Annotated in this window: 47 protein-coding genes; 44 read left to right on the forward strand and 3 right to left on the reverse strand. The window is 40.2% G+C overall.

Features of this window, described 5'->3' with window-relative positions:
• Window positions 1-217: 217 nt before the first annotated feature.
• The 19 genes from EAF07_RS01060 to EAF07_RS01150 all read left to right on the forward strand — a co-directional run bounded on the left by EAF07_RS01060 (window position 218) and on the right by EAF07_RS01150 (window position 18,892).
• Complete coding sequence (locus EAF07_RS01060) at window positions 218-661, forward strand: ASCH domain-containing protein (RefSeq protein ID WP_121834443.1); 444 nt, start codon at window positions 218-220, stop codon at window positions 659-661.
• Window positions 662-673: 12 nt separating this feature from the next.
• The gene (locus EAF07_RS01065) at window positions 674-1,549 is read left to right on the forward strand and encodes a DUF4300 family protein (protein ID WP_121834444.1); all 876 of its coding nucleotides are present in this window, start codon (window positions 674-676) and stop codon (window positions 1,547-1,549) included.
• Window positions 1,550-1,561: 12 nt separating this feature from the next.
• The gene (locus tag EAF07_RS01070; RefSeq protein WP_121834445.1) at window positions 1,562-2,824 is read left to right on the forward strand and encodes a hypothetical protein; all 1,263 of its coding nucleotides are present in this window, start codon (window positions 1,562-1,564) and stop codon (window positions 2,822-2,824) included.
• A 3-nt stretch (window positions 2,825-2,827) separates the two neighbouring features.
• On the forward strand, window positions 2,828-3,808 hold the full coding sequence (locus tag EAF07_RS01075; RefSeq protein WP_121834446.1) for a Gfo/Idh/MocA family protein: 981 nt from the start codon (window positions 2,828-2,830) through the stop codon (window positions 3,806-3,808).
• A 50-nt stretch (window positions 3,809-3,858) separates the two neighbouring features.
• The gene (gene glmU, locus EAF07_RS01080; RefSeq protein ID WP_121834447.1) at window positions 3,859-5,238 is read left to right on the forward strand and encodes a bifunctional UDP-N-acetylglucosamine diphosphorylase/glucosamine-1-phosphate N-acetyltransferase GlmU; all 1,380 of its coding nucleotides are present in this window, start codon (window positions 3,859-3,861) and stop codon (window positions 5,236-5,238) included.
• 103 nt (window positions 5,239-5,341) lie between these two features.
• Entirely contained in the window at window positions 5,342-5,893 is a 552-nt protein-coding gene (locus EAF07_RS01085) for an NUDIX hydrolase (RefSeq protein ID WP_121834448.1), read from the forward strand.
• A gap of 2 nt (window positions 5,894-5,895) precedes the next feature.
• Complete coding sequence (macP, locus tag EAF07_RS01090) at window positions 5,896-6,150, forward strand: cell wall synthase accessory phosphoprotein MacP (protein WP_121834449.1); 255 nt, start codon at window positions 5,896-5,898, stop codon at window positions 6,148-6,150.
• Window positions 6,151-6,287: 137 nt separating this feature from the next.
• The gene (locus tag EAF07_RS01095; RefSeq protein WP_121834450.1) at window positions 6,288-6,977 is read left to right on the forward strand and encodes a 5'-methylthioadenosine/adenosylhomocysteine nucleosidase; all 690 of its coding nucleotides are present in this window, start codon (window positions 6,288-6,290) and stop codon (window positions 6,975-6,977) included.
• A 157-nt stretch (window positions 6,978-7,134) separates the two neighbouring features.
• Window positions 7,135-8,496, forward strand: a complete 1,362-nt coding sequence (ftsA, locus tag EAF07_RS01100; RefSeq protein ID WP_121834451.1) for a cell division protein FtsA — start codon at window positions 7,135-7,137, stop codon at window positions 8,494-8,496.
• A gap of 21 nt (window positions 8,497-8,517) precedes the next feature.
• Window positions 8,518-9,798 (forward strand): cell division protein FtsZ, encoded by a 1,281-nt coding sequence (gene ftsZ, locus EAF07_RS01105; RefSeq protein WP_121834452.1) that lies wholly within the window; start codon window positions 8,518-8,520, stop codon window positions 9,796-9,798.
• 2 nt (window positions 9,799-9,800) lie between these two features.
• Window positions 9,801-10,472, forward strand: a complete 672-nt coding sequence (locus EAF07_RS01110) for a YggS family pyridoxal phosphate-dependent enzyme (RefSeq protein ID WP_121834453.1) — start codon at window positions 9,801-9,803, stop codon at window positions 10,470-10,472.
• Between the two features lie 12 nt (window positions 10,473-10,484).
• Entirely contained in the window at window positions 10,485-11,045 is a 561-nt protein-coding gene (locus EAF07_RS01115; RefSeq protein ID WP_121834454.1) for a cell division protein SepF, read from the forward strand.
• 2 nt (window positions 11,046-11,047) lie between these two features.
• Window positions 11,048-11,329 carry a YggT family protein gene (locus tag EAF07_RS01120; RefSeq protein WP_121834455.1) on the forward strand — a complete coding sequence of 94 codons (282 nt, stop codon included), beginning with the start codon at window positions 11,048-11,050 and terminating at the stop codon, window positions 11,327-11,329.
• A complete protein-coding gene (locus EAF07_RS01125; RefSeq protein ID WP_121834456.1) occupies window positions 11,323-12,117 on the forward strand; it encodes a YlmH family RNA-binding protein in 795 nt (264 codons plus the stop codon). The genes EAF07_RS01120 and EAF07_RS01125 overlap by 7 nt, the downstream gene beginning before the upstream one ends.
• Window positions 12,118-12,127: 10 nt before the next feature.
• Window positions 12,128-12,919, forward strand: coding sequence for a DivIVA domain-containing protein (locus EAF07_RS01130; protein WP_121834457.1), 792 nt, complete (start codon window positions 12,128-12,130; stop codon window positions 12,917-12,919).
• 320 nt (window positions 12,920-13,239) lie between these two features.
• A complete protein-coding gene (gene ileS, locus EAF07_RS01135; RefSeq protein ID WP_121834458.1) occupies window positions 13,240-16,038 on the forward strand; it encodes an isoleucine--tRNA ligase in 2,799 nt (932 codons plus the stop codon).
• Between the two features lie 252 nt (window positions 16,039-16,290).
• The gene (locus tag EAF07_RS01140) at window positions 16,291-16,809 is read left to right on the forward strand and encodes an adenine phosphoribosyltransferase (protein ID WP_121834544.1); all 519 of its coding nucleotides are present in this window, start codon (window positions 16,291-16,293) and stop codon (window positions 16,807-16,809) included.
• A 285-nt stretch (window positions 16,810-17,094) separates the two neighbouring features.
• Window positions 17,095-18,030 (forward strand): homoserine O-acetyltransferase MetA, encoded by a 936-nt coding sequence (metA, locus tag EAF07_RS01145; protein WP_121834459.1) that lies wholly within the window; start codon window positions 17,095-17,097, stop codon window positions 18,028-18,030.
• 178 nt (window positions 18,031-18,208) lie between these two features.
• Complete coding sequence (locus tag EAF07_RS01150) at window positions 18,209-18,892, forward strand: DnaD domain-containing protein (RefSeq protein ID WP_121834460.1); 684 nt, start codon at window positions 18,209-18,211, stop codon at window positions 18,890-18,892.
• Window positions 18,893-19,078: 186 nt separating this feature from the next.
• Here EAF07_RS01150 and EAF07_RS01155 read toward each other — a convergent pair whose 3' ends face one another.
• Together EAF07_RS01155 and EAF07_RS01160 are read right to left on the reverse strand one after the other, a co-directional pair.
• Window positions 19,079-20,479, reverse strand: coding sequence for a glycoside hydrolase family 1 protein (locus EAF07_RS01155; RefSeq protein ID WP_121834461.1), 1,401 nt, complete (start codon window positions 20,477-20,479; stop codon window positions 19,079-19,081).
• Entirely contained in the window at window positions 20,476-22,599 is a 2,124-nt protein-coding gene (locus tag EAF07_RS01160) for a GH92 family glycosyl hydrolase (RefSeq protein ID WP_121834462.1), read from the reverse strand. The genes EAF07_RS01155 and EAF07_RS01160 overlap by 4 nt, the downstream gene beginning before the upstream one ends.
• Window positions 22,600-22,967: 368 nt before the next feature.
• On the opposite strand from EAF07_RS01160, the gene EAF07_RS01165 reads away from it, so the two are divergent.
• The 21 genes from EAF07_RS01165 (at window position 22,968) to EAF07_RS01265 (ending at window position 51,659) form a co-directional block, all read left to right on the forward strand.
• A complete protein-coding gene (locus EAF07_RS01165) occupies window positions 22,968-24,251 on the forward strand; it encodes a glycoside hydrolase family 125 protein (protein WP_121834463.1) in 1,284 nt (427 codons plus the stop codon).
• A 3-nt stretch (window positions 24,252-24,254) separates the two neighbouring features.
• A complete protein-coding gene (locus EAF07_RS01170; protein WP_121834464.1) occupies window positions 24,255-26,894 on the forward strand; it encodes an alpha-mannosidase in 2,640 nt (879 codons plus the stop codon).
• A gap of 143 nt (window positions 26,895-27,037) precedes the next feature.
• Window positions 27,038-27,913, forward strand: a complete 876-nt coding sequence (locus tag EAF07_RS01175) for an ROK family protein (protein ID WP_121834465.1) — start codon at window positions 27,038-27,040, stop codon at window positions 27,911-27,913.
• Window positions 27,913-29,757 carry a beta-N-acetylhexosaminidase gene (locus EAF07_RS01180; protein ID WP_121834466.1) on the forward strand — a complete coding sequence of 615 codons (1,845 nt, stop codon included), beginning with the start codon at window positions 27,913-27,915 and terminating at the stop codon, window positions 29,755-29,757. Before EAF07_RS01175 ends, EAF07_RS01180 begins: the two co-directional genes overlap by 1 nt.
• 327 nt (window positions 29,758-30,084) lie before the next feature.
• The gene (locus tag EAF07_RS01185) at window positions 30,085-31,020 is read left to right on the forward strand and encodes an ABC transporter permease (protein WP_121834467.1); all 936 of its coding nucleotides are present in this window, start codon (window positions 30,085-30,087) and stop codon (window positions 31,018-31,020) included.
• Between the two features lie 12 nt (window positions 31,021-31,032).
• A complete protein-coding gene (locus EAF07_RS01190) occupies window positions 31,033-31,953 on the forward strand; it encodes a carbohydrate ABC transporter permease (protein WP_121834468.1) in 921 nt (306 codons plus the stop codon).
• Between the two features lie 121 nt (window positions 31,954-32,074).
• Window positions 32,075-33,553, forward strand: coding sequence for an ABC transporter substrate-binding protein (locus EAF07_RS01195; RefSeq protein WP_121834469.1), 1,479 nt, complete (start codon window positions 32,075-32,077; stop codon window positions 33,551-33,553).
• Between the two features lie 256 nt (window positions 33,554-33,809).
• Complete coding sequence (locus tag EAF07_RS01200; RefSeq protein ID WP_121834470.1) at window positions 33,810-34,415, forward strand: DUF624 domain-containing protein; 606 nt, start codon at window positions 33,810-33,812, stop codon at window positions 34,413-34,415.
• A gap of 8 nt (window positions 34,416-34,423) precedes the next feature.
• Complete coding sequence (locus EAF07_RS01205) at window positions 34,424-36,067, forward strand: sensor histidine kinase (protein ID WP_121834471.1); 1,644 nt, start codon at window positions 34,424-34,426, stop codon at window positions 36,065-36,067.
• Window positions 36,067-37,359 (forward strand): response regulator transcription factor, encoded by a 1,293-nt coding sequence (locus EAF07_RS01210; protein ID WP_121834472.1) that lies wholly within the window; start codon window positions 36,067-36,069, stop codon window positions 37,357-37,359. The genes EAF07_RS01205 and EAF07_RS01210 overlap by 1 nt, the downstream gene beginning before the upstream one ends.
• Window positions 37,360-37,507: 148 nt before the next feature.
• Complete coding sequence (locus EAF07_RS01215) at window positions 37,508-41,455, forward strand: glycoside hydrolase family 2 TIM barrel-domain containing protein (protein ID WP_121834473.1); 3,948 nt, start codon at window positions 37,508-37,510, stop codon at window positions 41,453-41,455.
• Window positions 41,456-41,959: 504 nt separating this feature from the next.
• Entirely contained in the window at window positions 41,960-42,715 is a 756-nt protein-coding gene (locus EAF07_RS01220) for an HAD hydrolase family protein (RefSeq protein WP_121834474.1), read from the forward strand.
• Between the two features lie 17 nt (window positions 42,716-42,732).
• Window positions 42,733-43,605, forward strand: coding sequence for a hypothetical protein (locus EAF07_RS10575; protein WP_183121633.1), 873 nt, complete (start codon window positions 42,733-42,735; stop codon window positions 43,603-43,605).
• Between the two features lie 63 nt (window positions 43,606-43,668).
• Window positions 43,669-44,631 (forward strand): aromatic acid exporter family protein, encoded by a 963-nt coding sequence (locus EAF07_RS01230; protein ID WP_121834475.1) that lies wholly within the window; start codon window positions 43,669-43,671, stop codon window positions 44,629-44,631.
• A 164-nt stretch (window positions 44,632-44,795) separates the two neighbouring features.
• Window positions 44,796-46,217, forward strand: coding sequence for a DUF2130 domain-containing protein (locus EAF07_RS01235; protein ID WP_121834476.1), 1,422 nt, complete (start codon window positions 44,796-44,798; stop codon window positions 46,215-46,217).
• A gap of 6 nt (window positions 46,218-46,223) precedes the next feature.
• Window positions 46,224-46,664: a GNAT family N-acetyltransferase gene (locus tag EAF07_RS01240; RefSeq protein WP_121834477.1), complete on the forward strand. Its 441-nt coding sequence runs from the start codon at window positions 46,224-46,226 to the stop codon at window positions 46,662-46,664.
• An 85-nt stretch (window positions 46,665-46,749) separates the two neighbouring features.
• Window positions 46,750-48,288, forward strand: coding sequence for an ABC-F family ATP-binding cassette domain-containing protein (locus tag EAF07_RS01245; protein WP_121834478.1), 1,539 nt, complete (start codon window positions 46,750-46,752; stop codon window positions 48,286-48,288).
• 42 nt (window positions 48,289-48,330) lie between these two features.
• Window positions 48,331-48,726, forward strand: coding sequence for an SMI1/KNR4 family protein (locus EAF07_RS01250; RefSeq protein ID WP_121834479.1), 396 nt, complete (start codon window positions 48,331-48,333; stop codon window positions 48,724-48,726).
• A 333-nt stretch (window positions 48,727-49,059) separates the two neighbouring features.
• Window positions 49,060-50,328 (forward strand): UDP-N-acetylglucosamine 1-carboxyvinyltransferase, encoded by a 1,269-nt coding sequence (gene murA / locus EAF07_RS01255; protein WP_121834546.1) that lies wholly within the window; start codon window positions 49,060-49,062, stop codon window positions 50,326-50,328.
• Window positions 50,329-50,423: 95 nt separating this feature from the next.
• On the forward strand, window positions 50,424-50,612 hold the full coding sequence (locus EAF07_RS01260; RefSeq protein WP_121834480.1) for a DNA-directed RNA polymerase subunit beta: 189 nt from the start codon (window positions 50,424-50,426) through the stop codon (window positions 50,610-50,612).
• Between the two features lie 201 nt (window positions 50,613-50,813).
• A complete protein-coding gene (locus tag EAF07_RS01265; RefSeq protein ID WP_121834481.1) occupies window positions 50,814-51,659 on the forward strand; it encodes a DNA/RNA non-specific endonuclease in 846 nt (281 codons plus the stop codon).
• Between the two features lie 63 nt (window positions 51,660-51,722).
• Here EAF07_RS01265 and EAF07_RS01270 read toward each other — a convergent pair whose 3' ends face one another.
• On the reverse strand, window positions 51,723-52,658 hold the full coding sequence (locus tag EAF07_RS01270; RefSeq protein ID WP_121834482.1) for a dihydroorotate oxidase: 936 nt from the start codon (window positions 52,656-52,658) through the stop codon (window positions 51,723-51,725).
• 325 nt (window positions 52,659-52,983) lie between these two features.
• On the opposite strand from EAF07_RS01270, the gene EAF07_RS01275 reads away from it, so the two are divergent.
• From EAF07_RS01275 to recR, 4 genes are all read left to right on the forward strand, one after another.
• Complete coding sequence (locus tag EAF07_RS01275) at window positions 52,984-53,679, forward strand: phosphoglycerate mutase (RefSeq protein WP_121834483.1); 696 nt, start codon at window positions 52,984-52,986, stop codon at window positions 53,677-53,679.
• A 194-nt stretch (window positions 53,680-53,873) separates the two neighbouring features.
• A complete protein-coding gene (locus EAF07_RS01280) occupies window positions 53,874-54,638 on the forward strand; it encodes a formate/nitrite transporter family protein (RefSeq protein WP_121834484.1) in 765 nt (254 codons plus the stop codon).
• Between the two features lie 91 nt (window positions 54,639-54,729).
• The gene (gene pbp2b / locus EAF07_RS01285; RefSeq protein ID WP_121834485.1) at window positions 54,730-56,805 is read left to right on the forward strand and encodes a penicillin-binding protein PBP2B; all 2,076 of its coding nucleotides are present in this window, start codon (window positions 54,730-54,732) and stop codon (window positions 56,803-56,805) included.
• 12 nt (window positions 56,806-56,817) lie between these two features.
• A complete protein-coding gene (gene recR / locus EAF07_RS01290) occupies window positions 56,818-57,414 on the forward strand; it encodes a recombination mediator RecR (protein WP_121834486.1) in 597 nt (198 codons plus the stop codon).
• Window positions 57,415-57,671: the final 257 nt, after the last annotated feature.

Raw genomic sequence — 57,671 nt, forward strand, 5'->3', positions numbered from 1 at the left:
TGTCAGAAATGGCTAAAATTCAATATTTCTGACACTTGGAATATTTGAGACCTCGGGCTCAAATATTAGTCATGGAATTCTGCAGGAAGTCGCTGACGTCCGACATCACTTAAGGAAAGTATTAAAAAGACTTTTTATTCAAACTGAAGCTCCGCAATAGTGGGGCTTTTTATGCTATAATAAGTAATAGACTATTAGGACGAAAGAGGATTAGGTCATGAACGCAGCTGAATTATGGAATAACTATAAGAAAATTAACCCTGCAATTGGAGATGAGATAGATGCTTGGGCCTTTGGTGTTGCCCCAGACGAACTTGCCCAATTAGTGGTTGATGGTATTAAAACAGCGACTGCCTCTGCCTATGACCTCTATCAGATAGACGATGAGCCGATACCTGAGGTTGGCACTTATGATGTGATTTTAGATGGCAATGGCAGAGCGGTTTGTATTATTAAGATTACTAAGGTCAGTATCGTCCCATTTCATCAGGTGTCAGTAGAGCATGCCTTCAAAGAAGGTGAGGGAGATAGAAGTTTATCCTACTGGCGCCAAGCTCATCGTGACTTTTTTGAACCTTATTTTGAAGAATGTGGACTAGCCTTTAACGAGGATAGTCAGATTGTTTTAGAAGAGTTTGAGGTTGTTTATCCCTTAGATTAAGGAGAAGATGGCATGAAGAAATTTCTAACGATAGGAATATGTGCTTTGACAACAGTGTTTTTGGCGGCTTGCCAAGGACAGAACGATCAGTTTTCAGAACTGTCGGAGACTAAAACTGAGATTGTCTATTCCAATTTATTGGATACCAAGACACAAGAATCCGTTGAAAAGGTACTGGCTGAGACATTGCCACAGAATAATATAACGCAGTTTATCAAACAAGTAACCTTTTATAACCAGCAAATTCCAACAGAAAGTTTGGTTCAGTCTGGTTATGGCATTTCGAAAAAGCTAATTCCGACCTATGATATTGGTGCGATTAGTGATCAATGGGTGGAACAATTCCCCTTATTTCCAGGTTACAATTGCCGCTTGACCACTTTTCAATTGTTAAAATCAGATATTGAACTGACACCAATGGTTAAAGCTGATGACAGTCTCTTGTTCATTGAACAGGAAGCCATGGTAGATGCGCCAGCTATTTACCAATTAAGCCCAGAAGAACAGGGACGCTTTAAAATTATTTTTGGGGCGGTCGCTACTGAAAATACAACAGATACAACGGTGCATATAGCAAAGGTACAGGATTATTGGAGACAACAGGGTGTTGTGTTTTCCAATCCAAAAGTCAAAATGATTTCGGTCTGGTTTCATGATCAGCTAGACCAAGCTGCGACCAAACTTTTTATTGGGCATGTGGGCGTGCTTGTGCCGGAGCAACAAGACTATCTTTTTGTCGAAAAGATATCGTTTGAAGAACCTTATCAAGTCTTGAAATTTGCTGATAAAAAGGCCGTTTATAACTATCTTATGATGAAATATGATACAGATACCTCGGGGAGTACACAGCCATTTATAATGGAAAATGATCAGCCTTTCGAGGCATAAAGGAGAGAAATGATGGTAGAAACATTTGCTGAAGCTTTAGGAAAGAGAAAAGGTGTGTTGTATAGCTTCGGCATCGCTTTGCTTGCAACAGGATTTTTCTTGCTGCAATATCAGTCACGCTTCCCAGCGGTGCTGTTTTGGTTGTTTGGCTTGATTTTTTTAGGGAAGACCATTCAATCAGTACGGAACAAATTAAAAGGCGCTAGTCAATTGACGTGGAAGAACATTTTATTAGATGCCTTGCTGAGCCTATTATTGCTTAATCGTGTGATTATCCCTGTTCGATTAGTCGCATTAATTGTGGCTTTAGATCTATTTGCAATTGGTGTTATCGTTCTTATTGATTGTTTCTTGGTCTATCGTACGGAAAATAAATTATTCTTTCGTCCATTGACGGAAGGGCTGTTACATTTTTTGTTAGGTAGTTTTGCCTTATTTGATTTAAAACAGGTGACGGATCTCATTTATTGGGTTTTAGGCATTTATTTTATGTTTTTGGGACTATCACGGATATTAGACGCTTATTTTTTGCCTCAATCTGAGTATTCTCGTCGTTTTCGAATGGGCTTACCTGTCATATTATCAGCCTTTATTCCAGTTTCAGCTTTAAAACAAGTTAATAAATGGTTATCGCTCAAAAAAAGTGATCAATTGGTCTTCACACCAGCTGAAAAGAGTGAAAAACCTGTTGATCTAGAAATTTGGGTTCACACAGCTCGTAAAGGCTTTGAGGCAATGGGGCATGTTGACATTTCTTATAAAGGCAAGACCTATGCCTATGGTCAGTATGATCCAGAACGCTCTTTTTTAGGTGGTATGATTGGTGACGGTGTTCTCTTTAGCTTATCAAGTGATGATTATCTAGAGAGTTTGGCAAATGACGATTGGCGAGCGGTATTTGGCTACGGCATCTCATTGACTGAAGAGCAGAAAGCGAGTATTGACCACAATCTCTCAACACTATTTGAGAATACTAGACCCTTTCATCTGGCAACTGATAAACAAAAGGCTAGTTACTTGGGGCAAATAAGTCAGCGCTATGCCGTTGATTTGTTCAAATTTAGACGTTCTAAATTTAAGACTTATTTTGTGATGACAACAAATTGTGTCTTACTGGCTGATACTATTATGGGAGATGTGGCATCAGACATTATGGCTAGCCATGGGATGTTGACACCAGGAGTTTTTCAAGATTATCTAGAAACTGCCTACCTAAATCCGAAATCAAATGTTGTCAAAAAGTTTATTTTAGGAAAACAAGAAAAAGAGGAATAAGCGATGAAATTAGCCTTATTAGGCACGGGTATGATTGTTAAGGAAGTGCTACCCATTTTAACTGAGATTGATGGGATTACGTTGTCAGGTATTCTCTCAACCCCTCGCAGTATTGAGACGGCGAAGGAATTAGCTGCTCAATACCATTTAGCGCTTGCCACGAGCGATTATGCTGATATTTTAAATAGCCCAGACGTTGACACGATTTATATTGGGACACCAAACCATACCCACTATGCTTACGCCAAGGAAGCACTTTTAGCAGGTAAGCATGTCATTTGTGAGAAACCATTTACGCTCACTCTTGCTGAGTTTGAGGATTTGGTGACAATAGCAGAGCAACGTCAGCTAATGCTCCTAGAGGCTATTACGAACCAATATTTAGGGAATTTTCATTACATCAGAGAAAATCTCAAACAGTTAGGCAATCTCAAAATTGTGGAATGCAACTATTCTCAATACAGTTCACGCTATGATGCCTTTAAACGTGGTGAAATCGCGCCAGCTTTTAACCCAGAGATGGGAGGGGGAGCTCTTCGTGACCTCAACATCTATAACATTCACTTGGTTGTTGGCTTATTTGGAGAGCCTAAAACCGTTACTTACTTGCCGAATATGGAACGTGGAGTGGATACTTCAGGAATACTGATTATGGATTATGGGACCTTCAAGGCAGTTGCTATCGGGGCAAAAGATTGCTCGGCTGAGATAAAATCTACCTTGCAAGGTGATAAAGGATCAATTGCTATTTTAGGGCCAACAAACACCATGCCTGAAATTAGCCTGACACTCAATGGTGAAATAGCAAAACGCCAAAATACCAACACCCCACATCACCGTATGCACGCAGAGTTTGTCGTCTTTGAACGTATTATTAGAGAAAACGACCTTGCGGCGCGTGATAAGGCTTTGGAGCACAGTCGTCTTGTGATGACAGTCCTAGAAAAAGCAGTTGACAGCATGACAAAGAATGAAATAGTTTGACGTGTTATGCTATAATAAAACAGTAAATGATAAGAAAAGAAGGAAATAGAATGTCAAATTATGCTATTATTTTAGCGGCAGGTAAAGGGACACGTATGAAATCTGACCTGCCAAAAGTCTTACACAAGGTGTCTGGTATCACCATGCTTGAACATGTTTTTCGTGCGGTGTCAGCTCTTAATCCAGAGAAAACGGTAACAGTTATTGGTCACAAAGCAGAGCTAGTGAGAGAAGTTCTTGCTGAGAAATCATCTTTTGCGCTTCAAACAGAACAACTAGGCACAGGTCATGCTGTTATGATGGCTGAAGAAGAATTGGCAAATCTAGAAGGTCAAACCTTGGTCATTGCAGGTGATACGCCTCTTATAACAGGTGAAAGCTTGAAAAATCTGATTGATTTCCATGTCAATCATAAAAATGTTGCGACAATTTTAACCGCTACAGCAGATGACCCGTTTGGCTATGGTCGTATTATCCGTAACCAACATGGCGAAGTGACTAAGATTGTTGAACAAAAAGATGCGACTGAGTTTGAGCAACAAGTCAAAGAAATCAATACTGGAACCTACGTCTTTGATAATAAACGCCTTTTTGAAGCGCTAAAAAATATCAATACCAACAATGCTCAAGGGGAATATTACCTAACTGATGTGATTTCTATTTTCCGTGAAAACGGTGAAAAAGTAGGAGCGTATGTCCTTCACGATTTCAATGAAAGTCTTGGTGTTAATGACCGCGTAGCCCTTGCGACAGCAGAAAATGTCATGCGTCGCCGTATTAACAAAGCCCATATGGTGAATGGCGTTTCTTTCCAAAACCCTGAAGCTACTTACATCGAAGTTGATGTTGACATTGCACCGGACGTACAAATTGAGGCTAATGTCACTCTAAAAGGTCAAACGAGGATTGGTGCTGAAAGTGTTTTGACTAATGGGACCTACATTGTAGATTCAATCATTGGTCAAGGGACTGTTATTACGAACTCGATGATTGAAAACTCAACAGTTGCAGATGGCGTAACCGTTGGACCTTACGCCCATATTCGTCCAGGTTCGTCCTTAGCCAAAGATGTTCACATTGGTAATTTCGTTGAAGTCAAAGGTTCATCTATTGGGGAAAATAGCAAAGCGGGACACTTGACTTACATCGGCAATGCGGAAGTCGGTAAAGACGTTAATTTTGGAGCTGGAACCATTACGGTGAATTATGATGGCAAAGGGAAATACAAGACAGTCATCGGAGACAATGTCTTTATAGGTTCAAATTCGACCCTCATCGCACCGCTTGAAGTTGGTGATAGAGCACTGACAGCAGCTGGTTCAACCATCACTAAAAAAGTCCCAGCAGATAGCGTGGCTATTGGTCGTGCACGTCAAGAAAATAAAGACGGTTACGCCAAACGTTTACCGCATCACCCTAACAATAAATAACACACTAAACCAAGTCTAACCAACTTGGTTTTTAGTTAACAATAGCAATCCAAACTAAAATATAGTAAAATTGGAACGTAGAATGTCATTAAGGGGTATTTTTATGGATTTTGAAGAAAAAACACTGAAACGCGATATCGTATTTGAAGGTCACATTTTTACAGTGGCAGTAGATGATGTCGAATTACCAAATAATCTCGGACAAGCCAAACGTGAATTAATTTTTCACAAGGGAGCGGTTGCTGTTCTAGCTGTCACACCAGAGAATAAGATTATCATTGTGAAACAATACCGCAAAGCAATCGAAAAAATTTCGTATGAAATTCCTGCTGGCAAACTTGAAATTGGAGAAAATGGTTCTGAACAAGAAGCAGCCTCTCGTGAATTAGAAGAAGAGACAGGCTACAGTGGCAAGCTTGAGCAAATCTACGAATTCTATACAGCTATTGGTTTCTGCAATGAAAAGATTAAGCTCTACTTGGCAACTGATTTAGTAAAAGTGCCAAATCCTAGACCACAAGATGACGATGAAGTTCTTGAAATCTTTGAATTAACCTTAGATGACTGCCTAAAATTAATAGAAACAGGTGATATTTGTGATGCCAAGACCATCATGGCATTACAATACTATGCCTTAACATTTGGAGGAAAATAGTCATGAGCAAACCGCTTTTGACAGACGATATGATTGACCGCTACAATCGTGGAGAAAGTCTAGAGGACATCCTTTACGAACATGAGCTGAGAACGGGTCAAACGATACAAATGGATGAGATTGAAATTGACCGCATCATCAAAAGCAGACGAATTGAAAATGCCAAAAAAAATCAATTTCGTCGAAAACTCAATTTCATTTTAACCATCATTTTATTATTACTATCATTACTAATTTATGCAGTATTTAACTGGTAACTTATAAAGAAAGGAGTGTTTGATTGGGTGTCAATTCTAATCAAACCTGAGCTAACTCTGAAGAAAATGTCACAACACGGCTACCCAAGGCTGGTCATTTTCTTCTCATTTTTTATGCTCAAAGACGTTTAAATATTATGAAAATTGGAATTATTGCTGCTATGGAGGAGGAGCTACGTACGCTCATTCCCCAACTTCAAGAGGTCAAAGAAACCGAAGTTCTCGGAAATGTTTATTATGCTGGTAAAATTGCCAAACATGAAGTCGTGCTAGTGCAGTCAGGTATTGGCAAAGTCATGTCAGCCATGAGCGTTGCAATTTTGGTAGATCATTTTGACGTGAATGCTATTATTAATACAGGCTCAGCAGGTGCTATAGCCGAAGGTTTAGCCGTTGGAGATGTCGTTGTAGCTAATAAACTGGCTTATCACGATGTCGATGTGACAGCCTTTGGCTATGCTTTGGGGCAAATGGCAGGGCAACCCTTGTATTTTGACAGTGATCAGCACCTAGTCTCTGTTTTTGAGCAAGCTCTGAAAAAGCAGAGCTTATCCAATAAAATTGGACTGATTGCCACAGGGGACAGCTTTATTGCCAGTCAAGAAAAAATTGATACGATTAAAGCCCAATTTCCAGAAGTTCTGGCAGTGGAAATGGAGGGAGCTGCCATTGCTCAAGCTGCTCATAATATCGGAAAACCATTTGTTGTGGTTAGAGCCATGAGTGACACTGCAAACCATGATGCCAATATTAGTTTTGATGAATTTATCATCGAAGCTGGTGCTAAATCAGCTCAAACCCTTCTAACTTTTTTACAATTATTGTAAATTTGTAACCGATATGTAACAGAAGCAAAAAACTTAGGATAATCTCCCGAAAAAAAAGGAAATTACAGACAATTTAGGTTTTTTTATGTTATAATAGCGTAAGGTGGTAAAATAGCAAATATTACCTACAAGAACAGTAAGAATGGGAGTCAAGTGAATGGCTAGAAGTGGCTTTTTTACAGGTCTAGATATTGGAACAAGTACGATTAAGGTACTAGTCGCTGAATTTATCGGTGGCGAAATGAATGTTATCGGCGTTAGCAAGGTCAAAAGTGCAGGGGTAAAAGACGGCATTATTGTTGATATTGACGTTGCAGCTGGTGCCATTAAATCAGCAATTGAGCAAGCGGAAGAAAAAGCAGGGGTAAGTATTGAGAGAGTTAATGTTGCCTTGCCTGCTAATCACTTGCAAATTGAAACAACTCAAGGAATGATTCCTGTTCCAAGTGAGACAAAAGAAATCCGAGATGAAGATGTTGATAGCGTTGTAAAATCAGCATTGACTAAGAGTGTGACACCTGAACGTGAAGTGATTACTCTTATTCCTGAGGAATTTATCATTGATGGATTCCAAGGGATTAAAGATCCTCGTGGCATGATGGGAATCCGCTTAGAAATGCGCGGTATTCTCTATACAGGACCAAGCACGATTCTTCATAACTTACGTAAAGCAGTAGAAAAAGCAGGAATTGCTCTTGAAAATATTGTGATTTCACCGCTTGCGATGGCTCAAACAGTATTAAATGAAGGTGAGCGCGAATTTGGTGCTACAATCATTGATATGGGGGGCGGTCAAACAACTGTGGCTTCTATGCGTAACCAAGAATTGCAGTATACCAACATCTATGCTGAAGGTGGAGACTACGTTACTAAGGATATTTCAAAAGTTTTGAAAACTTCTCGCGACATTGCAGAGGCATTGAAATTTAACTTTGGTAATGCAGACGTCAACGCAGCAAGTGCGACAGAAACGGTGCAAGTTGATGTGGTTGGTGAAAATAGCCCAATTGATGTTAGTGAGCGTTACCTATCTGAGATTATTTCTGCGCGTGTTCGCCACATCTTGGAGCGTGTGAAACAAGACTTAGATCGTGGACGAGTGCTCGATATGCCAGGTGGTGTGGTACTTTCTGGTGGTGGAGCTATTTTGCCAGGTGTTGTTGAATTAGCTGAGAAAGTTTTTGGAACAAATGTTAAACTTTACATTCCAAATCAAGTCGGCATTCGCAACCCAATGTTTGCTAATGTCATCAGTTTAGTAGAATACGTTGGTAATATGACAGATGTTGAATCAATTGCGCAAAATGCAGTGCATAATGAAGAACTTCTTCGCCGTAAGCCAATTGATATTTCACCAACTTATTCACAAGCACCTGTTCGTCCTGTGACACCACCAACTTATCCTACTCCTGAGGCAACACCAGAAGTAGCGGAAGTTGCTCAGACTGAAGAAAAAGTGAGCGATAAGCCTAAACTAGGTGATCGTGTACGCAACATCTTTAGCTCTATGTTTGACTAATTATTTAAAGTGAGGAATAAAATGGTATTTTCATTTGATGCAGCGTCTGTAACAGGCGCAATCATTAAAGTAATCGGTGTTGGTGGTGGTGGCGGTAATGCCATCAACCGTATGATTGATGAAGGCGTAGCAGGAGTTGAATTTATCGCTGCTAATACAGATATTCAAGCTCTAAGTTCTTCTAAGGCTGAAACAGTTATTCAGTTAGGTCCTAAATTAACACGCGGACTAGGTGCAGGAGGTCAACCTGAAGTTGGTCGTAAAGCTGCTGAAGAAAGTGAAGAAGTGTTGACAGAAGCACTTTCAGGTGCTGACATGGTCTTCATTACCGCTGGTATGGGAGGCGGATCTGGTACTGGTGCAGCACCAGTCATTGCACGTATTGCAAAAGGTCTAGGTGCTTTGACAGTTGCCGTTGTTACTCGTCCATTTGGATTTGAAGGAAATAAACGTGGTAACTTTGCGATTGAAGGTATCCAAGAGCTACGCGAACACGTTGACACGCTTTTGATTATCTCTAACAATAATCTTCTTGAAATTGTAGATAAGAAGACACCTCTCATGGAAGCTCTTAGCGAAGCGGATAATGTGCTTCGTCAGGGTGTTCAAGGAATTACAGACTTGATCACAAGTCCAGGTCTTATCAACCTTGACTTTGCCGATGTGAAAACAGTTATGGCAAACAAAGGCAATGCCCTTATGGGTATTGGTATTGGTACTGGAGAAGAGCGTATTGTTGAAGCTGCACGTAAAGCAATCTACTCTCCTCTTCTTGAAACAACAATTGATGGTGCTCAAGATGTTATCGTTAACGTTACAGGTGGTCTTGACATGACCCTAACTGAAGCAGAAGAAGCTTCAGAAATCGTAAGTCAAGCGGCTGGAAGTAATGTGAACATTTGGTTGGGAACTTCAATTGACCCGGATATGCGTGATGAAATTCGTGTAACAGTGGTTGCTACAGGTGTTGGACAAGAAAAAACGCAACGTGTGATTGGTGGCTTTACACAAACTCAAACACAGCAACGTAGCTCTACTCAACCAGTAGCTACACCAACCTATCGCCAAGCCTCTGCACCATTTGACATGTCTGAAACGTCAGAAATTCCGACAATGGATCAGAGAAGTGCGCAAGGTCAACCTGCGACACAAAGTCCATTTGGTGATTGGAACCTTCGTCGTGATCCAATTGCTCGCCCAACAGAAGGTGAGTTAGACAACCAACTATCTGTGACAAGTTTCAAAGATAGCTTTGAGGGTGACGATGAATTGGAGACACCACCATTCTTCAAAAATCGCTAAATATGGAAATGAAAAGTCAAGCAGATAAGGTTTTTGAATCTGTTGCCAATGCTTGCCAAAAGGCGGGACGTTCAGCAGATTCCTTGTCCGTTATTGCAGTAACAAAATATGTTGATCATAATATAGCGAGCCAGCTTGTAGAAGCTGGCGTTCGCCATATTGGTGAAAACCGCGTTGATAAATTTCTTGATAAGTATGAGGCATTGAAGGATAAAAACGTCACATGGCACCTCATTGGAAGTTTACAAAGAAGAAAAGTCAAGGATGTCATCAATTACGTTGATTATTTCCATGCACTTGATTCAGTAAAACTCGCTCAAGAAATTCAAAAGCGGGCTCAGCATAAGATAAAATGTTTCCTACAAGTTAACATCTCTGGCGAAGAGACCAAGCATGGTTTTTCAATAGAAGAATTAGAAAAAGTATTGCCTGAGCTAGAAAAATGTGACCAGATTGAAATTGTCGGATTGATGACGATGGCTCCTATTGAAGCCGATGAGGCTACTCTAGTCGCTATCTTTAAACAGGCAAAACAGTTACAGGAAACAGTAAAAGCTAAAAAGATAAAGAATATGCCAATGACTGAACTTAGTATGGGGATGTCAGGTGATTTTCCACTTGCTATCCAAGAGGGTGCGACATTCATACGCATCGGAACGGCATTCTTTAATTAAAATGGAGGATATATGGGACTTAAAGATAAATTGAACAGTTTCATTTCTTATTTTGATACTGATGAAGTTTCCGATGTGGAAGAAGTCGAGACTCCTGAATATCGTGAAGCAGTCAAACCATCAGCACCTGTTCAACCGGCTCCGAGGCGCCAAGAAGTGCCACGCTCGTCAGTTAAAGAGCAGGTACATTTGAGACCTATTACTGAGACTGAACCAAGTTTGGCTCAGCAGCGTGAACAAATGGCTCAAAATGTTCCAGTTTCAGAAAAATCAAAAATTGCAATTAAATACCCACGTCAGTACGAGGATGCTCCTGAGATTGTTAATCTCTTGATTGAAAACGAGAGTGTTTTAATTGATTTTCAATACATGTTGGATGCTCCTGCAAGACGTTGTTTGGACTTTCTTAGCGGAGCGAGTTCAGTTCTTTTCGGGAATTTGCAAAAAGTCAGCTCGTCAATGTATCTTTTGACACCAGCCAATGTTGTAGTCGATATTGAAGATTTAGGCTTAGCAGATGTCGGTCAACGCGGTGAGAGCACGAGCTTTGATTACGATATGAAGAGACGGTAAAAATGTTAATAATTTATTATATTTTTAGCATCCTGTTTAAAGTAATTGAAGTTTATATGCTCTTATTGGGCGTCTATGCCTTACTATCATGGTTTCCTGGAGCTTATCGAACAGCCCTAGGTTATTGGGTATCTTATTTTGTTGAACCGCTATTAAAACCATTTCGACAACTGAATTTACGTTTTGGAGTATTTGATCTCACTGTTTTAGTAGCATTTGCTGCATTACAGTTTGTTCGCTTTTTGTTGTCGCAACTATATTTGATGATATTTACACTATGGTAAAAAATAGCAGAGCTGTTTATCAGCATTTTCGCCCAGATGAGCAATTGTTTATTGAGAAATGCCTTGACTTGATTCAGCAGGTAGAAGCAACCTACACTTTTCAAGTCACAGAATTTCTTAATCCCAGGCAGGTTACTATTTTAATCACTTTAGTTAATCAAGCTGGGCTTCATTACTATAGTTCTTCTGACCATTATGATACAGAGTATGCTAAAATCATCATTGCTCCAGAATACTATGTCTTAGACGTAGATGATTTTGAGATTAGCCTGTTAGAATTAACGTATAATTCTAAATTCAACCATTTGACTCATCGTCAAATAATGGGGACGATTATCAATCAGCTTGGAATTAAGCGAAGTGTTTTTGGTGATATTTTAGTATCAGATGGCAAAGTTCAACTTTTAGTAGAACAGGCTATGGCATCATACTTTATCCAAACGATTAAAAAAATCGGTAAAGTTTCCGTTGGCTTGAAAGAAGTCTCTCTTGAGTTCTTACTTCCTAGAATTGTTAATAGGCAATCACAGGATGTTTTAGTAGCGAGTTGGCGAGCGGATGCGATTATTTCAGAAATTTTAAGATTGTCTCGAAGCAACGCAGCAAAGCTTTTGGAAAAAGATAAGGTAAAGCTCAATTATACAAGTCTTAACAAGGCTTCGCAGGAACTTGAAACAGGGGATTTGCTCAGTATTAGAGGCTATGGACGATATCAAATTGCTCGCAATAATGGACTTAGCAAATCAGGGAAAATAAAACTTACAATTGAAAAAATAACAGAAATATGAGGAGAAACTAATGGCTTTAACGACACTTGATATTAAAGACAAAACGTTTAAAGTAAAATTTCGCGGTTATAGCGAAGATGAAGTTAATGACTTTTTAGATATTGTCACAGATGATTATGAAGCTTTGACACGTACTAATCGTGAACAGGAATTGCGAATTCGTGACTTGGAAGAAAAATTGGCTTACTTTAATGATATGAAAGAATCATTGATGCAGTCGGTTTTATTGGCTCAAGAAACAGCTGATAAAGTCAAAGCTTCTGCTCAGGCTGAAGCAACTAACCTTATCAATAAAGCAACGTATGATTCTCAGCATTTAATTGAAGAGGCTAAAGTCAAGGCCAATGAAATCTTACGTGATGCGACAGATAACGCTAAGCGTGTTGCGGTTGAAACTGAAGAGTTGAAACGTCAAAGTCGTCACTTCCACCAACGTCTTTTGTCAGCGATGGAAAGTCAAGTGAGTGTTGTCAATTCACCAGAATGGCAAGAGCTATTGCAACCGACAGCAGTATATCTCCAAAATTCTGATGCTGCCTTCAAAGAAGTTGTTGAAAAAGTCCTACAAGAAAACTTCTCAGATAGTGACGAACCAGTGACATTTGATGCGACACGCCAATTCACTCCTGAAGAAATGGAAGAAATCTATCGTCGTGTAGCAGAAGCTAATAAAGAATTAGAAAAAGCTCAGTCTGAGCAAGACTATCTTTTTGAAGAAGAATCATCAGAAACTGTGTCATCAGAAACTGTTGATTTTTCTCAAACAGATACTCAAACCTTTACTGTAAATATTGAAGATTAAGAAGAACACAGGGTTATCATGACACTTTAAGCGAGCAAGAGTTGGTGTGAGTCTTGCAGTCCCTCAGATGATCCTATCCTCTTCATTAATTCTAGTTGAAAGTCCTAGTGCCATTAGACTAGAAGGGGTGGTTTCCTTATCAACCAAAGAGGGAAAAGCAGTGTATCATAGGCTATATGAAATACTCGGGATACATTACTTTTCTAAATGAAGGTGGTACCACGATTAGTCGTCCTTTGCACGACTTTTTGTGGTATTTTTTTAGTCATTATTTTTGAAAAGTTAGTTCGCTTTAGATTATTTATAAGAATGGAGTTATCATGAAATTAAAAGAAACCTTGAACTTGGGAAAAACAGCCTTTCCAATGCGTGCTGGTTTACCAAATAAAGAACCAGAATGGCAAAAAGCTTGGGATGAAGCAGATATTTACAACAAGCGTCAGCAATTAAATGAAGGTAAACCATCCTTCCATTTGCATGATGGACCACCGTATGCTAACGGAAATATTCACGTTGGTCACGCGCTTAACAAGATTTCTAAAGACATCATTGTCCGTTCAAAATCAATGTCTGGTTTCCGTGCGCCTTATGTGCCAGGTTGGGATACACACGGTCTTCCAATTGAGCAAGTGTTAGCTAAACAAGGTGTGAAACGCAAGGAAATGGATCTAGCTGAATACCTTGAAATGTGTCGTGATTATGCTCTTTCTCAAGTGGATAAACAGCGCGATGACTTCAAACGTTTAGGAGTCTCAGCAGACTGGGAAAATCCATACATCACTCTAAAACCAGAATACGAAGCAGATCAAATTCGTGTCTTTGGTGCCATGGCTGATAAAGGTTATATCTACCGTGGAGCTAAGCCAGTTTACTGGTCATGGTCATCAGAGTCAGCACTTGCTGAAGCTGAGATTGAGTACCATGATATTGATTCTACATCGCTTTACTATGCCAATAAAGTTAAAGATGGTAAAGGTGTCCTTGATACAGATACTTACATTGTGGTTTGGACAACGACACCATTTACGGTAACGGCTTCACGTGGTTTGACCATGGGGGCAGATATTAACTATGTGGTTGTGAAACCAGCTGGTAGCGACCGCAAATATGTGGTAGCAGAGGCGCTTGTTGATAGCCTTGCTGCTAAATTTGGCTGGGAAAGCTTTGACATCCTTGAAGTTCGTAAAGGTGCTGAGTTTGAGTACATCGTGACAGAACACCCTTGGGATACAGCAGTTGATGAGTTGGTTATCCTTGGTGACCACGTGACAACGGATTCTGGTACAGGTATTGTCCATACAGCGCCTGGATTTGGTGAGGATGACTACAATGTCGGTGTGAAATACAATCTTGAAGTAGCTGTGACTGTTGATAGCCGTGGCTTGATGATGGAAAATGCTGGTCCTGACTTTGAAGGACAATTCTATGATAAGGTTGTCCCAACAGTAAAAGAAAAATTGGGCGACTTGCTCCTTGCTTCAGAAGTCATCAACCACTCATACCCATTTGACTGGCGTACGAAAAAACCAATCATTTGGCGTGCTGTGCCACAATGGTTTGCCTCAGTGTCTAAATTCCGCCAAGAAATCTTGGATGAAATTGAAAAAACAACCTTCCACCCATCATGGGGTAAAACACGTCTTTACAACATGATTCGTGACCGTGGCGACTGGGTTATCTCTCGTCAACGTGCTTGGGGTGTGCCATTGCCAATTTTCTATGCGGAAGATGGGACACCAATCTTGTCTAAAGAAGTGACAGACCATGTGGCAAATCTCTTTGAAGAGCATGGGTCAATTATCTGGTGGAAATCAGAAGCAAAAGATTTGCTTCCAGAAGGATTTACTCACCCTGGTTCACCAAATGGTCTCTTTGAAAAAGAAACGGACATCATGGACGTGTGGTTCGATTCAGGATCATCTTGGAACGGTGTCATGAACGCTCGTGAGAACCTCTCTTACCCGGCAGACCTATACCTTGAAGGTTCTGACCAATACCGTGGTTGGTTCAACTCATCATTGATTACCTCTGTTGCGGTCAATGGGCATGCGCCATACAAGTCAGTCTTGTCACAAGGCTTCGTTCTTGATGGTAAAGGTGAGAAAATGTCTAAATCAAAAGGCAATATCATCTCACCTAACGACGTTGCTAAGCAATATGGTGCTGAGATTCTTCGCCTTTGGGTAACATCAGTAGATACGGATAACGATGTGCGTGTGTCTATGGATATCCTTGGCCAAGTGTCAGAAACTTACCGTAAAATCCGTAACACTCTTCGTTTCTTGATTGCTAATACATCTGACTTTAACCCGGCAACTGATGCTGTTGCCTATGATGAGCTTCGTGCGGTTGATCAATACATGACTGTGAAATTCAACCAATTGGTGGCTACAATCAAATCAGCTTATGAGTCTTATGATTTTATGGCCATCTACAAAGCCGTTGTCAACTTTATTACCATTGATTTGTCTGCCTTCTATCTTGATTTTGCTAAAGATGTCGTGTATATCGAAGCAACAGACAGCTTGGTTCGCCGTCAAATGCAAACCGTCTTCTATGACATTTTGGTGAAAATCACCAAATTATTGACACCAATCTTGCCTCACACTGCTGAGGAAATTTGGTCATACCTTGAACATGAAGCAGAAGAGTTCGTTCAATTAGCTGAAATGCCAGAGGTTGAAACCTTTGCAAATCAAGAAGCCTTGCTTGAAAACTGGGAAGCCTTTATGACGCTTCGTACCCAAGCTCAAAAAGCACTTGAAGAAGCTCGTAATGAAAAAGTGATTGGTAAATCATTGGAAGCTCACTTGACAATCTATGCATCAGCTGAAGTGAAAGCCCTTCTTGAAAACTTGTCTAGTGATGTTGCGCAGCTATTGATTGTATCGCAATTGACAGTAACAGAAGAAGAAGCTCCAGCAGAAGCGATTTGCTTTGAAGGTGTTGCCTTCACCGTTGCTCATGCAGAAGGTGCAGTATGTGACCGTTGCCGTCGTGTCGATACGACAACCGCAGAACGTTCATACCAAGCAACTATCTGTGACCACTGTGCGGAAATCGTTGAAGCAAACTTTGCAGAAGCAGTAGCAGAAGGATTTGAAGTAGTAGCTAAATAAAGCTAGGATGTTCTAGTAGAACAGAAATGACTGTACGTATTTATCAAATATTGTAGATAATAGGTATAGAGCTTTTAGATTTTATTGGTATGCCAATGTGAAGTACTAGAAATCATTTTTGTTGATGATATTATTTGAAGGGAGTGACTGAGATTAGACCAGTCACTCTTTTTCTGATATAATAGAGTGTAAAACATTTTTGGGAATTATCCCTTTCAGAAAGGATAGCGGTTTTTGACTGCTAAAGAAATTATGGATTTAACACAATACATTGCATCAATTAAAGATTATCCTAAAGAAGGTATCACTTTCCGTGATATTTCACCTCTTATGGCCGATGGAAAGGCTTATAGCTATGCTGTTCGTGAAATTGCACAATATGCTTGTGATCACGATATTGATATGATTGTTGGCCCAGAGGCTCGTGGTTTTATCATTGGATGTCCTGTTGCGGTAGAGCTTGGAATTGGCTTTGCCCCTGTTCGTAAACCAGGTAAATTACCACGTGAAGTTGTATCTGCTGATTATGAAAAAGAATATGGTGTGGATACTTTGACAATGCATTCAGATGCGATTAAGCCAGGACAACGTGTTCTTATCGTTGATGACCTTTTGGCTACAGGTGGAACGGTCAAAGCGACTATCGAATTGATTGAACAACTTGGTGGTGTAGTGGCTGGTTGTGCTTTTATCATTGAACTTGATGGCTTAAATGGTCGTGAAGCGATTGGTGATTATGATGTCAAAGTTTTGATGAACTTCCCAGGATAAGCTAGTATTTAAACAATTTATTTATCTCAAAAACTTCATCATCTTTTGTAGTATAGATGGTGAAGTTATTTCTTAAAATGGCAGTCTAGGTTATTGACTATTTCTATCATTGTTATAGTTTTAAACTATGGAGTTGTCAAATAAATTCATATTTGAAACCTATAGCACCTTTTTTTATAATGATAGTATGAATGATTTAGAAAGGGAGAGCTTTATTATTTTGTAAGATATTGTCTATCGAATTAATGATTTGATAGGTGAATACATGCTCTCGGTGTCTTTACTATGCCAATCACGTTAGATAAGAAATTACCTGCGGTAGATATTTTACGTTCTGAAAATATTTTTATCATGGATGACAAACGTGCCAGTCATCAAGATATCCGTCCAATGGAAGTCTTGATTTTAAATCTGATGCCTACTAAGGAGGCGACAGAAACTCAGCTGCTCCGCCATTTGTCAAATACGCCTTTACAGTTGAATGTTGATTTTATTCATATGAAAAGCCATGAGTCTAAAAATACTCAGGCTGAACATTTAGAAACCTTTTATAAGACTTTTGATGATATCAAGGAACGCTATTATGATGGTATGATTATAACAGGAGCTCCTGTAGAGACTCTTCCTTTTGAAGAAGTGGATTATTGGGATGAGTTGAGCCAAATCTTCGTTTGGAAGGAGACTCATGTTTATTCAACGTTACATCTTTGTTGGGGAGCGCAAGCGGGGCTTTATTTTCAATATGGCATTGAAAAATGGTTACGTAAGGCTGGAAAATTATCTGGTATTTTTAACCAAAACGTTATTGCCAAAACGAATCCATTAATGAGAGGTTTTGATGAGGCTTTTGTAGCACCCCATTCTCGCTATACAGAAGTTTTGGAAGAAGATATCAATAATATTCAAGAGTTGGATATTTTATCAAAAAGTGATAGTGTCGGTCTCTCTCTTCTTGCGAGTAAAGATTTGCGTAATGTTTATAGTTTTGGTCATTTGGAATACGATCGCGATACCCTTGCTAAAGAATATAGCCGTGATTTGCTATCAGGAAAAGAGATTAGCATTCCTGAGAATTATTTTCCAGATAATGATCCTAACCAAACCCCAACTATGCGTTGGAATTTAGCAGCTTCTACCTTCTTTAGTAATTGGCTTAATTATGCTGTCTATCAGGAAACCCCTTACCGTTTGGAGGATCTGTCTAAGGTAGTTAAAGAATAGTACGTGTAGTTGCTCTTTTGTGAACTTATGTGGCGAGCATGACGAAAATGATGGCATGATGTGATGGGGTTTTAAACTAAAAATAGAAAGGATTGTTCAATTTTTACGTAATTGAACATGGGATACGATTATTCTAGTGACAGTAATCATTGGTTAATCTTCCTTAGATTTCTTGAACATGAGTTATTTAGAGAATTTTCATTTGGGCAATCTTGTCCTTCCCTCAGCTCTGCTTTTTCATTTTAAAGAATTATTTTCAAGTGCGGATGCATTTTTGGTTTGGCAATTTTTTTACTTGCAAAATACGACTAAATTAGAAGAAGTCGCTCCAAGTCAAATTGCGCAAGCTTTGGGGAAAACAGTGACTGAGGTCAATCGCCTGATTTCTAATTTGGAAAAAGAGGGTGTTTTGGATGTTAAAACGATTGAGTTGGCAGGTGAAATAGAGGTCATTTTTGACGCAACTCCTGCGCTTTCAAAACTTGATCAGTTGCTTGGAAAAAATCAGTCAAGTCAGCCAAATGTGCAATATGTGGCGCAGGGTGAAGCGATTAAACAATTGACGGATGATTTGGAGCAGGCTATGGGCATGCTTAATCCGATGATTTTGGAAGATGTCCAGAAATTAGTTTATGAAGATCAGACTGACCCAGAGCTTATCCGTGAGGCGTTACGAGAAGCAGTCTTTAACAATAAGGTCAATTGGAAATACATTCAGGCGATTTTGCGCAACTGGCGTAAAGAAGGTATTAAGACCTTACGTCAAGTTGAAGAGCGCCGCTTGGAACGTGAACGGATTAATCCTGATAATATCTCCGTTTCCGATGATTTTCTCTCTGCGATGAGCATATGGAGTGATTAGACAATATAAAAGGCAAGTGAAGCTGGACAAAAACTCAAATTCCCGCCTTGTTGTTGAAAATTAAACAAAATAAAATGGCTTAGAATCAACGTTTTTGACGACGTTACTCTAAGCCATTTGCTATTTTTTAGACTTTTTGCCTAGCCTAACTTGTTCATTTTTAGTTTGCGAGATGATTTTGGAGAATTAATCTTCAAAACCATTTTGATCTGAGAGATTTTTGAAAAAGTAACCGGATTGTTTGATAAGGCGCTGGGCATTTTGACTTAGGTCGACTTCGATGAGACCGTAGCGATTTTTGTAGCTATTAAGCCAGGACCAGCAATCAAGCCCTGCCCAGACATGGTAGCCGAGGCAGTTTGCTCCTTCTGTGATGGCCTGATGGACGTAGCGCAGGTGGTCTTTGTAAAAATCAATGCGATATTGGTCATTGATATAGCCCGATTCGTTACGGTAACGGTCTTCATTTTCAACTCCCATACCGTTTTCGGCAATAAAACAAGGGATATTGTCATAGTGGTCACGGAGATTGATGAGAATATCATAAATGCCCTTTTCATAGATTTCCCAACCCCGATAGGGGTTTATTTTTTTGTTTGGCATATCATAATAGTCAAAATAGTCCTCTGGCATTGGAGTATTTGGATGAGTTGGCACTGGAGATTCCTTAGCTTTGATGCGTCGTGGCTGGTAGTAATTGACACCTAAGAGATCGACGGTATGCTGCTGGAGAATCGCTAAATCTTCTGGCTGGTGATCAGGAATCATGTCCAAGTCTCTGATAATCTCAACAAGGTCTTCTGGAAAGTGTCCTTTTACAGAAACATCAAGGAAGGAGCGATTGAAAAAGGCATCCGCTATTTGAGCGGCTTTGACATCCCCAGCATTATTTTGATCCCTAGGGTAGCTCGGTGTGAGATTGAGAATGATGCCAATTTGCCCATTATGATGTCCCTCGTGGTAGGCCTTTATGGCTAAACTGCTAGCAAGGGCAGAGTGAAATCCGACTTGAATGGCGTGTTTCAAATTAACTTCGCAAGGGTAATGCCCTTGGTAAAGATAGCCGTATTCGACAGGAACAATAGGTTCATTTTGAGTGAACCAGTAGCGCACGCGGTCACCGAACAGCTCAAAACAGGTTTTGGCATAGTATTCATAGGCCAAGACGGTATCGCGATTTAACCAGCCTCCTTTTTCTTGCAGTGCCATGGGTAAATCAAAGTGGTAAAGGTTGATGAAAGGCTCGATACCATTGGTAAGGAGTTCATCAATGTAGCTATTGTAAAAGGCAACGGCCTCAGGATTGACCTCACCAGTACCTTTTGGGAACAGTCTGCTCCATTGGATTGATGTTCTAAAGGAGTTATGCCCAGTGGCTTTCAAAAGTTGGATGTCTTCTCGGAAGTGCTTGTACAGTTGAGAGGATTTGTCTGGTCCAATCCCATTATGGAAACGATGGGGTTCTTGTTGGAACCAGTAGTCCCATGTGTTATCGCCTTTTCCGTCGTTTGGGAAACGGCCTTCGCTCTGAGGACCGCTAGTTGCGCTTCCCCAGAAAAATGATGGTGGAAAATGATAGCTTGTCATTGTGTCTCCTTTGAATGGTTTATGTGAAAATGAAGTCTTGTAGCTGTTATCAAGTCATGGTGATTGAGTGTTGAGACTGATTGGTCATCTAGATGCACATGGAGGTTTGTGGCTTCTGTGTCACCAGTTTTAGAGGTAATCTGTAAGTTATGAGTAGGTAAATGAAGTTGGATAGTATCAAATGCTGGAATGCCAAGATGATACACAGGATTTCCAGGACAAATAGGGTAAAAACCCAGACAAGAAAAAATGTACCAAGCAGATAGACTACCGTTATCTTCATCGCCAGGATAGGCTTGATAAGTTGGTGAAAAATAATGTTCTCGTATGTCGTGAATGAGTGAGGCTGTTTGTTCGGGACGAAGGCTCAGCTGAAAGAGATAAGGGATGTGAAAACTTGGTTGATTTGAAATAGCCAGTTGTCCAATGTTTGCCTGAGCCATTTCACTCATTTCGTGGATTTCGTAGCCATAATTCTGGCACTCAAAAAGAGGTTCGGTGGTCAATAGTTTGTCTAGGTATTCTGTGAACGCTTTTTTGCCACCCATCAGTTCAATGAGACCATCAAAGTCATGGAGTGCCCCTAAAGTAGCTTGAATAGCGGAGCATTCAGCATAGTCCAGTCCCCAAGCATAAGGAGAAAATGTTGCCTTGAAATGCCCTTCTTTGTCCTTAGAACGCATATAACCAGTGTCTGGATCAAAGAGTTGACGATAAGATTTACTAGATTGAATGAGTGAGCTAGCTAATTTTTCGTTACCTAGTATCTTGGCAACTTGCCCAATGCACCAATCACTATAGGCATAATCTAGGCTATGGCTAACACTTTCATGATAGCAATTGGGGAGATACCCCAATTGTTGGTAATCTTTGGCACCGTGTCTGCCGTAGCGCTGACTTGGATCTTCGGTGTTACGGGTGTCTAACATGGCTTGTAGCAGTTGAGGAAGAAGTGTTTTTCCTAGTCCTTTACTAGCAGCGTCAGCGATGACGCCATCTACCAAAGTACCAGGCATAATTCCTCTTTCATCTGGAGACAACCATTTTGGGAGAAAACCAGTATCTTGATAATGGCTCAAAATACCTTCTAAAAAATGTTGGTATTGGTCTGGATAAAGGAGACTGTAAAGAGGATAGGTCGTGCGGAAGGTATCCCAGTAGCCGTTATTTGTGTAATACCTACCAGGTTTTGGAGCACCAGAATGAGTATCAAAGTGTACAATATCTCCAGTTTTTGTCACTTCATGAAAGGTTTGTGGAAATAACAGAGTACGATAGAGGCAATGGTAAAAAAAGTTTTTCTGGTCTGAATGCTCATTATCTTCAATGGTAATACGGTTTAATTTGTCTTCCCAAAACTGACTGGCTTGAGAGAGGGTGGTTTGAAAATCCCCTATCTGACTGAGGTGGTATTGGGCTTGTTCTTGACTAATATAAGATGTTCCCAACTTAATCTCAACCTCTGTCTCGGCAAAATCAAGACGAATATGCCCATTTAAGCAGTCAAATGTTTTACCAGCAATAAATTGGTCCCCATTCAGCTGACCTGCTTGTGTTAGAGGAGCTGAGAAAGCTAAATTCATGTAAAAGGTGAAATGGTCAGCCTGTGTTTCACTAGCGTTATGTAGACATATCGTAAGATGGTAATCGTCTGTGATAGTATAGCAAGCGTGGTCTGGTGCGAATAAAACAAGGCTTATCGGATTTTTTGTCTCAGAAGAGAAATGATAGTTGGCACCATAGAGTGAAGGTGTTACCTGACTAGTTATTTGAAAGCGATTCGATTTCACCGACAAAAGGTCAGGACGGAAAATCGCAGAGCTTGTTTTGTAGCTTGATTGCCTATGAAAGAGAGTCTCTTGACTTAGTGAACCTGTCACAGGAGTCATAAGAAAAGTTGCAAAGTCTCCCAACCAAGGGCTGGGCTGGTGTGTCAGTCGAATGCCTTGATAAATAGGCTCATAGGGGTTGAAAAAACAGTTGCCCTGCTGATCAGTTGTTTGAAGGCAAAAGGCATTCATTCCCCAAGGTAGAGCAGTTAGGGGAAGGCAGTTGCCGTTAGAATAGGCGTGTGAATTATAAGTCCCCCAGCGGGTATCAATGTGAGAGGTAATGGTCATAAAATCTCCTTGTGTGATGATGGGAATGGGAGTAGATAGGTGGCAAATTGTCCTACTCATGTATTCTAATCGTGAAGATTAAGTTTTAGTCGTCAGATTTTACATCAAACTGTTAGAACTACAAAATAGTAAGTTAGAATACATTTCCCACCTCAATAATGCTTACTGCCATTATAGTAGAAGAAACAAGGGAAAAAAATAGCAAGTTGGGAAGACCATATATTTGTGTAGAAAAGGGTTTAATTTGTGTATGGGAATTACTGGTTATCTCTTCTAAACTAAAGAGTGAAGGATTAGCATTAATCGCTTAGTGAAGATATTGTCGCGGTTAATAGCTTTTACAACAAATGATGAATGAAGGAGAGAACATGATTTACACTAAACCAACGATGCGTGCTTGGCTTGATACAATTGCTGAAAAAACGGCTGATCATCCTAGCTGGGGAAAGGTATTTGAAACCTGTTTTACCGATACCTTAGATAAAACCATTGCGATTTTAGAAGATGGAACGAGTTTTGTCTTAACAGGGGATATTCCTGCGATGTGGCTCAGAGATTCTACGGCGCAGATAAAACCGTACCTATTTTTAGCAAAAGAAGATTTGGCACTGCGACAAACCATTTTAGGATTGATTGAGCGGCAATGCGAATTTATCCGCCACGATCCCTATGCTAATGCCTTTAACCAAGAAGATAATGGACGTGGGCACCAATCGGATCATACGACCATGACAGGTCGTATTTGGGAGAGAAAATACGAGGTTGATTCGCTCTGCTATCCCTTGCAACTGGCGTATTTGCTATGGAAAGTCACTGGGGAAACCGCTCATTTTAAGCCATCTTTTTATCAGACTGTTGAACTGATTGTTGATACATGGAAGGTTGAGCAGAACCATGCGGAATCTCCCTACCGTTTTGAGCGTGATACCGACCGATTGGAAGATACCTTGTCCAATAATGGTAAAGGTAATCCCTGTGCCTATACTGGCATGACCTGGTCTGGTTTTAGACCGAGTGATGATGCTTGTGTTTATCCTTACCTCATTCCATCAAATATGTTTGCAGTTGTTGTGCTGGGCTATGTGATAACCATTTTAGAAACGCAAAAACCAGAAGGCTATGAGGCTCTGCTGAACAAGACAAGGGACTTACGTGACGCTATTGACCAAGGTATCAAAACTTATGGTTTGACGAAGAATGCTAACGGAGAAACTATCTTTGCTTATGAAGTTGATGGCTTAGGCAATCAGTCTATCATGGATGATCCTAATGTGCCAAGTTTGTTAGCAGCACCTTACTTAGGCTATTGTGATAAGCAAGACCCTATTTATCAGGCGACGAGACGAACCATTTTGAGCAAGGAAAATCCTTATTATTACGAAGGTACTTATGCTTCTGGTTGCGGAAGTACCCACACTTTTTATCGCTATATCTGGCCAATTGCTCTAGCTATTGAAGGATTGACGACAGATGATAAGGACGAAAAAGCTCGCTTACTGGATCTAATGGTGACTTGTGATGGCGGTACAGGTGTCATGCACGAAAGTTTCCATGTGGATGATCCAAGCCTGTATTCGAGAGAATGGTTCTCCTGGGCTAATATGATGTTTTGTGAATTAGTGCTGGATTATTACGGCTTAGGAATGGAGTGAGACATGACACGAGAAACGGTACATATTATTTCCCATAGTCACTGGGATAGGGAGTGGTATCTTCCTTTTGAAGAACATCGCATGCGCTTAGTGACCTTGATTGATGATTTGTGTGAGCTTTTTGAAACAGATGAGGCATTCAAAAGTTTTCACCTTGATGGACAGCTGATTGCATTGGATGATTATTTGGCGATTAGACCACATAAGCGTGAGCAATTAGCACGATATATCCGTGAGGGAAAATTAATTGTCGGTCCTTTCTATATTTTGCAAGATGACTACCTCATCAGTAGCGAAGCTAATGTGCGTAATACGTTAATTGGGCATCTTGAGTGTCTTCAATGGGGAAGACCTCCTAAAATCGGCTATTTTCCTGATACCTTTGGCAATATGGGGCAAACGCCTCAGTTGTTGAAACAAGCTGGTATTGAGGTTGCTTTTTTTGGACGTGGTGTAAAGCCAATTGGTTTTGATAATCAAGTCTTGTCAGATGAGCAGTTTCAGTCTCAATTTTCAGAGATGATTTGGACTGGGGCAGATGGCAGTCAGATTTTAGGTATTCTTTTTGCTAATTGGTACAGTAATGGTAATGAAATTCCAGCGGATCGAGAAGAAGCTAAGCGATTTTGGGATAAAAAGTTAGAGGATGCTAGAAAGTATGCAGCAACCCCTCATCTTCTGATGATGAATGGGTGTGACCATCAACCGGTACAAAAAAATCTCTCAGAAGCCATTCGAGTGGCAAGGGAATTATATCCTGACATTGACTTTGTTCATAGTAATTTTGAGGATTATATAGCTGCTGTGAGAAATTCCTTGCCAGAGCAATTAAGTCAGGTTAGAGGTGAATTAACCAGTCAGGAAACCGATGGATGGTACACCTTGGCAAATACGGCTTCATCACGTATTTATCTGAAGCAGGCCAATGATAAAGCTAGCCAGTTACTAGAACAAGTGGTGGAACCACTCGTGGTTCTCACAGGAGAACCTTATCCGAAAGATGAGATGCGCTATGCTTGGAAACTACTTTTGGAGAATGCACCGCATGACAGTATTTGTGGCTGTAGCGTCGATGCTGTTCACCGTGAGATGATGACACGGTTTGAAAAGGTGGAGCAAGTTGGCAATTACTTAGCAGAGAAAACGTTTACCAATTGGTCTAGGACCCTTGATACCAAAGATTTAGATGGTTATCTTTTTACAGTGGTGAATACCAGTGCTTCTCCTCAAACGAAGTTAGTGACGGTAGAAGTGATTGTTGATGAGACGGATTTTAGAGATGGACGGCTTGCTGAGCACCACCAAAAGATGGCAGATATTACCTTACCACCTCTTGGTCTTTTTACAGTAGATGGTGAGCGTATTTGGGCAGAAATTGAGGATTTGGGTGTGCAATTTGATTACCATTTGCCAACAGATGCCTTCCGCTCTGCCGTTTTTGCCAGAAAATTACGGGTAAGCTTTGTGGCTGAAGACATGCCAGCCTTTTCATGGCAGACGTATCAGATTAAGCCAGCGTCAGCTTTACCAAAAGTTGAAGGTTCTGACCATTTGGAAAATGATTTTGTAAGGCTTGAGCGTGATGGCGATCATCTTGTTTTAACTCATAAAGAACTTGGCCATCGCATCACTAATCTCATCACCTTTGAAGATGTGGGTGATATTGGTAATGAATATGCCCATTTTGCTCCTAAATCAAGTCAACCGATTTACAGTCGATTGATTGATTTTACAATAAGTGAGGAAACACCAACTTATCAAAGGGCAATGGCTAAGCATCAGATAATCATTCCAATTGGTGCGGACGAAACCTTATATCAAGAACAAAAACAATTAATTGAATACTACAAGCGCCAAGCTGGACGAAGTCAGCAAATGGCGTCTCTGGAAGTGACAACAGAAATTACTCTATACCGTAAGAGCCCTCAACTTAGTTTCACAACGCGGTTTGATAATCACATGCTCGATCATCGTTTGCGGGTGATTATTGAGACAGGTTTACAGGCTGAGACTCATTTGGCGGATAGTATTTTTGAAGTGGTAGAACGTCCAAATACGCCATCGGTAAACTGGGAAAATCCTCATCATCCACAACGTCACCGCACATTTATTTCGTTGGATAATAACACTATCGGTATGACGGTATCAAGTATTGGTCTTCACGAATATGAGATTCTGGATAAGAGTAAGATTGCTTTGACGCTCTTGCGAAGTGTTGGAGAACTCGGAGATTGGGGAGACTTTCCAACACCAGAGGCTCAATGCCTAGGGGTCTCAGAAGTTCATTATGGGATTGAAGTGCATTCTAAGACTATGCACTACGAAGCGATTCATAGGGCTCAAACCTTACAGCTTCCTCTATATGTTGGACAAGTAACACGCCAAGAAGGTGGGTGCCCTTCAACTGGACAATTCAAGCATCCTGTTCTTGAAAAGCCTGAATTATATGTGACGGCTTTAAAACCATCCGAAGAGACGGGACTTCCTTTGTTACGCTATTATAATCTCTCTGATGAAGCCTTAGAAATCACCCATCAAGCAAAAGGTGTGGACTTATTGGAACAACCTGTAGGAGAATTACCACAAAAGATTGGTCCACAAGAAATTAGAACAGAAATCCTTAGCCAGGTATTCCCTCGCTAGAGTAAGTAAAAAGAGGATGGCTTGGAACGTCAAAAAACTTTATAAAGCAATGATTCGCCCAAGTGGTTAAAGGTCGTTAACAATAGCAATATGGGATGTATTTCCCAAAATGCACTTCATGTAATAAAGATAAGGAGACCGTTATGGTAGTAGCATGTTTTGATATTGGAGGTACAGGACTTAAGTCAGCTCTGATTGCTAGTGATTTACAGCTCATCAATTATCAGCAAATTGATACGCCTCAAACTTTAGAAGGTTTACTCTCCTATATGGATACCATTATTCGTCAAAAAGGTGTGACTGCTATTTCTCTAAGTGTTCCAGGTGCGATTAATTACAGCGATGGAACCATTGGAGGCCTGTCGGCAATCCCTTACATTCACGGCGTGTCTTGGTATGAGTTATTGGCGGAGTATCAGCTATCGATTTATTTGGAAAACGATGCTAACTGCGTAGGTCTTAGTGAATTGGCCAGTGATACGACGGTTAAAAGCTGCGCCTGCATCGTTGTAGGGACTGGGATAGGAGGAGCTCTGATTGTCAATAGACAGTTGCTCCGAGGAGCTCGGTCTTACGGAGGAGAATTTGGCTACATGATGCTTAAAGGTATGGATTTTCCGTTGAAAAATTGGTCTCAACTAGCTTCAACAGGGAGTCTCGTTCGCCGTGTTCGTGCTCATCCTCTCGAAAAATACCATCAGCTAAATGGCAAAGCTATTGTGGATATGGCAGAAAAAGGAGACTTGGTATGCCAAGAAGCATTAACATCTATGATTGATGTCCTGTGTCAAGGGCTATTGAATCTCCATTACATTTTGGACCCAGAACTTCTTTGCATCGGCGGCAGCATTAGTCAGAATGAGTATTTTATTCAGAAGGTTAATGACCGTTTGCAGCAATTACAGCAATTATTTCCAGAAGATTTGCCGCAAATTCCTACCATTAAAGCATGTACTTATACGAATACAGCCAATTTGATTGGCGCTTATATGAACACACTTCAAGAAAGGGAACACTAATGAAACAACTACAAGATGATTTTCCAAATCATTTACTCGAACGTTTAGGATTGGGAGATGTCACTCTCAATTGCCAACTAAGTGGCCAAGGGCTAACGGTATCAGGTGAAGCAGGTGTCTACACCATCTGTGCTGAAGAAAAACATCAGCTTTATCGAGGTTTGACGCTTTTAGCCACTGCATTGCGCCAAGGAGAAACAGTCGTTGCGATCCAAGAAAAGTCAGCTTATCCTGATTTTGGCTATATGGTTGATTGCGGACGTAATTGTGTGATTTCAGTTGAGGCTTCCAAACAGTTAATAGAAGATTTAGCGCTTATGGGATATTCTAATTATCAATTATACTTAGAGGATACCTATGAATTAGAAAATCAGCCTTATTTTGGCTATTTCCGTGGAAAATATACGGTTGAGGAACTCCAAGAGATTGAAGCGACTGCTAATCGTTACGGCATGGACTTTATTCCATGTATCCAAACCTTGGCACATTTGAGCGCCTTTGTCAGATGGCAGGTCAAGGAAGTTCAAGACCTGCGTGATGTCGATGATATTTTACTTGTGGGTAGTGAGGCTGTCTATGACCTGATTGACCAAATGTTCAAAACCTTGTCGTACCTCAAAACACGTCGTATCAATATCGGTATGGATGAAGCCTTTATGTTAGGGCTTGGGCGCTATTTAACAGAACATGGTTACCAAAAACGCAGCCTTATCATGTGTCAGCATTTAGAGCGCGTGTTGGATATTGCAGAAAGTTACGGCTTTTCGTGCTCGATGTGGAGCGATATGTTCTTCCATTTACTGGATGCGAAAGACGATACTTTGCAAATTGATCAAGAAGTCCATAGTTACTTAACACGCTTGAAAGAGCGCGTGCAGTTAATCTATTGGGATTATTACCAGTTGACTGAGGAACGTTATACAAAAAGTTTTGAGCGCCATAAGCAATTAACTGATAATATTGCTTTTGCAGGTGGTGCGTGGAAATGGATTGGCTACGCTCCTGATAATCGTTTTAGTCTTCAAATTGCCCCAGAAGCCCATCATGCCGCTAAGAAAGCAGGTGTACAGCAAGTAACGATTACTGGTTGGGGAGACAATGGCGGTGAATGTTCGCAATTCTCTGTCTTAGCTACCCTACAAGCATGGGCGCAGCTTGTTTACCAAGATAGTGTCAGTGGTTGGGAAAAGCATTTTGAAACCTTGTTTGGTCTACCAGCTACAGATTTCCTTGCAATTGACAGCGCCAATCACCCACCAAGCAACCCAGGTCAATTGAATGGCATGAATCCTGGACGGTATATTTTGTATCAGGATATCCTTTGCCCCTTGCTGGATTTGCATATTGCCCATGAAGAGGACAGTCAGTATTATGCACAGGTAGCAGAAGAGCTGGCGGAGATTGCCAGAGGTAATCACCGTCTAGCTTATCTCTTTGAAACTCAAGAAAAACTTTGTCGCATTTTAGCGATCAAAGCAAGGTTATCTCATGATATTCGTGTCGCCTATCAGACTAAGGATATTAAAGCGCTACAAGCCAGTTTGGATACCTTAGATACGCTAGCAGGACTTGTCAAAGAGTTTCATCGTACCTATAGCCGTCAATGGTTGACCGAGAATAAAGTCTTTGGCTTAGATACGATTGATATCCGTCTTGGAGGACTCTTGGCTCGTATTGAGCGAGCTAGTGATCGCCTTACAGCTTATGTTTTAGGACACCTTGAGCGTCTTGATGAATTAGAAGTTGAATTATTGCCACACAATGATTTTTACCGTGATAGCAAGGCAACAACAGCTAATCAGTGGCATCTCATGGCGACAGCCTCAACCATTTACACGACTTAATTAGCAAATTGAGACTGATTAATACCATTTATAAGAGGAATGATTTATCCTCATCTTTGAAGGCTGGGCAAAAACATGTCCAGCCTTCCTATTTTGTAATAATTTTGCGCAGTTATTGACTAGCTTTCCTTTTACTATAAGAAGCGTTATTTGGAAAGATAGCAGATAAAGTAAGTTTTGATAGGTATAATACACTTTTTTAGTATATTCTCTCCTGTCTATAATTTGTATAGGTTTAGCTTTAATCAGAACATGTTATTTTGTGAAAAAGTAAGTTATACTAATATCACAAAATGAAAGCGATTAAAAATAAGGAAAGGAGACCTTATGAAAAGAAAAAAAAGGTGGCAGGACTTAAAAAACAATCTTATCTTCCTGCTGATGGTATTACCCGGTGTGATATGGTTGATTCTCTTCTTCTATATTCCGGTTTTAGGAAATGTGGTGGCTTTTAAGGACTACAGGCATACGGGTAATGGCTTTGTGGATAGTCTGATGAAGAGCAAGTGGATAGGCTTTGACAATTTTAAATTCCTCTTCAATTCATCGGATGCTTACATCATCACCCGAAATACCTTACTTTACAACTTAGGATTTATTATTTTGGGACTAATTTTAGCAGTCGGTATTGCTATTGTCTTTAGTGAGTTACGCTCTCGACAATTGGTAAAAGTGTACCAGACGACAATGCTCTTCCCATACTTCTTATCATGGGTTATCATTTCATTTTTCGTCTATGCATTCTTGAGCCCAGATAAAGGTTTGGTCAACCAATTACTGCAATCCATTGGCTTAAATCCGATTAACTGGTATAGCGACAAGACGTACTGGCCATTTATCTTGATTTTCTTAGGTATTTGGAAAGGGCTTGGTTATAACAGTATCATTTACTACGCAAGCATCATGGGAATTAACCCTTCATATTACGAAGCGGCGATTGTTGATGGGGCAAGCAAGTGGCAACGTATCAAACATGTTACCATTCCACAATTGGTGCCATTGATTACCATTTTGACCATTTTAGCAGTCGGCAATATCTTCCGAGCAGACTTCGGATTATTCTATCAAACAACGAAAAACTCAGGTGCCCTATATGATGTAACTTTAGTGCTTGATACCTACGTTTATAATGGTATTTCAGGAGCAGGAGACATCGGGATGGCATCAGCAGCAGGACTTTACCAATCAATTGTTGGCTGTCTCTTGGTTGTATCAACTAATATGATTGTGAGACGCTTTGACAAAGATTCAGCACTTTTTTAGAAAGGAGAACAAATGGCAAAAAAGAAACAAATTGATCATGTCGGCATTCATTCCTTTAGTAAAAAAACTGACTGGATTTTCAGTACATTGGTTGGTATTCTTTCCTTCTCATGTATTCTTCCTTTCATCTTCGTCATTGTTATTTCACTAACAGATGAAAAATCCTTGAATTTACATGGCTATTCTTTTTGGCCAGAAAGTTTGAGTTGGTCAGGATATGAATACCTTTTAACCTTAAAGGATGAGATTTTACAAGCCTTATTCATCACTGTCTTTATCACAGTGGTTGGAACAACGGTTAATGTTTTCTTCACATCGCTTTATGCTTATGCGATTTCACGAAATGATTTTAAATACCGTCGTTTCTTTACCATGATGGCTTTGATTACGATGTTGTTCGGTGCTGGAACGATTCCAACTTATATCATTATGACTTCGTTCTTAAACCTTAAAGATACAGTAGCAGCTTTGATTTTACCAATGATGTTAAGTCCATTTAATATCATGGTGATGAGAACCTTCTTTAAGAAAACTATTCCTGATTCTTTGATTGAATCAGCCCGCATTGACGGCGCTGGCGAGTTGAAAATTTTCTTTAAAATTTGCTTACCACTCGCCCTTCCTGGGATTGCAACCATTTCCTTATTCACGGCATTAGCCTTCTGGAATGACTGGTACAATGCCCTTCTTTACATCCAAAGTGATAATCTAGTTCCTCTCCAATATTTACTGATGAAAATTCAGTCAAATATCGACTATTTGGCGCAAAATGCTGGCGCAGGTGCGAATATTGCAAGTGTAGCAGCTAGCGTGCCGCGTGAGGCAACTCGAATGGCGATTGTGGTGGTTTCAACACTGCCAATTGCTTGCCTCTACCCATTTTTCCAACGCTACTTTGTCAAAGGGTTGACAATCGGTGGTGTTAAGGAATAAGAGTGACTAGAAAAAACAGTAAAGGATGTGATAGTAATCATTCAAATGGACAATAACCTTCAAAATTCACATACATACAAAAATCATATCGTCAAACACATTAAATAAAAGGAGAAAAACAATGAAACTTTTGAAATCATGCTCATTATTTTTAGCAGGTGTGACAGCAGTTGCAGGACTTACTGCTTGCGGAAACTTAACAGGAAATAAAGCCAATAACACTGGTAAGACAGAAGATGGTAAAACATCAATCTTGATGTACCAAATTGGGCAACCACCTAAAAATATTGATAAATTGATGGAAAATGCCAATAAAATTATTGGTGAAAAATTAGACGCTAAACTTAATATCCAGTACATTGACTGGGGTGACTACGAAGAAAAAATGTCAATCATCACTTCTTCAGGTGAAAATTATGACATTGCCTTTGCCAATAACTATGTATTGAATGCAGGTAAAGGTGCTTATGCAGATTTGACTGATTTGTATAAAAAAGAAGGTAAGGCTCTCTATGAAGCGCTTGACCCAGCTTACATTAAAGGTAATACCATCAACGGTAAAATCTACGCTGTTCCAGTTCAAGGAAATGTGGCAAGTCAACAAATGCTATCTTTCAACATGAACTTGGTGAAAAAACACAACCTTGATATTTCAAACGTTAAGACTTATAAAGATCTAGAACCACTTCTTAAAGTCATCAAAGAAAAAGAACCAGAAGTAACACCGATTGCTTGGACAAAATTTAGCCTACCACACATGAACTTTGCCCTTCCAGGTAAGAGTGACCTACCATTAGTTGTTAACCTTGATGGCGACCCAACAAAAATTGTCAATCCGTATGAAGTTGAAGGCTATGTTGAACACCTTAAAACTTTCCACGATTTCTACAAAAAAGGCTACATTGCAGCAGATGTCGCAACATCAGATGTATCTTATGACCTAGCAACTCAAAACTGGTTTGTTCGTGAAGAAACACAAGGTCCAGCTGACTTCGGTGATAGCCTTCTTTCAACAGTAGCTGGTTACGAAATCAAATCAGTGCCAATCACAACAGCTTATAAGACAAATGACACCACTCAAGTAGCTAACTTTGTCATCTCACAAACCTCTAAAAACAAAGAAAAAGCTATGGAAGTGTTAACACTCTTGAACACTAATAAAGAATTGCTCAACGGACTTGTCTTTGGTCCAGAAGGCGAAAACTGGGAAAAAGATCCTAAAGATGACAATCGTATCAAATTGCTAGACGGTTACGCAGCTGATACACGTATGTCAGCTTGGAACACTGGTAACAGCCAAATCCTTTACGTTACTGATAAAGTAACAGATGCAGATGTTGCTCAAGCTGAAAAAATTTTGGCAGAAGCAGTTGAAGCAGCAACACTTGGCTTTAACTTTAACATTGACCCAGTGAAAACAGAAGTGACTAGCGTTCAAAACATCATCAAACAATATGCTCCTGGCATCAACTCAGGTACAGTAGATCCAGAACAAGGCATCAAAGAATTGATGGACAAATTGAACTCAGAAGGTTCATACGCTAAAGTTAAAGAAGAAATGCAAAAACAATACGATGCCTTCTTAGCAAATAAAAAATAATTCTGTTGAAAGCTAACGATTCCAATTCCATTCTTTTAACATAGATTCCAGTATCAAGAGGTATTGGAATCTTTTTATACCTAACGAATAATCATGATTTGTATAAGGAATATGGCCGCCGTATTAGGCAAAATCATATTAGAATGAAGGTGGAAATCGTTTCCAATTTTAACAGGGTTCAGTATTAAAATTAACAAATTGATAAAATTTGTAATCGTTTTTATGGTATAATGATAGGTCGAGAAAGGAAAGAAAAATGGACAGATTAGATCATATATTTAGCCGTTTGTTTTTTGTGATGAAGCTAGGAATGCTTTTCGTCATTTTACTGCTTAGTGGTGGTGTTATTTTAGGATTTTCACCAGCAGCGACAGTCCTCTTGACCCTATACCATGAGCATAGATTAGAGATTGATCAGTATCAGTTCACAGAAGCTTATCGCCTCTTTCGTCGCCAGTTTTGGCAGGCGAATGCTTTCTTCGTTGTCATTGTTGGCTTGATTGGCCTCTTAGGCTACGGGCTATTTCTTTTGGTACAGCTACCGCAACAGTTGATTGTTTTGTTATTGATGGTGAGCAATTGTTGTCTGATTTTGTACCTATGGGCTGTTTATGCTTGCTATCTCAAATTACAGGTTTATTATACGTTTACTTTTGTGGAAGGGCTTAAGCTGTCATCCATTGCGGTGTTTTTAGGGCTTGTCCCTTTTGTCAAATTAGGCATCGGCACAGCGATTTGTCTGTTCATTGGTTGGAAGGTGTCGCTGATTATAGGTGTCTTTATCCCTATCTTGTGGTTATTGTTTTTATTTGATACCTTAGAGCCTATCTATCATCAAGTAGAACAGAAAATGATGGAATGAGGGGAAACATGAAAAAGATTTTAATCCATTCCCTGTTAAAAACCTATTCTTACCTAACGATTGGCATTATTATCTTCTTTGCTAGTATTGTGGCTTATTCAAATTACATTAGCTACCTACGCACGGTTGAGCAAGCGGAACAAGAAGTTCTGAGCCGACTGACGGAAGATATGAATTATTACTATCGCCGTTTGAAAAATGATTTTTACAATTATTCGAGAGACAGTTACAAGCTAGATGGGATTGAAAATTACTTCCACAAATCGCCGAGTGACTATCAAGTTTGGTTGCTTCGCCATCCTCTAGCGGATGTGATTGAGCTCTCTTTTCATGACAATATCAACAGCATTTACAGGGAAAATGACTTTGTTGAGGGAATTGATTTGGCCATGGTTGGTGAAAAGGAAGTGTTCACTTCAAACCGAGCCTTAAAAAGTGGTCGTAAAATAGCTGCTCAGTCTTATAAAAGTCCAGAAAATGCCCTGTCTATGGCGATGTATGAGCCTTACACTGCCCAATTATTTGCGACGGTATTTATCAGTATTGATACAGATTATCTGACGACTCTGATTGCCAATGAAACGGAGTTTCCAGTTTCAGCCATGATTAAGGATGGTTTAGGGCATACTTTTTATAGTCTTAATCCGACAAAAGACCCGTTAAACACCAGTAATTTTGCGGATGGTGATCTTCTTATTTCTGTAGGTGTTTCTAAGGATTATATTTTCAAAGAGGTGTCTCGCTTAACCTTCTTTATCTTCTTATCTAGCCTAGGTTTAATAGGGATTTTGCTGTTTTTGCTGAAGCGTATTTTTTACCATTACCAATTCCAAGTGGAGGATTTGGTGAACACCATGCAGGTGATTGCTAATGAAGATAATAGCGTCCGCATTGACACCAATACCAAGCGTCAAGAACACTTGTTGCTGGCTAATCATATTAATCAGATGTTGGATTCGCTTGATAAAAATATTACTGAGATTTACCAACTCCAATTAGCACAAAAAGACGCTGATATGAGGGCCTTGCAAGCACAGATTAACCCGCATTTTCTGTATAACACCTTGGAGTTCTTTAGAATGTATGCTGTGACAAGGGATCAGGATGAATTAGCGGATATGATTTATGAGTTTTCAAGTCTGCTCCGCGGCAGTATTTCACAAAAACCTGAGACAACTATCGCAGAAGAACTTGCGTTTTGTGAGAAACATAGTTATATTTGCCAAATGCGGTATCCAAAGTCCATTGCCTATGCTTACCATATTGATTCAGGATGTGAGGGAATTATTCTGCCACGCTTTTGTATTCAACCGCTGGTGGAAAATTATTTTGTGCACGGCATTGACCTGACAAAACGTGATAATGCTCTAAGTGTGAAGGTCTTGAAAACAACAGATGGGGTAGAGATTCTGATTCGTGATAATGGAAAAGGAATGCCTGAGAAGGTTATGACAGACTACCAAGAACTCTTGTCTCAGCGAGAATTGAGACCTGTGACAGGTGAGCGCTCGATTGGTATTTTAAATGTCCATGAACGCCTCTTGTTGCATTTTGGAGAGGCATATACAATTCGATTATCAGAGACACCAGGTGGCGGTGTCACTTACAGTATTTTAGTGAAGATGACTCTCGAAGAAAGGGAAACTAATTAATGTATAAATTAATGATTGTTGATGATGAATACATGATTTTAGAAGGAATGAAGCGGTTAGTGGATTACACTGCTTTAGGCATTGAGCTTGTCCATACAGCAGATAGCAGTTTAGAAGCTTTGAACTATGCCTCAGAGCATCAGGTAGACATTGTTTTGACCGATATTTCGATGCCAGAATTAACAGGCCTAGAGTTGATTGCGAGCTTGAAAGAACAGTCTTCTGAAATGGATTTTATCATCATGTCAGGTTTCCAAGAATTTGATTATGCAAGACAAGCCGTTTCGCTAGGGGTGAAAGATTATTTGGTTAAGCCGATAAACAAGAATGACCTCCGCAATCTGCTGGAACAAATCGTTGCCCAGAGGACGAAGAAAAGTCAACAAGCGCAAGCTTTTCTCAGAGGAGACGATGTCTCTATACAAGAATTAAAAGAGAACTTGCAAGTATCCTCGCTTTATATTGTGGCAAGTCGTGACCCCTTGCCAGATGCTTTGGTCAGTGTTGTACGTCATATTGAGCAAAATGCCTTATTTGTGTCACTCTGTTCAACGGTGCCACAAACTTATGTTTATCAAGAAGAAGTTTTAGCCACTACGACCATGTATCGGGTTAAGGAAACTATCAAGGCGAGTTTATTTTACGAGCATTCTGTGGCGACCAGTGACGGCGAAATGCCGGTTTATAAGGACTTCTATCCTCTCGTTCAGACAGGGGATATTCAAGGGGTGCTAGACAGGTTGCCTCTGCTAGAAGACGCTTTTGCTAAGGCCTGCCCACCTGTCCATTTGACTCGTCAATTTTTCATTCAGTTAATGGTCGATGTTTATCAGCAACTTAATCGTATGAGCAACGATGATATTGAACCTCTTTACACTGGTGCCAAACAATCTCAGACCTTGTCAGAATTGGTGGCAGAAGTCGATAAACGTCTCCGAGAATTGATTACACAGCACAAATACAATAGCCATGTCGGGCAGATTTTAGAGATTATCCGTCAAGAGTATCACAAAGAGCTTACCCTAAAATCAGTTAGTGAGCGCTTGTTCCTCAACGCTGTTTATCTGGGACAAATTATCAAAAAAGAAACGGGTGCCAGTTTCTCAGAACTCCTAAATCAAGAACGTATCAGAATAGCACAAGGACTTTTATTATCAACCAATGCTAATATTGAAGACATTTGTTTTCAAGTAGGCTACACCAACATTGGTTATTTTTATAAAATCTTTAAACGGATATGCGGAGAATCCCCTAAATCCTACCGTGAACAAATCAGAAATCGAAAAGACTGACCATTAGCAACAACATAGCGGAGAGGAAACACAAAGAGGATTTCTCTCTGCTATTTTTTGAACTCAAAAGATTATTGGGTGGAAATAATACTCATCCAAAATCAAAATTAGACTATCAGAAACATCAATAGAAAGGAGACATTGTACCATGTTAGATGACGAACAAGAAAAGTCAAACACGACTAGAAAAGAAAAAGGAAACTCACTTAGGAAAGACGATGAAGTGACTACTGGTGACCATTCAGGGAGTTATTTTAGTCCAGAAATGTGGCATCATCTGTTAGTTGTAGATGGGACAGATGAGCGGTTGTGCCTTGATAAGGTATGGAAATTTCATTTTGGAGAGCTGTCAAATGCAGAGGCACGTTATTATGATGATTCCAGTTGGGATGAGATTGATTTACCGCATGATTTTAGTATCACTCAAGATTATAGTCAAAATGGCGAAGCAGAAAGTGGTTATAAGCTAGGTGGGACTGGCTGGTATCGGAAAGCCTTTTGGGTAAGCGATGCTACCCTTGAAGGTTGTGTCAGTTTGCAGTTTGATGGGGCTTATGCTGAGACAGAGGTGTTTGTCAATGGCATTTATCTCGGGCATCACCCCTACGGCTATACCCCTTTTAGTTTTGATTTGACCAACTATCTCATCGCTAACGAGGAAAATAGCATAGCGGTTAAGGTGGTTAATCCCATTCCAAGTTCCCGTTGGTATTCAGGAAGTGGGATTTATCGCTCGGTCCATTTAAAGGTGGCGCCAAAGGTACACCTGCAAGAGTACGGTGTCAGAATAAGAACACCTGACCTAGAAAAACAGTTACGCGCTGGCGAACCAGTAAAAATTCAGGTGGAGATTGCCTTGCATAATGCCTGTGACACAGAGGAGACGGTACAGATTAGAAGTCAACTCTTTGAAAAAAGTTTTGATGGGCAATTAAATAGCGCTGCTAATCCATGTGTGTCAGAAGAAATCAAGCTGGCGTCTGGACAATCGCTGTTATTTACTGAGCAATTACAGGTATCTCATCCTAAATTATGGCAATTGACTAGTCCACAACTGTATGTGGTCAGAGTGGAGATTTTGAAAAATGGCATCTGTCTTCAAAGGCATGATGAGGTCACAGGATTTCGTTACCTTGGATTTGATAAGGACAAGGGATTTTTGTTGAATGGTCAAGCCATGAAATGGCAAGGTGTTTGTCTGCACCATGATCAGGGTGCTCTGGGAGCAGTCGCCTATCGCGATGCTATTGAACGCCAAGTGAAACTCCTTAAAAACATGGGAGTTAATGCTATCCGTGTCACGCATAATCCATCCGCCCGTGTCCTGAAAGATGTGGCTAATCAGCTTGGCATGCTACTGATTGAGGAAGCCTTTGATACGTGGGAATATGCCAAAAATGGAAATAGTCACGATTACGCGAAATGGTTTCACCAAACAATAGGCAGTTGCACCGCAGACCATTTGATTGGTGTGACATCAGCAGAGCAAGAATGGCATGACTTTCATCTTAAGCAGATGGTCAAAAGTGGCTTAAACGACCCAGCCATGATTATGTGGTCTGTTGGAAACGAATTAATGGAAGGTCATGCTGGGAGTGGTGAGAATTACGCGCAGCTATTGTCAGAAATGATTTATTGGATTGATGCTATAGACGGCAGCCGTCCCATAACCTTTGGTGATAATAAATTAAAACTGCAATTTCCTGTATCAATTGATATGGCTCAAGCACTACATAACAGTAGCCGTTTCCAGGGAGTCATTGGCTATAACTATGCCAGTGGTCAACAATATGATGACAGCCATGCCATGCATCCTGACTGGATCATTTATGGGTCAGAAGTGGCTTCTGCGATTAATAGTCGTGGGATTTATGACGTGAAAAAGGGTGAGCAGCGGCAGGATAAACAGCTCAGTTCGTATGACCAAAATACGGTGAGTTGGGGCCATCTTGCTAGTGAGGCATGGTATGATGTTATCACACGTGATTTTGTCATGGGGGAATTTGTGTGGTGTGGGTTTGATTATCTAGGAGAGCCAACACCTTGGAACGGTATTGGACCTGGGCCAGTCACCTCATGGCCGTCTCCGAAAAGTTCTTACTTTGGTATTTTAGACACAGCTGGATTTCCAAAAGACACCTATTATTTTTACCGCAGTCAGTGGCATCAGACCGATACAACCTTGCATCTGTTACCTAGTTGGGAGGAGTCTCTTGTCGCCCGTGATGAGCAAAATAGGGTAGAAGTTGTTGTTTATTCAAATGCGAATAAGGTGCAATTAGTCCACACAGGCCCTGATGGCAAAGAAACAGATTATGGGACCAAGGCATTTACAGAAAAATGGACCACTGGTGGGCATCGTTATCAGATTTATACAGGGGATGATAGGCAATCTCAAGACCACCAAAACCTTTACTTAACTTGGCATATTCCTTATTCATATGGTTCATTGAAGGCTATCGCTTATGATAAGGAAGGTCATGAGATAGCAGAGACGGTTGGGCGAAGTGTTGTGTCAACGGTTGGAAAAGCTGAGCGATTAAGATTGACACCGTTTCAACCATTAGATAAGGTAACAGATAAATCTTTGTATTATTTAGCTATCGCTGTTGAAGATGCAAAAGGAAATCTCGTTTCGTCTGCGACAAATCGGGTAACTGTTCAAGTCGAGGGACCGGCAAGATTATTAGCTATGGATAATGGAAATGCTGTTGATCACCATCCTTATCATTGTGCCGATAGGCAGATGTTTTCAGGTCAAGCCTTAGCTATTATAAAGATGACTGGACAAAGCGGAGAGGTCAAGATTACAGCAAGTTCAGACGGCTTGAAAAATGAACAACTGAGCTTTGAAGTTACCTCACAGCAGGCTAGCTCATTGTCTCAACTAGACAGTTACAATCTCTCTAAGATGATTTATATTGAGAAAAATAGCCCATTAAGATTGCCAAAAACGATTCATTTGCGTTATTCAGATTTCACCATTGTTGAAAAAACGCTCACCTTCGATAAATCGTTGATTAAGGAACTGCTAGAGAGCAAAGGTGAGTGCATTGCCTTTGGTCGGGCAGAGGGGGTAGAGCAAGTCTTTCCAGTGCATATCTCAATGATTTCCAAAGGTGTGGCCGCTCGAAATATTAGCCTTGCGGTGGAGCTGGGAGAAGAAGTGGTCTTGCCAGAGATTGTAGCTGTTTATAATGCTTGCGGCGAGCTATTGCCCCTTCATTTTCCAGTTTGTTGGCAACTTCCTGAAACTCCTAGATGGCATCAAGAAGGTACCGTTGTGGTGTCGGGCATTGCTGATGTGATGGGGAACCAGTTGCCAGTCACTGCATCAGCTCGTATCGCAAGAAAAACACTATATCTTAATCAAAATGTGGCTCCGACAGTCGTGAGATTAACAGAAGAGACTAGTGACAATTGTAACAGAGAAAACCTACGAGGAATTATTCAAGAGAACTTTAATCCTTCTTCACAGTGGCAAAAACAGGCGTGGTCAAATCGTGAAGCCACTCAAGCAGGAAATCTGCAAACAAGTTTTCGATTTAGTTACGACACTGCTCAGTACCTATCACGAATTGTGATTTACTATTATCAAGATCAAGCTTTTAGCTGTTTACCACAACATGTCACCTTTTCATGGCGCAAAAATGAGTTGGAAGAAGCACTCCCAATCATGGGTGACGTCTTCTCTGTTGAAGAGGTTAATGACTTGACCAAAATCACCTATGATTTAGAGCAACCTGTATCTGCTGTTGAGTTGATCATCCATTTGGAAAATACGCCACAGACAGCTCTAGGGCAACCTTTTGTGACTATTGCTAACATTGAATTGTACACAGTGATTGGACATTTTGAGCGCCATTCTTCAGCTAATCTGACAGAATTAAGGCTTGGCAAACGATTATTGAGTGAGGAGAATATCGCCTCTCATTTGGTAGCGTCAGGTGCAGAAGTTGATACACTTGTTGTTAAATCGGAACCACATCACGCAGCTATTACAGTCCTTCCAATTCATCAGGATAGAATTATAATTTTAACGGACTCAGAAGATGGAAGTCAGCATAATCGCTATGTGATTGAGGTACAATCTTAACATTTGAAAAATCAATAAGAAAACAAATGATGGAATATCTTCCTAGTTGATAAGAGCAGCATCATTTGTTTCTTTCTTAAAAGTGCGGACGCTCAAAAGGTTCGGGGAACCTTTTGAGGTGGGAAACTGAAACTGTCCACTGGACAGTTTCACTGCTAAGAATACCACTATAGCGAAAGAAACATTTTAGCCTCACTTCGTTCGATGATTTATCAATGACATTCGAGATTATAAAATGCTAATTTTGATTTTGGATGAGTATAAGGAAAAAAGCAAGTCCAAAATGGCTTGCTTTTTGATGTTCTAAAGCGTATGATTGAGATATAGTGTTTTGAGCAAGGAATAAGATAGGGTAAAAATCTGTAATACTAGAGTTCATCAAAGCTACTTAACGATGTCCTTGTTTTTATTCCATTCATTATAATAACGAATACACTAGCTTAGAAAGTGACTATCACCAGTTGCGGTGATGGTAGACTCATTTGTTGGGAGGGAGGTTTTGAGATGCGTTTTGTTTTTGACCTTGATGGGACGCTTTGCTTTGATGGAAAAACGATTGCGCCTGAGATTAAAGAAGTACTGACTGAAGCAAGTCACTATGGGCACCAGATTGTCTTTGCTTCAGCGCGCTCTTACAGGGATTGTATTCCAGTTTTAGGAGAAGAACTGTCTCAGGAGCTGGTGATTGGTTTAAATGGTGGGCTTGCTTATGATGAAGGAAATCTCATTTTCCATAGTCATTTAGAGGAGAAGGGCTACAAGGCGGTCCTATCATGGTGTCACCGATATAATCTCCCTTATTTTGTGGATGATGATTTTCATTACAGTGGTCAGCAAATTGAAAAGATGCCATTTGCTTCACATGTTGATCCTCTCCATTTAGCAAAGCAACTTCCTCTCGTAGAACTTAAAAATCCTATTAAAATTGTCATCGAAATGAGTCGGCACGAGGATTTGGTTGAAGATATGGCCAGTGAATTAACGTTATTGAATGTCATGGATGTCAGTTATTTTGCGCATGAAAAATGTCTTTATATCAATCCTTATGAGACAAATAAAGCAACGACTATTGTTGATTTATTAGGAAATGATTTTGTAGCATTTGGCAATGATAAGAATGACAAAGCTATGTTTAAAGCCTCACTTTATAGTGTGCAAGTGGGCGATTATGCCTTTCTAGAAAAATATACAGATGAGAAACTTCCTGCTGATAGCTCTGCCATTGCTCAAAAATTAAAGGAACTTTATCAGCAATTTTAGGAAAAGGAGAAGGTGAAATGCGCGATGTGTTTGAAGAAGTTAAGTTTGGTCATGTGTCCAAACGCTGGTGGGTAGGTCCTTTGGTGGCTTTTGGCATGATGTTCTTAACTGAATTGATCGCTGCCTGGTTAAAGTCTTTTATCATACTCATTTCCGCTTTTATTTGGGGAACGATTGACTATGTTCCATCTGTTGATGTTACTGTAATTGCTCAACTTTTATCCTATATTGGTGTTTTTCCAGCAGTATCTTTAGTTACTCAACTTGTTGAATATAGGTCTGTGGAAACCTTGGGTTATTTCAAAGAAAAGGCATTAAGAGAGCTACTTTTAGGCTGGTTACTGGGCCTTGGTCTTATTAGTTTGGTGTGTTTTTTACCGTCAATTTGGTCTAAGGTTTCAGTGATTGGACCTATGAGTAACCATCCAGTTATATTGTTTGTTATTTATTTTATAGCTTATCATGTAGTTGCAATGGGAGATATTCTCATTTACCAAGGTTACCTTTTACCTGTTTTAGCAAGATTCAACCGCCCCTTTGCCTTGGCAGGGAGTTGTTTAGTAGCAATTCTAGGTAGTTGGATGCGCACCCCCACTTTACCTTTCCCTTTGTTAGTCAATGACTTTTTATTTAGTCTTTTGTCAGGAATCCTAGTCCTTTGGCGAAAAAATCTATGGCTAGCAACAGGATTACAAGCGATTTGGTCTGTGACCATCTATCACCTCTATGCCCCATTAGGAGTGCAATGGGCAAGTCTTTTTCAAGTAAATAAACCATCCGGTCTCTGGTTAGGAGGTGAACTGGGCGTGGGAGGTTCAGTTTGGTTAACAATGGTTCTTATTGTTCTTTGCAGCTATTTAGCTTTAAAAAAGGTTTCTTGGAAGAATTGAGAATGGTCAGTCTCAATTCTTTTTGATAAAATGGAACCATCACAACAAGAAAAGGGGGATGATATGTCTGTAGCACATCGAACGATAAAGCTCGTTTTGGCGACCGTTATTGCCATTTGGATTGCTGATAGCTTAGGGTTGGCTTATACCACCTCAGCTGGGATCATTGCCATTCTAAGTGTTTTAGATACAAGACGGAGCTCTTTCAAAATTGCTGGTCAGCGCTTTATCTCAGCGCTTCTAGCCTTAGGGATTGCGACTGTCCCCTTCACGTTATTTGGCTATAATCTCATGGTTGTCGCCCTATACATGGCTCTTTATGTGCCCTTAGCCTATGTGTTAGATGTTTCCGTTGGTATTCCACCGATTACCGTTTTGGTCCTGCATTTGTATTTGGAACAAAGCGTAGCGATCAGTTGGTTGTGGAATGAAATGGCTATTTTCCTTATTGGAGCAGGAGTTGCCTTGCTTCTCAATCTCTATATGCCATCTAAGCAGTCCGATATTGAGAACTATCATCTGAGAGTTGAAGAGAAACTCAAAGCCATTCTTATGCGCTTTAATGGTTTTTTACTGAAAGGAGATGGGACAAATGAGGCGGTTCTCATTGGTGAGTTAGACCAGCTGTTATCGGAAGCGCAGCGATTGGTTTACCTAGAACACAACAATCAGCTCTTCCAGCAAACCAATTATCAGGTGCATTATTTTGATATGCGGATGGACCAATCTAAACTCCTTCGTCAGATGGCAGTTAATGTCAACTCTTGTCAATTAGAGAGTCGAGAAAGTGTGATTTTGGCGCATCTTTTCTATGAAACAGCAGCGCAACTTAGTCAAGAAAACCCAGCTAAGCTCCTTCTGGATGATATTGCTGAGTTTAGAGAGTTATTCCGAAAGCGGCCTCTCCCAAAAACGCGCGATGAATTTGAAACCAGAGCAGTGCTTTTTCAGCTATTAAATGACCTTGAGCGTTTTATCCAACTCAAAGTTGATTTTTACAACCAGTATGGGAAACAAGTTGCCTGACTGCATTGAACCCATTAAGAGGTTTTAGACTTGAAATGGGTTGTCATTGTAAAACGGTCTAATGGAACGCCTCAACAGCCATTGCCTACTTTCTTAACGCCTAAAGAGGCGTTTTTTGGTATAATCAAATAAAGAATGATGCTTTAGAAAAGAAGAGGTACCCAATGAACGAAATCAAATGCCCACATTGTCAGACCGTTTTTACCATCAATGAAAGTGAGTATGCCCAGCTGCTGGCACAAGTACGCAGTGGTGCCTTTGAGAAAGAAGTGCATGAGCGACTGGAAAAGGAGACAGCTTTATTAGCAGAGCAGTCAAAAAATCAGCTTCAATCAGCCCTCGCTCAAAAAGATTTAGAGTTAGAGCAACTGAAAGGTCAACTCGAAACCAAAGCAGTGGAACAGGAGCAGGAAGTTAGTGCTGCTATTGCTTCAAAAGATAAAGCTTTAGCGGAGTTGCAAGCTCGTTTTGATAGTTTAGCGAGTGAGAAGCAGCATGAATTGAAAACAGCGCTAGCTGAAAAAGACTTGGAATTAGAAAAACTGCAAGGTCAACTAGCAGCGAAATCAACAGAACAAGAACTTGAAGTCCGCTCTGCCATTGCCCCAAAAGATCAGGAAATTGCTGAGCTTAAAGCCCGTCTAGAGCGCCTAGAACTCGAAAAAGCTTACGAGATGCAACAGGCGTTACAGGCTGTTGAAAAAGAGCGTGACACGGTTCAAAATCAGTTAATCTTGCAAGAGCAGCAAGGTGAGTTATCCCGCCAAGCCTTGATTAGTCAGCATCAGCTCGAGTTGGCGCAGAAGGATGATTTGATTGCTTACTATAAGGATTTCAAGGCTAAACAGTCTACTAAAATGATTGGGGAGAGCCTAGAGCAACACTGTGAGTACGAGTTTAATCGCTTGCGCATGACAGCCTTTCCACAAGCTGAATTTGGTAAGGATAACGATGCGACGTCAGGATCTAAAGGGGATTATATCTATCGCGAGTACGATGAAAACGGTGTTGAAATCATCTCCATTATGTTTGAAATGAAAAACGAAGGTGATGAAACAGCGACAAAGAAAAAGAATGACCATTTTTTCAAGGAATTAGACAAGGATCGTCGTGAGAAGAAGTGTGAGTACGCGATTTTAGTGTCTCTCTTAGAAGCCGATAATGAGCTTTACAACAATGGGATTGTCGATGTTTCCTATACTTATGAGAAAATGTATGTGGTTCGCCCTCAATTCTTTATCCCTATTATCACGCTTTTGAGAAATGCTGCGCTGAATAGCCTTAAATATAAGCAGGAGCTAGAACTTGTTAAGGAGCAAAATCTGGACATTACCCATTTTGAGGAAGACTTGGAAACGTTCAAGACAGCCTTTGCTAAGAATTATAACTCCGCAAGCAATAATTTCAAAAAAGCTATTGAAGAAATTGATAAGAGCATCAAGCGAATGGAGGCTATCAAAGCAGCTCTAACCACTTCGGAAAACCAATTACGCCTAGCAAACAATAAATTAGATGATGTCTCTGTCCAAAAATTAACCCGTAAAAATCCTACCATGCGTGCAAAATTTGAAGCGCTGAAGGAATAAAGTCCTATGGAAATTAGAAATTATCAAACAACAGATATTGACGATTTATTACCCCTGTATGCCGATTTAGGGTATCCAACCAATAAGATGGATTTAGAACAGCGGTTAACTCACCTGTTGGCACAACCCAATTATCAGTTGAAAGTTGCAGTCCTAGATGAGAAGGTCGTCGGTTTTATTGGGTGTTCAAAACTATATTTCTTTGAACGAGATGGTTTTTATTATCGTATACTTGCTTTGGTGGTTGGAAAAGATTATCGTCGTCAGGGAATTGCAAGATGTATGATTGATAAGATTAGAGAAGAGGCTTGTCAAACAGGTGCCTTAGCATTGGCTTTAAATAGTGGCATAACAGATGAGAGAGAAAAGGCACATCAGTTTTATGAACGTTATGGTTTTAGAAAGACGAGTTATGGATTTGCATTAGAGTTGCCTGAAATTGGCTGATTGACTTTTCTCATATATTCTGTGATAATAAGATTAATATTAAGCCGTGTTAACGGCTTTTTTAACGAAGAAAAAGGAAACCTAAATGTCAATATTAGAAGTAAAAAATCTTAGTCACGGTTTTGGTGATCGTGCTATCTTTGAAAATGTCTCTTTTCGCCTCTTAAAAGGGGAACACATCGGACTTGTTGGTGCTAATGGTGAAGGAAAATCTACCTTTATGTCTATCGTAACGGGGGCTTTACAACCTGATGAAGGCAAGGTAGAGTGGTCAAAATATGTGACTGTCGGCTACCTTGATCAACATGCTGTTCTTGAAAAAGGTATGACTGTCCGTGATGTCTTGCGTACAGCTTTTGATGAACTTTTTAAGACAGAGGCTCGCATTAATGACATTTACATGTCTATGGCAGAAGAAGGTGCTGATATTGATGCCCTTATGGAAGAAGTTGGTGAACTTCAAGACCGCCTAGAATCTCGTGATTTTTATGTCTTAGATGCTAAGATTGATGAGGTGGCTCGTGCCCTTGGTGTCATGGAATTTGGTATGGATTCTGACGTTACGGAACTCTCTGGTGGTCAACGTACCAAGGTGTTATTGGCAAAACTCTTGCTTGAAAAACCAGATATTCTCCTTCTCGATGAACCGACCAACCACCTTGATGCAGAGCACATTGCTTGGCTTAAACGTTACTTGCAGGAATATGAAAATGCCTTTGTGCTCATCTCTCACGATATTCCATTCCTTAATGACGTTATCAATATTGTCTATCATGTGGAAAGCCTTGATTTAGTCCGTTATGCTGGAGATTACGATAACTTCCAGTCTGTTTATGCCATGAAAAAAGCACAGCTAGAAGCTGCTTATGAGCGCCAGCAGAAAGAGATTGCAGATTTACAAGATTTTGTTAACCGCAACAAAGCGCGTGTTGCGACACGTAATATGGCCATGTCTCGTCAAAAGAAATTGGACAAGATGGAGATTATCGAGCTTCAAGCTGAGAAGCCAAAACCATCATTTGAATTTAAAGAAGCACGTACACCAGGACGCTTTATTTTCCAAACCACTGATTTAGTCATTGGTTACGATCGCCCGTTGACCAAGGCACCGCTTAATTTGACACTTGAACGTAACCAAAAGGTTGCTATCGTTGGTGCTAATGGTATTGGTAAGACAACGCTTTTGAAGAGCTTACTAGGAGAAATCAAAGCGCTTGATGGTGACGTTGAACGTGGTGACTTCCTTGAAATTGGTTATTTTGAGCAGGAGACAGCTGGTTCTCGTCAGACACCGCTAGAAGCTGTGTGGGATGCCTTCCCAGCTCTTAACCAAGCAGAAGTACGCGCGGCCTTGGCACGTTGTGGCTTGACTTCAAAACATATTGAAAGCCAAATTCAAGTGTTGTCAGGTGGTGAGCAAGCTAAGGTACGTTTTTGCTTGCTGATGAATCGTGAAAACAATGTCCTCGTTCTGGATGAGCCGACTAACCACTTGGATGTTGATGCGAAAGATGAACTTAAACGCGCTCTCCAAGCCTATAAAGGGACAATCTTGATGGTATGTCACGAACCAGAATTCTATGATGGCTGGACAGAAGTTTGGGACTTCAATCAGATGATTTAAAATGCGATCTATGGGTAGTCCTAGTAACTATGGGAGAACATGATGACAATTTTTGAATTTTTAACCTCTCAAGGATATAAAATTAAAGATTACAGTTTTGACGTTACAGAAGCGGAGAAGAAGTTGGAAGTGCCATTCGCAGATGAGTATCGCCAGTTAATCTCAGCTTTTGGGAATTTTGAAATATCATTACATGAGTTTACTGGCGTTGAATTTGAACATTTCTTGAATATAGTTATCGTGACACTTAATAACAGACAGTATACCCATCCAGATACGCAGTCTATGTATGTGATTGAAGAACTAGGCTTTGACGGTATTGTCATCTGGCAGAATACCAAGGGAGAAATTTTTCAAACGATTCCAAATGATACGGTTAAACCAGAAAAACTTTACTCGTCATTTGAGGAATACCTTTTGACAGAAGTGATTGAATAACATCTTCTGATGTTCAAGAAATTACAAAGATTCATTTTGACTCACTAAGAAAGGTTCAGAAAGTCTAGAATTGATTTTTTATCGAAAGTGTGTAGCCTATTATTTACAGAGAGGCATAATATTTAAGGTTGGACTTTTTCTAGTCTATTTTCATCGCTCTTCCACTACGGGATAAGAAAGTCATCAATTGTTTTCTATGTTTCTCTTTTATGTTATAATAAACCTACTTATTTTTGACAAATATTGTCACTTTTATGAAAAGAAAGGATAATTCGATTAGGATTTCTAATTGAGTTTGGGATATTTTGATAGAATTTCCCTACTATGATAACTATGGATAAAATTATTATTGAAGGCGGGAAGACATGTCTTCAGGGTGAAGTCATCATTGAAGGTGCTAAAAATGCAGTGTTACCCCTTTTAGCAGCGACGATATTAGCCAAAGAAGGTAAGACTGTTCTTAATAATGTGCCGATCTTATCAGATGTTTTCACAATGAATAATGTTGTGCGCGGACTAGACATTGACGTTAATTTTGAAGAAGAACAAAATCGTGTTACGGTTGATGCTACTGGCTGGATTTTAGATGCGGCGCCATATGAATACGTTAGCCAAATGCGTGCCTCTATCGTTGTTTTGGGCCCAATCTTGGCACGTTGTGGACATGCTAAGGTTTCTATGCCTGGTGGTTGCACAATCGGAAGCAGACCAATTGACCTTCATCTCAAGGGGTTAGAAGCAATGGGTGCCCAAATCACTCAAGCTGGTGGTGACATTACTGCGATTGCTGAAAAATTAAAAGGTGCCCATATCTATTTAGATTTCCCAAGTGTTGGCGCTACTCAAAATCTGATGATGGCCGCAACCTTAGCAGAAGGTCGTACGGTTATTGAAAATGCTGCGCGTGAACCAGAAATTGTTGACTTAGCTCTTTTATTGAATAAAATGGGGGCAAAGGTAAAAGGTGCAGGTACTGAGACATTAACCATTGATGGTGTTGATAAAATGCACGGTGCAGAACACGATGTCGTTCAAGATCGTATTGAAGCAGGGACCTTTATGGTTGCTGCAGCCATGACATCAGGTGATGTGCTGATTAAAGATGCTGTTTGGGAGCATAACCGTCCCCTTATTTCAAAACTCAAAGAAATGGGAGTAGAGGTTACCGAGGAAGAGAATGGCATCCGTGTCCGTTCAGATGTGACAAAACTTAAGCCTGTTGCTGTCAAAACCTTACCACATCCAGGTTTTCCAACAGATATGCAGGCGCAAATGACCGCACTTATGGCAGTCATTAAAGGTGAGTCTACGATGATTGAGACGGTCTTTGAAAATCGTTTCCAACATTTAGAAGAAATGCGTCGCATGGGACTCCACTCTGAAATTTTACGTGATACAGCATTGATTCACGGTGGAGAAAAGCTTCAAGGAGCTCCTGTGATGTCAACAGACCTTCGTGCCAGCGCAGCCCTTATCTTGACAGGAATGGTAGCAGAGGGAACAACAACCGTTGGAAAGTTAACTCACTTAGACCGTGGCTACTACAAATTCCATGAAAAATTAGCTGCCTTGGGTGCAACTATCAGTCGTGTAAATGGTTAAGGAAAGGAGAAGGGGGTTAGACAACTTGATGTCACGTCACACTTAAGAGTTATGTTCTTAAGCTTTGTTTCAACATCTCCCTTTAGAACAAAACTATGGATATTGGTTGGAAATACATCGGCAAGCAGTTCCTGCTTATCTTTGTCATCCTAGTGCTCTGTATTATTTGCTTTGGACTTGGTTTGGTGTTAGGTTATGGATTTTTTGGTGATGGCGCCAAACCATTTTCTATTCTTTCTCCTGAAAAATGGCAGGGCATTATCAGTAAATTTACGGGTCAGTAGTGAAGAGGTTGGGACATAAATATCTCAACCTTCTATTTTTAATGGTAATAACAGATTGACGCAGTGGTTGATTGGAGGTCCTAAACCCTTGCTACGCAATCGTTAGCGGCCATCCTAATCAACTGTGCGGAGGTGGGACGACGAAGTCAATTTCTTCGAAATCATGACTTCTGTCCCACTCTCTCTCTTTATAAAAGGAATATGAATAAAAAACAAAACAAAACGGGTTTATCACTTTTAGCTTTGCTTGTAACGGTTGCTGTTGGACTTTTTGGTGGAAGTTCTACGGGACTGTTTGATCGATTAGGCATTTCGTTAACAGGTCATCAGACGCAACAAGCAGCTAGTCACATTGAAGCAGCAGAAGGGACACCTTCTCAAGCTTTAGCTGAGTCAGTTTTATCTAGCGAAGTTAGAAAACAGCTAGGCACTATCGAATGGAACGGTGCGGGAGCTTTCATCATAAATGACAATAAAACGTCACTCAATGCTGATGTAGCAAGTCTTCCCTATGCTACCAATCAGACAAAACGTGTACAAGGGAAAGTAGTACCAGTAAATGGTAATGCTCTCTTAGCAAAAAGTACGCGTCAATATAAAAATCGAGAGCAGACAGGGCAGGGAAGAACGGACTTTCGTCCTGCTGGCTGGCATCAAATTCATGATTTGAAAGGTGAATTTGATCATGCTATTGATAGAGGTCACTTGATTGGATATGCACTTGTTGGTGGTTTGTCAGGCTTTGATGCGTCAACAAGTAATCCTGAAAACATCGCTGTCCAAACAGCGTGGTCAAATCAAGCGAATTTAGAAAATTCAACAGGTCAAAATTATTACGAATCACTCGTTCGTAAAGCCTTAGATAATAATAAACGCGTTCGTTATCGTGTGACCTTAATCTATGAAGGAGATAACCTCATTGCTTCAGGTAGTCATCTAGAGGCAAAGTCCTCAGATGGTGAGTTAGAGTTTAATGTCTTTGTTCCAAATGTTCAAGATGGTTTAACGGTTGATTACTATAGTGGGAAAATTACCACAGTTGAGTAAAGAAAAAGCATCTGGTCGAGTTTTAACTCGATCGGATGCTTTTTAAGATATCACAGTTTAACATTAATGGATATAGTTTAGTTTTCCTCTGAAGTCTTCGATCGTTTGATAGCCTTTTTCAGCCATAATCTCTTTTAGCTCTTCGGTGACACGGTCAAAGATGCTAGGCCCTTCCTGTTGTAAGGCTGTCCCGATTTGGACCATGCTAGCGCCGCAGAGGATATGCTCAAAAGCGTCTCGCCCATTTTTAACACCCCCAGTACCGATAATCTGAATTTCAGGTTTTAAACGCTGATAGAAGGCATGAACATTAGCAAGAGCTGTTGGTTTAATATAGTCACCGCCAATACCACCAAATCCATTTTTAGGTTTTATGAGGACAGTTTCGTCGTCAATGAGCAAACCATTACCAATCGAATTCACACAATTGACAAAAGTGAGCGGAAATTGATTGAAAATAGCGGCAGCTTGGTCAAAATGGACAATATCAAAGTAAGGAGGCAATTTGATACCTAGTGGTTTTGTGAAGTAAGTAAAGACCTCTGTTAAAATGGTTTCAGTTGTCTCGAAATCGTAAGCAATTTGAGGTTTCCCTGGTACATTTGGACAAGATAAATTAAGCTCAACAAGACCTTTGTAGTCACTCTCTTGGACTTTTTTCAAAATAAGGTGGGTTTCCTCTGGTGATAGACCGACTAATGATAGGAAATGAGGCTTACTTTCTGGATTTTCTTGTAATTCTGTTACATAATCAAGGTAATACTGGAAACCATTGTTAGGAAGTCCCATTGAGTTAATTGAGCCAAGAGGAACGTCCACATAGCGTGGTTCTGGATTGCCAGGACGTGCTTCGAGGGTACCCGTTTTAGTCACGAATGAACCAGCAGTAGAAGCTTCAATCTCCGCTAATTCCTCACGTGTCATGCAATAAACCCCAGCAGCATTCATCAAGCAATTGGTGAATGAAAAGTTACCTATTTTAGTCGCAGTAGAAACCATTTTTGGAAAACTCCTTTTAGATAAATTTTTTCTATTGTATCATTGAGATAGGTTATTTGCAAGATTTTAGAGAAATTTAACCGAAATGTTCGGAAATAACCTTGTTATGTTGTAGAAAACACTCGAAATATGTGTTATTTAAGATTGATTTCAGAAATTTCCTTGAGGTTATCATAAGGACCTGATACTGATTTTTTACCGTTTTGAAGAGAATTATTGGTAAATCGTTCACAAATTAGTATTCTCAGACTAGCTTTTTTTATGTTTTTTGGGTAAAATAGTAAAGGTAAATGGTTTTAAACCATAATTATAAAGGAGACTACTAATGGTAAAATTGGTTTTCGCTCGCCACGGTGAGTCAGAATGGAACAAAGCTAACCTTTTCACTGGTTGGGCTGACGTTGATTTGTCAGATAAAGGAACACAACAAGCGATTGACGCTGGTAAATTGATTAAAGAAGCTGGTATCGAGTTTGACCTTGCTTTCACATCAGTTTTGAAACGTGCTATCAAAACAACAAACCTTGCGCTTGAAGCAGCTGACCAACTTTGGGTTCCAGTTGAAAAATCATGGCGCTTGAACGAACGTCACTACGGTGGTTTGACTGGCTTGAACAAAGCAGAAGCAGCTGCTGAATTTGGTGATGAGCAAGTTCACATTTGGCGTCGTTCATACGACACATTGCCACCAGAAATGGCTAAAGATCACGAGCACTCAGCTCACACAGATCGCCGTTACGCACACCTTGATAGCTCAGTTATTCCAGATGCTGAAAACTTGAAAGTAACGCTTGAGCGTGCGCTTCCATTCTGGGAAGATAAAATTGCGCCAGCTCTTAAAGATGGTAAAAATGTTTTCGTTGGTGCACACGGTAACTCAATCCGTGCCCTTGTAAAACACATCAAACAATTGTCTGATGATGAAATCATGGACGTTGAAATTCCAAACTTCCCACCACTTGTATTCGAATTTGACGAAAAATTAAACGTTGTATCTGAGTACTACTTGGAAGACAAATAATAACACACGAAAGCAGGCTTTTAGTCTGCTTTTTTGCCATCACATTAATTGGGTCACACGCTTTTCGATGATATTATACTCATTCACAAATAAAATTAGCATGAAAATACCTTTTATTTTGTGAAAAGTCTTGCAATCTTTAGAGAACTTGTTATAATAGTAGCGTTAGAAAACGATTGCAGAAAGGAAAAAAGATGTATTCGCCAGAAGAAATTTTAGAAAAAACGATCCATACCGGAGAACATAAGATTGAGAAAACGTTCTTGCAGAAGGCTATTTTAGGCTTTATTGGTGGGGCAATGATTAGCTTAGGCTATTTGCTTTATGTTCGTATTGTAGCTAGTGGTATGGAGACTTTGGGGCACTTTGCTTCGGTTGTTGGAGCGGCAGCATTTCCGATTGGCTTGATTGTTATTCTATTAGCTGGGGGAGAATTAATTACGGGCAATATGATGGCAGTCGCAGCTAGTTTTTTTGCTAAAAAGATTTCTCTTGTAGATTTGCTTAAAAATTGGGCTATTGTAACCTTGTTCAATGTTATTGGAGCTATCTTTGTGGCTTATTTCTTTGGGCATTTTGTTGGTTTGACAAGTTCAGGTCATTATTTAGAGGAAACGTTAGAAGTGGCACATGCTAAGTTAGCAGCGTCTCCGGCACAGGCTTTTGTTTCAGGAATTGGTTGTAACTGGTTTGTTGGTCTGTCGTTGTGGCTCTGCTATGGTGCTAAGGATGCAGCTGGCAAAATTCTTGGCACATGGTTCCCTGTGATGACCTTTGTTGCGATTGGCTTCCAGCATAGCGTGGCGAATGCCTTTATTATCCCAGCAGCTATCTTTGAAGGTGGCGCTACTTGGTTTGATTTCTTGAAGAATTTTGTCTTTGTTTATGCTGGAAATATTGTAGGTGGTGCTGTTTTTGTTTCCCTATTTTACTTCTTGGTCTATGGAAAAAAAGATTAGAAAAAAAGATGAAACTTGCTATCATTTTAGCAAGTTTTTTTAGTGTAATTGTGATAAAATAGATTGCAAAGTTTTTCAATGAGAGGGTCAAATGGCAAGTAGGAAGAGAAAGAAATTACAGCAGCAAAAACGGCTAGGAAGTCAAATGTCTAGCCGTATCAATTTGATTTTTGCCATTATTGTTGCACTCTTTGTTGTACTGTTATTACGGTTGGCACAAATGCAGTTACTTGATAAAGAGTTTTACACTAAAAAATTAACAGCAACGACAAGTTACACGGTGAAAAATTCAAGTCCTAGGGGAAAAATTTACGATGCGCAAGGAACCTTACTGGTTGATAATGACATTAAAGAAGTCGTTTCCTTTACTCGGAGCAATTTTGCGACAGCTGAGGAAATGAAGAAAATCGCATGGGATTTATCAGCTCTTGTGTCTTACACTGAAACGAATGTCACAACTCGTGAGAAAAAGGATTATTATTTGGCAGATTCTTCAAATTATCAGGCAGTTGTTGCCTCTCTTGATGATAGTAAGAAATATGATAAGTTTGGCAATCAGTTGGCAGAGAGTGATATTTATGCGAATGCTATTGAAGCAGTAACAGAGGAGCAGATTAATTTTTCAGACGAGGAATTAAAGGTGGCCTATATTTTTAGCCAAATGAATGCGACGCCAACCTTTGGAACAACGTCGTTGAAAACCGTAGATTTGACTGCAGAACAGATAGCGCTTATTTCGGCAAATAAAGACTTGCCAGGGATTTCAGTTCGGTCAGATTGGGAACGACAAAATATTGCCAAGTCCTTATCACCGATTATAGGAAAGGTCTCGAGTGAAAAAGCAGGGCTTCCAGCCGAGGAAGCTAACGAATACCTTGCAAAAGGTTATTCACTTAATGATCGTGTGGGGACCAGTTACCTAGAGAAGTCGTACGAAGATGTTTTGAAAGGGACGTCTCAGGTTCGTCAGATTACAGTTGATAAAAAGGGCAAGGTTATTGCTAATCAGATTACGCAAGAAGGCAGTAAAGGCAAAAATATTAAATTAACTATTGATTTAAACTTCCAAGAAGGGGTTGAAAACATTCTCAATCAATATTTTATGGCTGAGAAGGCAGAGGGTAATGTAGAACTTTCTGAAGGTGCCTATGCTGTCGCACTTAACCCTAATACTGGAGCTGTACTGGCGATGGCAGGTCTTTCCCATGACACGACTACAGGTGAGGTTGTTAAAAACGCTCTTGGAACAATGACCTTAGTCTTTACACCTGGATCTGTTGTGAAGGGGGCAACAATTGCATCGGGATATGAAAATGGTGTGATTGGTGGCAATCAAGTCTTGTATGATCAAGCTATTCAGTTTGCGGGATCTAGCCCTATTAAATCTTGGTTTACTCTAGGGAGCCTACCTATTACAGCTACTCAAGCCTTGGAATATTCATCCAATACCTACATGGTACAAATCGCCATGAAATTAATGGGACAGGAGTATAGCCCAGGAATGTTTTTAGCAACAAATGGATTAGATACGGCCATGGCTAAATTACGTTCGACCTATGCTGATTTTGGTTTGGGAGTCGCTACAGGTTTGGATGTTTCAGGAGAATCAACGGGATATATTCCAGAAAAGTTTGACTCGGCATCGCTATTGACAGAATCTTTTGGGCAGTTTGATAACTACACCACGATGCAATTAGCACAATACGCTGCGACAGTTGCTAACGGTGGCAATCGTATTGCTCCGCACTTGGTCCAAGGCGTGTATGATACTGATAAATCTGGTAATCTTGGTAATATGTTGGAAGAAAAAGGTGCAAATACTTTGAATACTGTCAAGGTCTCTGCTGAGGAGATGGGAATTATCCAACAAGGGTTTTATGATGTGGTGAATAGCCCATCAGGATATGCCACAGGTAAAGCCATTGGTGTGGGTGCGGCAGTTCCGATTTCTGCTAAGACAGGTACGGCAGAATCTTATGTGACTAACAACTCAGGTGAGTCTATCTACACAACAAATATGAATGTTATAGCCTATGCACCAAGTGAAAAACCACAAATTGCAGTAGCAGTTGTCTTACCACACGAAACGAACTTTAGCAGTAAGGCAAGTCACTTAATGACACGTGACATCATTAATCTATATAACAGTTTACATCCAATGAATTAAGGGAGGATTTCAGTGCTTTATCCAACTCCAATCGCAAAGTTAATTGATAGTTTTTCAAAGTTACCTGGCGTCGGCATTAAAACTGCAACAAGGCTCGCCTTTTATACAATCGGTATGAGCGACGAGGATGTCAATGAATTTGCCAAAAATTTATTGTCCGCCAAGCGTGATTTAACTTATTGTAGTGTCTGTGGTAATTTAACAGACGATGATCCTTGCGGCATTTGCCAAGATGAGACACGAGATCCGTCACTTCTTCTTGTGGTAGAGGAATCCAAAGATGTCTCTGCTATGGAAAAAATTCAAGAGTATCGTGGGAAATACCATGTGCTGCACGGCTTGATTTCTCCAATGAATGGCGTTAGTCCTGATGATATTAATCTGAAAAGCCTTATCACACGATTGATGAATGGCGATGTGACAGAGGTTATTATTGCAACTAGTGCTACCGCAGATGGTGAAGCGACGTCAATGTATATTTCACGAGTTTTAAAACCAGCAGGTATCAAGGTTACCCGTTTAGCAAGAGGTCTGGCAGTTGGTTCAGATATTGAATATGCGGACGAAGTAACCCTTCTTCGAGCTATTGAAAATCGTACAGAATTATAGAGAGCGAGTTAGAAATCGGTAGTTTAAAAAACGATTTCTACCGCTCTTTTTTTGAGAATCATTTTTCCAAAATAGCATAATGTCAATTATAGTAGATTGATTGGTGACGAAAATTATTGGACGTACCTCTTTGTTTTTAGGGAATGATAAGTATTATCAACATAAAACTTAAATTTGTTGTATGAAACCTATAGTTTGTAGGTTTCTTTTTTATCCTCTAAGGAGCATACTATAGATGAATCAAAAAAGAATGCGCT

Source organism: Streptococcus hillyeri, assembly GCF_003686955.1.
Lineage (GTDB): Bacteria > Bacillota > Bacilli > Lactobacillales > Streptococcaceae > Streptococcus > Streptococcus hillyeri.

What these genes read in the sequence shown, in the direction of transcription:
- EAF07_RS01245 (WP_121834478.1), top strand. Translation starts at nt 46,750, where the DNA reads ATGTCAATATTAGAAGTAAAAAATCTTAGTCACGGTTTTGGTGATCGT.
- EAF07_RS01270 (WP_121834482.1), bottom strand. Translation starts at nt 52,658, where the DNA reads ATGGTTTCTACTGCGACTAAAATAGGTAACTTTTCATTCACCAATTGC.
- EAF07_RS01125 (WP_121834456.1), top strand. Translation starts at nt 11,323, where the DNA reads ATGGTAAAAAATAGCAGAGCTGTTTATCAGCATTTTCGCCCAGATGAG.
- EAF07_RS01110 (WP_121834453.1), top strand. Translation starts at nt 9,801, where the DNA reads ATGGAAATGAAAAGTCAAGCAGATAAGGTTTTTGAATCTGTTGCCAAT.
- EAF07_RS01170 (WP_121834464.1), top strand. Translation starts at nt 24,255, where the DNA reads ATGACACGAGAAACGGTACATATTATTTCCCATAGTCACTGGGATAGG.
- ileS (WP_121834458.1), top strand. Translation starts at nt 13,240, where the DNA reads ATGAAATTAAAAGAAACCTTGAACTTGGGAAAAACAGCCTTTCCAATG.
- EAF07_RS01230 (WP_121834475.1), top strand. Translation starts at nt 43,669, where the DNA reads ATGTCTGTAGCACATCGAACGATAAAGCTCGTTTTGGCGACCGTTATT.
- ftsA (WP_121834451.1), top strand. Translation starts at nt 7,135, where the DNA reads ATGGCTAGAAGTGGCTTTTTTACAGGTCTAGATATTGGAACAAGTACG.
- EAF07_RS01070 (WP_121834445.1), top strand. Translation starts at nt 1,562, where the DNA reads ATGGTAGAAACATTTGCTGAAGCTTTAGGAAAGAGAAAAGGTGTGTTG.
- EAF07_RS01120 (WP_121834455.1), top strand. Translation starts at nt 11,048, where the DNA reads ATGTTAATAATTTATTATATTTTTAGCATCCTGTTTAAAGTAATTGAA.
- EAF07_RS01195 (WP_121834469.1), top strand. Translation starts at nt 32,075, where the DNA reads ATGAAACTTTTGAAATCATGCTCATTATTTTTAGCAGGTGTGACAGCA.
- EAF07_RS01175 (WP_121834465.1), top strand. Translation starts at nt 27,038, where the DNA reads ATGGTAGTAGCATGTTTTGATATTGGAGGTACAGGACTTAAGTCAGCT.
- EAF07_RS01165 (WP_121834463.1), top strand. Translation starts at nt 22,968, where the DNA reads ATGATTTACACTAAACCAACGATGCGTGCTTGGCTTGATACAATTGCT.
- pbp2b (WP_121834485.1), top strand. Translation starts at nt 54,730, where the DNA reads ATGGCAAGTAGGAAGAGAAAGAAATTACAGCAGCAAAAACGGCTAGGA.
- murA (WP_121834546.1), top strand. Translation starts at nt 49,060, where the DNA reads ATGGATAAAATTATTATTGAAGGCGGGAAGACATGTCTTCAGGGTGAA.
- EAF07_RS10575 (WP_183121633.1), top strand. Translation starts at nt 42,733, where the DNA reads ATGCGCGATGTGTTTGAAGAAGTTAAGTTTGGTCATGTGTCCAAACGC.
- EAF07_RS01215 (WP_121834473.1), top strand. Translation starts at nt 37,508, where the DNA reads ATGTTAGATGACGAACAAGAAAAGTCAAACACGACTAGAAAAGAAAAA.
- EAF07_RS01190 (WP_121834468.1), top strand. Translation starts at nt 31,033, where the DNA reads ATGGCAAAAAAGAAACAAATTGATCATGTCGGCATTCATTCCTTTAGT.
- EAF07_RS01150 (WP_121834460.1), top strand. Translation starts at nt 18,209, where the DNA reads ATGAGTTATTTAGAGAATTTTCATTTGGGCAATCTTGTCCTTCCCTCA.
- EAF07_RS01065 (WP_121834444.1), top strand. Translation starts at nt 674, where the DNA reads ATGAAGAAATTTCTAACGATAGGAATATGTGCTTTGACAACAGTGTTT.
- EAF07_RS01220 (WP_121834474.1), top strand. Translation starts at nt 41,960, where the DNA reads ATGCGTTTTGTTTTTGACCTTGATGGGACGCTTTGCTTTGATGGAAAA.
- EAF07_RS01275 (WP_121834483.1), top strand. Translation starts at nt 52,984, where the DNA reads ATGGTAAAATTGGTTTTCGCTCGCCACGGTGAGTCAGAATGGAACAAA.
- EAF07_RS01210 (WP_121834472.1), top strand. Translation starts at nt 36,067, where the DNA reads ATGTATAAATTAATGATTGTTGATGATGAATACATGATTTTAGAAGGA.
- EAF07_RS01095 (WP_121834450.1), top strand. Translation starts at nt 6,288, where the DNA reads ATGAAAATTGGAATTATTGCTGCTATGGAGGAGGAGCTACGTACGCTC.
- ftsZ (WP_121834452.1), top strand. Translation starts at nt 8,518, where the DNA reads ATGGTATTTTCATTTGATGCAGCGTCTGTAACAGGCGCAATCATTAAA.
- EAF07_RS01085 (WP_121834448.1), top strand. Translation starts at nt 5,342, where the DNA reads ATGGATTTTGAAGAAAAAACACTGAAACGCGATATCGTATTTGAAGGT.
- macP (WP_121834449.1), top strand. Translation starts at nt 5,896, where the DNA reads ATGAGCAAACCGCTTTTGACAGACGATATGATTGACCGCTACAATCGT.
- EAF07_RS01075 (WP_121834446.1), top strand. Translation starts at nt 2,828, where the DNA reads ATGAAATTAGCCTTATTAGGCACGGGTATGATTGTTAAGGAAGTGCTA.
- EAF07_RS01280 (WP_121834484.1), top strand. Translation starts at nt 53,874, where the DNA reads ATGTATTCGCCAGAAGAAATTTTAGAAAAAACGATCCATACCGGAGAA.
- EAF07_RS01140 (WP_121834544.1), top strand. Translation starts at nt 16,291, where the DNA reads ATGGATTTAACACAATACATTGCATCAATTAAAGATTATCCTAAAGAA.
- EAF07_RS01115 (WP_121834454.1), top strand. Translation starts at nt 10,485, where the DNA reads ATGGGACTTAAAGATAAATTGAACAGTTTCATTTCTTATTTTGATACT.
- EAF07_RS01260 (WP_121834480.1), top strand. Translation starts at nt 50,424, where the DNA reads ATGGATATTGGTTGGAAATACATCGGCAAGCAGTTCCTGCTTATCTTT.
- EAF07_RS01180 (WP_121834466.1), top strand. Translation starts at nt 27,913, where the DNA reads ATGAAACAACTACAAGATGATTTTCCAAATCATTTACTCGAACGTTTA.
- EAF07_RS01250 (WP_121834479.1), top strand. Translation starts at nt 48,331, where the DNA reads ATGACAATTTTTGAATTTTTAACCTCTCAAGGATATAAAATTAAAGAT.
- EAF07_RS01130 (WP_121834457.1), top strand. Translation starts at nt 12,128, where the DNA reads ATGGCTTTAACGACACTTGATATTAAAGACAAAACGTTTAAAGTAAAA.
- EAF07_RS01235 (WP_121834476.1), top strand. Translation starts at nt 44,796, where the DNA reads ATGAACGAAATCAAATGCCCACATTGTCAGACCGTTTTTACCATCAAT.
- EAF07_RS01265 (WP_121834481.1), top strand. Translation starts at nt 50,814, where the DNA reads ATGAATAAAAAACAAAACAAAACGGGTTTATCACTTTTAGCTTTGCTT.
- EAF07_RS01185 (WP_121834467.1), top strand. Translation starts at nt 30,085, where the DNA reads ATGAAAAGAAAAAAAAGGTGGCAGGACTTAAAAAACAATCTTATCTTC.
- EAF07_RS01060 (WP_121834443.1), top strand. Translation starts at nt 218, where the DNA reads ATGAACGCAGCTGAATTATGGAATAACTATAAGAAAATTAACCCTGCA.
- glmU (WP_121834447.1), top strand. Translation starts at nt 3,859, where the DNA reads ATGTCAAATTATGCTATTATTTTAGCGGCAGGTAAAGGGACACGTATG.
- EAF07_RS01155 (WP_121834461.1), bottom strand. Translation starts at nt 20,479, where the DNA reads ATGACAAGCTATCATTTTCCACCATCATTTTTCTGGGGAAGCGCAACT.
- EAF07_RS01205 (WP_121834471.1), top strand. Translation starts at nt 34,424, where the DNA reads ATGAAAAAGATTTTAATCCATTCCCTGTTAAAAACCTATTCTTACCTA.
- EAF07_RS01160 (WP_121834462.1), bottom strand. Translation starts at nt 22,599, where the DNA reads ATGACCATTACCTCTCACATTGATACCCGCTGGGGGACTTATAATTCA.
- EAF07_RS01240 (WP_121834477.1), top strand. Translation starts at nt 46,224, where the DNA reads ATGGAAATTAGAAATTATCAAACAACAGATATTGACGATTTATTACCC.
- EAF07_RS01200 (WP_121834470.1), top strand. Translation starts at nt 33,810, where the DNA reads ATGGACAGATTAGATCATATATTTAGCCGTTTGTTTTTTGTGATGAAG.
- metA (WP_121834459.1), top strand. Translation starts at nt 17,095, where the DNA reads ATGCCAATCACGTTAGATAAGAAATTACCTGCGGTAGATATTTTACGT.